The sequence below is a fragment of the Methanobacterium sp. genome (assembly GCA_039666455.1).
Taxonomy (GTDB): domain Archaea; phylum Methanobacteriota; class Methanobacteria; order Methanobacteriales; family Methanobacteriaceae; genus Methanobacterium_D.
Genome location: JAVSLW010000027.1, coordinates 57,672 through 115,342, shown reverse-complemented (window position 1 = coordinate 115,342; position 57,671 = coordinate 57,672). Strand labels below are relative to the sequence as shown.

Annotated in this window: 54 protein-coding genes and 1 tRNA gene (2 of these 55 cut by a window edge); 25 read left to right on the top strand and 30 right to left on the bottom strand. The window is 34.5% G+C overall.

The window, feature by feature from the left end; translation table 11 throughout:
* The 5 genes from PQ963_07540 to PQ963_07520 all read right to left on the bottom strand — a co-directional run.
* Positions 1-1,036, bottom strand: the 5' end (the start) of a protein-coding gene (locus tag PQ963_07540; GenBank protein MEN4029514.1) for an ATP-dependent helicase. 1,325 nt of this gene lie to the left of the window's left edge; the window shows 1,036 of its 2,361 coding nt (coding positions 1-1,036); it begins with the start codon at positions 1,034-1,036; its stop codon lies off the left edge, out of view.
* Positions 1,037-1,092: 56 nt separating this feature from the next.
* Positions 1,093-2,607 (bottom strand): hypothetical protein, encoded by a 1,515-nt coding sequence (locus PQ963_07535; GenBank protein ID MEN4029513.1) that lies wholly within the window; start codon positions 2,605-2,607, stop codon positions 1,093-1,095.
* Positions 2,597-5,041, bottom strand: coding sequence for an AAA family ATPase (locus PQ963_07530; protein MEN4029512.1), 2,445 nt, complete (start codon positions 5,039-5,041; stop codon positions 2,597-2,599). The genes PQ963_07535 and PQ963_07530 overlap by 11 nt, the downstream gene beginning before the upstream one ends.
* An 877-nt stretch (positions 5,042-5,918) precedes the next feature.
* Positions 5,919-8,372, bottom strand: coding sequence for an AAA family ATPase (locus PQ963_07525; protein ID MEN4029511.1), 2,454 nt, complete (start codon positions 8,370-8,372; stop codon positions 5,919-5,921).
* Positions 8,359-8,550, bottom strand: a complete 192-nt coding sequence (locus tag PQ963_07520; GenBank protein ID MEN4029510.1) for a hypothetical protein — start codon at positions 8,548-8,550, stop codon at positions 8,359-8,361. The genes PQ963_07525 and PQ963_07520 overlap by 14 nt, the downstream gene beginning before the upstream one ends.
* Before the next feature lie 118 nt (positions 8,551-8,668).
* On the opposite strand from PQ963_07520, the gene PQ963_07515 reads away from it, so the two are divergent.
* Positions 8,669-8,869 carry a hypothetical protein gene (locus PQ963_07515; protein ID MEN4029509.1) on the top strand — a complete coding sequence of 67 codons (201 nt, stop codon included), beginning with the start codon at positions 8,669-8,671 and terminating at the stop codon, positions 8,867-8,869.
* 63 nt (positions 8,870-8,932) lie between these two features.
* A complete protein-coding gene (locus PQ963_07510) occupies positions 8,933-9,067 on the top strand; it encodes a hypothetical protein (protein ID MEN4029508.1) in 135 nt (44 codons plus the stop codon).
* A 19-nt stretch (positions 9,068-9,086) separates the two neighbouring features.
* Here PQ963_07510 and PQ963_07505 read toward each other — a convergent pair whose 3' ends face one another.
* A complete protein-coding gene (locus PQ963_07505) occupies positions 9,087-10,025 on the bottom strand; it encodes an ADP-ribosylglycohydrolase family protein (protein ID MEN4029507.1) in 939 nt (312 codons plus the stop codon).
* Between the two features lie 225 nt (positions 10,026-10,250).
* Between PQ963_07505 and PQ963_07500 the strand changes: the two genes are divergently transcribed.
* Positions 10,251-10,430, top strand: coding sequence for a hypothetical protein (locus PQ963_07500; protein MEN4029506.1), 180 nt, complete (start codon positions 10,251-10,253; stop codon positions 10,428-10,430).
* Positions 10,431-10,554: 124 nt separating this feature from the next.
* On the opposite strand, the gene PQ963_07495 is transcribed toward PQ963_07500, so the two are convergent.
* The 3 genes from PQ963_07495 to PQ963_07485 are packed head-to-tail and all read right to left on the bottom strand — an operon-like array spanning position 10,555 to position 11,250.
* Positions 10,555-10,833: a DUF86 domain-containing protein gene (locus PQ963_07495; protein ID MEN4029505.1), complete on the bottom strand. Its 279-nt coding sequence runs from the start codon at positions 10,831-10,833 to the stop codon at positions 10,555-10,557.
* Positions 10,814-10,948: a hypothetical protein gene (locus PQ963_07490; protein MEN4029504.1), complete on the bottom strand. Its 135-nt coding sequence runs from the start codon at positions 10,946-10,948 to the stop codon at positions 10,814-10,816. Before PQ963_07490 ends, PQ963_07495 begins: the two co-directional genes overlap by 20 nt.
* Positions 10,945-11,250: a nucleotidyltransferase family protein gene (locus PQ963_07485; GenBank protein MEN4029503.1), complete on the bottom strand. Its 306-nt coding sequence runs from the start codon at positions 11,248-11,250 to the stop codon at positions 10,945-10,947. Before PQ963_07485 ends, PQ963_07490 begins: the two co-directional genes overlap by 4 nt.
* Before the next feature lie 182 nt (positions 11,251-11,432).
* On the opposite strand from PQ963_07485, the gene PQ963_07480 reads away from it, so the two are divergent.
* From PQ963_07480 to PQ963_07470, 3 genes are all read left to right on the top strand, one after another.
* The gene (locus PQ963_07480) at positions 11,433-11,696 is read left to right on the top strand and encodes a hypothetical protein (protein ID MEN4029502.1); all 264 of its coding nucleotides are present in this window, start codon (positions 11,433-11,435) and stop codon (positions 11,694-11,696) included.
* 403 nt (positions 11,697-12,099) lie between these two features.
* Positions 12,100-13,056 carry a hypothetical protein gene (locus tag PQ963_07475; protein MEN4029501.1) on the top strand — a complete coding sequence of 319 codons (957 nt, stop codon included), beginning with the start codon at positions 12,100-12,102 and terminating at the stop codon, positions 13,054-13,056.
* A gap of 38 nt (positions 13,057-13,094) precedes the next feature.
* Positions 13,095-13,658: a hypothetical protein gene (locus tag PQ963_07470; protein ID MEN4029500.1), complete on the top strand. Its 564-nt coding sequence runs from the start codon at positions 13,095-13,097 to the stop codon at positions 13,656-13,658.
* A gap of 34 nt (positions 13,659-13,692) precedes the next feature.
* On the opposite strand, the gene PQ963_07465 is transcribed toward PQ963_07470, so the two are convergent.
* Positions 13,693-15,048, bottom strand: a complete 1,356-nt coding sequence (locus tag PQ963_07465; protein ID MEN4029499.1) for a hypothetical protein — start codon at positions 15,046-15,048, stop codon at positions 13,693-13,695.
* Between the two features lie 165 nt (positions 15,049-15,213).
* Here PQ963_07465 and PQ963_07460 point away from each other — a divergent pair, with 165 nt between their 5' ends.
* From PQ963_07460 to PQ963_07415, 10 genes are all read left to right on the top strand, one after another.
* A complete protein-coding gene (locus tag PQ963_07460) occupies positions 15,214-16,005 on the top strand; it encodes a hypothetical protein (protein MEN4029498.1) in 792 nt (263 codons plus the stop codon).
* Between the two features lie 10 nt (positions 16,006-16,015).
* Positions 16,016-17,245, top strand: coding sequence for a DUF2791 family P-loop domain-containing protein (locus PQ963_07455; protein ID MEN4029497.1), 1,230 nt, complete (start codon positions 16,016-16,018; stop codon positions 17,243-17,245).
* A gap of 22 nt (positions 17,246-17,267) precedes the next feature.
* Complete coding sequence (locus tag PQ963_07450) at positions 17,268-19,400, top strand: DEAD/DEAH box helicase (GenBank protein MEN4029496.1); 2,133 nt, start codon at positions 17,268-17,270, stop codon at positions 19,398-19,400.
* Between the two features lie 664 nt (positions 19,401-20,064).
* On the top strand, positions 20,065-21,315 hold the full coding sequence (locus PQ963_07445) for an ammonium transporter (GenBank protein MEN4029495.1): 1,251 nt from the start codon (positions 20,065-20,067) through the stop codon (positions 21,313-21,315).
* Positions 21,316-21,340: 25 nt separating this feature from the next.
* Positions 21,341-21,679, top strand: a complete 339-nt coding sequence (locus tag PQ963_07440) for a P-II family nitrogen regulator (protein ID MEN4029494.1) — start codon at positions 21,341-21,343, stop codon at positions 21,677-21,679.
* A gap of 191 nt (positions 21,680-21,870) precedes the next feature.
* A complete protein-coding gene (locus PQ963_07435) occupies positions 21,871-22,557 on the top strand; it encodes an MBL fold metallo-hydrolase (GenBank protein MEN4029493.1) in 687 nt (228 codons plus the stop codon).
* A 63-nt stretch (positions 22,558-22,620) separates the two neighbouring features.
* Entirely contained in the window at positions 22,621-22,989 is a 369-nt protein-coding gene (locus PQ963_07430) for a NifB/NifX family molybdenum-iron cluster-binding protein (GenBank protein MEN4029492.1), read from the top strand.
* 187 nt (positions 22,990-23,176) lie between these two features.
* Positions 23,177-24,163, top strand: a complete 987-nt coding sequence (gene cysK, locus PQ963_07425; GenBank protein ID MEN4029491.1) for a cysteine synthase A — start codon at positions 23,177-23,179, stop codon at positions 24,161-24,163.
* Positions 24,164-24,214: 51 nt separating this feature from the next.
* Positions 24,215-24,925 carry a serine O-acetyltransferase gene (gene cysE, locus PQ963_07420; GenBank protein ID MEN4029490.1) on the top strand — a complete coding sequence of 237 codons (711 nt, stop codon included), beginning with the start codon at positions 24,215-24,217 and terminating at the stop codon, positions 24,923-24,925.
* A 181-nt stretch (positions 24,926-25,106) separates the two neighbouring features.
* Positions 25,107-25,502, top strand: coding sequence for a transcriptional regulator (locus PQ963_07415; protein MEN4029489.1), 396 nt, complete (start codon positions 25,107-25,109; stop codon positions 25,500-25,502).
* Between the two features lie 10 nt (positions 25,503-25,512).
* On the opposite strand, the gene cysS is transcribed toward PQ963_07415, so the two are convergent.
* Positions 25,513-26,889, bottom strand: coding sequence for a cysteine--tRNA ligase (gene cysS, locus PQ963_07410; protein MEN4029488.1), 1,377 nt, complete (start codon positions 26,887-26,889; stop codon positions 25,513-25,515).
* Positions 26,890-27,015: 126 nt separating this feature from the next.
* Positions 27,016-27,086: transfer RNA gene (locus PQ963_07405), tRNA-Cys, on the bottom strand.
* Between the two features lie 270 nt (positions 27,087-27,356).
* Between PQ963_07405 and PQ963_07400 the strand changes: the two genes are divergently transcribed.
* The 4 genes from PQ963_07400 to nifU all read left to right on the top strand — a co-directional run bounded on the left by PQ963_07400 (position 27,357) and on the right by nifU (position 31,809).
* Positions 27,357-28,673, top strand: coding sequence for an O-acetylhomoserine aminocarboxypropyltransferase/cysteine synthase family protein (locus tag PQ963_07400; protein ID MEN4029487.1), 1,317 nt, complete (start codon positions 27,357-27,359; stop codon positions 28,671-28,673).
* A 2-nt stretch (positions 28,674-28,675) separates the two neighbouring features.
* Positions 28,676-30,145 (top strand): homoserine O-acetyltransferase, encoded by a 1,470-nt coding sequence (locus PQ963_07395; protein ID MEN4029486.1) that lies wholly within the window; start codon positions 28,676-28,678, stop codon positions 30,143-30,145.
* 73 nt (positions 30,146-30,218) lie between these two features.
* Positions 30,219-31,382, top strand: a complete 1,164-nt coding sequence (nifS, locus tag PQ963_07390; protein MEN4029485.1) for a cysteine desulfurase NifS — start codon at positions 30,219-30,221, stop codon at positions 31,380-31,382.
* 22 nt (positions 31,383-31,404) lie between these two features.
* Complete coding sequence (nifU, locus tag PQ963_07385) at positions 31,405-31,809, top strand: Fe-S cluster assembly scaffold protein NifU (GenBank protein MEN4029484.1); 405 nt, start codon at positions 31,405-31,407, stop codon at positions 31,807-31,809.
* Between the two features lie 12 nt (positions 31,810-31,821).
* On the opposite strand, the gene PQ963_07380 is transcribed toward nifU, so the two are convergent.
* The 15 genes from PQ963_07380 to PQ963_07310 form a co-directional block, all read right to left on the bottom strand.
* Positions 31,822-32,259: an MOSC domain-containing protein gene (locus tag PQ963_07380; GenBank protein MEN4029483.1), complete on the bottom strand. Its 438-nt coding sequence runs from the start codon at positions 32,257-32,259 to the stop codon at positions 31,822-31,824.
* Positions 32,260-32,327: 68 nt separating this feature from the next.
* Positions 32,328-33,149 (bottom strand): sulfide-dependent adenosine diphosphate thiazole synthase, encoded by an 822-nt coding sequence (locus tag PQ963_07375; protein ID MEN4029482.1) that lies wholly within the window; start codon positions 33,147-33,149, stop codon positions 32,328-32,330.
* 204 nt (positions 33,150-33,353) lie between these two features.
* Entirely contained in the window at positions 33,354-34,379 is a 1,026-nt protein-coding gene (locus PQ963_07370; GenBank protein MEN4029481.1) for a hypothetical protein, read from the bottom strand.
* Positions 34,380-34,427: 48 nt separating this feature from the next.
* Complete coding sequence (thiI, locus tag PQ963_07365; protein MEN4029480.1) at positions 34,428-35,567, bottom strand: tRNA uracil 4-sulfurtransferase ThiI; 1,140 nt, start codon at positions 35,565-35,567, stop codon at positions 34,428-34,430.
* Positions 35,568-35,797: 230 nt separating this feature from the next.
* Positions 35,798-36,931: a PLP-dependent aspartate aminotransferase family protein gene (locus PQ963_07360; GenBank protein MEN4029479.1), complete on the bottom strand. Its 1,134-nt coding sequence runs from the start codon at positions 36,929-36,931 to the stop codon at positions 35,798-35,800.
* 166 nt (positions 36,932-37,097) lie between these two features.
* Complete coding sequence (gene topA, locus PQ963_07355; protein MEN4029478.1) at positions 37,098-39,230, bottom strand: DNA topoisomerase I; 2,133 nt, start codon at positions 39,228-39,230, stop codon at positions 37,098-37,100.
* 210 nt (positions 39,231-39,440) lie between these two features.
* A complete protein-coding gene (locus tag PQ963_07350; protein MEN4029477.1) occupies positions 39,441-40,562 on the bottom strand; it encodes an AAA family ATPase in 1,122 nt (373 codons plus the stop codon).
* Between the two features lie 204 nt (positions 40,563-40,766).
* Positions 40,767-41,627 carry a TIM barrel protein gene (locus tag PQ963_07345; protein ID MEN4029476.1) on the bottom strand — a complete coding sequence of 287 codons (861 nt, stop codon included), beginning with the start codon at positions 41,625-41,627 and terminating at the stop codon, positions 40,767-40,769.
* A gap of 67 nt (positions 41,628-41,694) precedes the next feature.
* Positions 41,695-44,409, bottom strand: coding sequence for a calcium-translocating P-type ATPase, SERCA-type (locus PQ963_07340; GenBank protein MEN4029475.1), 2,715 nt, complete (start codon positions 44,407-44,409; stop codon positions 41,695-41,697).
* Between the two features lie 36 nt (positions 44,410-44,445).
* A complete protein-coding gene (locus PQ963_07335) occupies positions 44,446-45,465 on the bottom strand; it encodes a zinc-dependent alcohol dehydrogenase family protein (GenBank protein MEN4029474.1) in 1,020 nt (339 codons plus the stop codon).
* A gap of 523 nt (positions 45,466-45,988) precedes the next feature.
* On the bottom strand, positions 45,989-46,330 hold the full coding sequence (locus tag PQ963_07330) for a DUF86 domain-containing protein (protein MEN4029473.1): 342 nt from the start codon (positions 46,328-46,330) through the stop codon (positions 45,989-45,991).
* Positions 46,327-46,617: a nucleotidyltransferase family protein gene (locus PQ963_07325; protein ID MEN4029472.1), complete on the bottom strand. Its 291-nt coding sequence runs from the start codon at positions 46,615-46,617 to the stop codon at positions 46,327-46,329. Before PQ963_07325 ends, PQ963_07330 begins: the two co-directional genes overlap by 4 nt.
* A 213-nt stretch (positions 46,618-46,830) precedes the next feature.
* Positions 46,831-48,456 carry an NADP-dependent glyceraldehyde-3-phosphate dehydrogenase gene (locus PQ963_07320; GenBank protein ID MEN4029471.1) on the bottom strand — a complete coding sequence of 542 codons (1,626 nt, stop codon included), beginning with the start codon at positions 48,454-48,456 and terminating at the stop codon, positions 46,831-46,833.
* A 302-nt stretch (positions 48,457-48,758) separates the two neighbouring features.
* A complete protein-coding gene (locus PQ963_07315) occupies positions 48,759-49,193 on the bottom strand; it encodes a hypothetical protein (protein ID MEN4029470.1) in 435 nt (144 codons plus the stop codon).
* A gap of 63 nt (positions 49,194-49,256) precedes the next feature.
* The gene (locus tag PQ963_07310) at positions 49,257-49,826 is read right to left on the bottom strand and encodes a hypothetical protein (protein ID MEN4029469.1); all 570 of its coding nucleotides are present in this window, start codon (positions 49,824-49,826) and stop codon (positions 49,257-49,259) included.
* 528 nt (positions 49,827-50,354) lie between these two features.
* Between PQ963_07310 and mcrB the strand changes: the two genes are divergently transcribed.
* The 5 genes from mcrB to PQ963_07285 all read left to right on the top strand — a co-directional run bounded on the left by mcrB (position 50,355) and on the right by PQ963_07285 (position 55,581).
* Positions 50,355-51,686, top strand: a complete 1,332-nt coding sequence (gene mcrB, locus PQ963_07305) for a coenzyme-B sulfoethylthiotransferase subunit beta (GenBank protein ID MEN4029468.1) — start codon at positions 50,355-50,357, stop codon at positions 51,684-51,686.
* A 21-nt stretch (positions 51,687-51,707) separates the two neighbouring features.
* Entirely contained in the window at positions 51,708-52,196 is a 489-nt protein-coding gene (gene mcrD, locus PQ963_07300) for a methyl-coenzyme M reductase operon protein D (protein MEN4029467.1), read from the top strand.
* The gene (gene mcrG / locus PQ963_07295; protein MEN4029466.1) at positions 52,197-52,991 is read left to right on the top strand and encodes a coenzyme-B sulfoethylthiotransferase subunit gamma; all 795 of its coding nucleotides are present in this window, start codon (positions 52,197-52,199) and stop codon (positions 52,989-52,991) included.
* 1 nt (position 52,992) lies between these two features.
* Positions 52,993-54,648, top strand: a complete 1,656-nt coding sequence (gene mcrA / locus PQ963_07290) for a coenzyme-B sulfoethylthiotransferase subunit alpha (protein ID MEN4029465.1) — start codon at positions 52,993-52,995, stop codon at positions 54,646-54,648.
* Between the two features lie 243 nt (positions 54,649-54,891).
* Positions 54,892-55,581 (top strand): TetR/AcrR family transcriptional regulator, encoded by a 690-nt coding sequence (locus PQ963_07285; protein MEN4029464.1) that lies wholly within the window; start codon positions 54,892-54,894, stop codon positions 55,579-55,581.
* 27 nt (positions 55,582-55,608) lie between these two features.
* On the opposite strand, the gene PQ963_07280 is transcribed toward PQ963_07285, so the two are convergent.
* The 3 genes from PQ963_07280 to PQ963_07270 all read right to left on the bottom strand — a co-directional run.
* On the bottom strand, positions 55,609-56,124 hold the full coding sequence (locus tag PQ963_07280; GenBank protein MEN4029463.1) for a hypothetical protein: 516 nt from the start codon (positions 56,122-56,124) through the stop codon (positions 55,609-55,611).
* 12 nt (positions 56,125-56,136) lie between these two features.
* Positions 56,137-56,760 carry an energy-coupling factor ABC transporter permease gene (locus PQ963_07275; GenBank protein ID MEN4029462.1) on the bottom strand — a complete coding sequence of 208 codons (624 nt, stop codon included), beginning with the start codon at positions 56,758-56,760 and terminating at the stop codon, positions 56,137-56,139.
* 332 nt (positions 56,761-57,092) lie between these two features.
* Positions 57,093-57,671, bottom strand: the 3' portion of a protein-coding gene (locus tag PQ963_07270; GenBank protein ID MEN4029461.1) for an FKBP-type peptidyl-prolyl cis-trans isomerase. 144 nt of this gene lie beyond the right edge of the window; 579 of the gene's 723 nt are visible here — the last part of the coding sequence; the start codon falls outside the window, past its right edge — the gene reads right to left on this strand; it ends in the stop codon at positions 57,093-57,095.

Genomic DNA, 57,671 nt, shown 5'->3' with positions numbered 1-57,671 from the left:
AACGGTAATTTTTAGAGAGATTAATAAGATCAGGACTTATTTTGAGTTCATTTTGAATTCTTTCTTTAAAATTAGTGAATAAATCAACTGTAGCGCCTCTAAATCTGTATAGGGACTGGTCATCATCGCCCACAACAATGATACTGCCTTTATTTTCAATTGCAGCTTTTGCAAGATAGAAATAAATCTTTTCTTGAAGCAAATTAGTGTCCTGATATTCATCCACCAGAATAAGCTTGATGTCTTTAAGGAATTTGTCCAGTTTTCCGTCTTGTAGTTTGTTTAAGAATTCCTGCTCCAGCATGGCAAAATCAAAAAGAAGTTTATCTTTTAATTCGTCGATGTAGTCAGCAATGGCATCACAGGCTAATTTACAGCCCGGATGATCATTTTGATCTTTAAATGCATAAAAATCAACCTGATCATGATAGAATCTGTCTTTTATTTCAAGGAGGCTTTTGCTCATTTCAGAAGTGTTAAAACCAAATTTACCGCCCCTTAGCTCAATCAAGTATTCCCTTAAGTCTTCTTCGTGGTGTCTTTCTTGACTAAAAAGCCCAACTCTCATCATTATGGCGTTTGCCACAAAATCTTCAACAACTATTGGTGGAGCAGCTCCAGGATCGCGGTGATTCCTTAAAATGTCTTCTGAGATGCTGTCTAAGGTTCCTGTAATTATCTGGTTAAAATCAAGTCTTTTTAAATCGTTGTGAATAGAGGAATAGGTGGGATTTTGTATTAGATGTTGTCTTATCTGGTCGCCCCAGCTAAGGATTCTTGAACGGAGTTCTGCAGCAGCTTTACGGGTGAATGTTGTTGCAAGGATGTTTGAAGGGTGAATGTTATCGACGTAGATGAACTTGAGGATTTTAAGGACCATTACAGTGGTTTTTCCACTGCCCGGGCCTGCAACGATGAACTGGGATTGGTCTATTGGTGCGGAGATGGCTTTGTTTTGATCAGGGTTTTTGTCTTCTGTAATGTCTCTTTTGAGGTTTTGGACCACTATTTGTTCAAATTGATTCCATTGGATCATGGATATTCCCTTTATGCTTTAGTAAATAGTTATGAATCATTAGTAATTGTAGATATTTATTCCTTTACTTCAAAAATCTTTTCGAAATTCTGATTAAACATATTTAACGATGTTATGTTAATACAGTTATCATTTTCAGTATATGGAGTTTTGGCAGAATCCATATTACCCGGATAAATTAATAATCCTTCAACTCCAAATCCTTCAAAAATAGGAGAACGTTTTAAATCTTCCACATAACTTAATACTTTATATAATGATTCTAATTTAGGTAAAGCACTTTTTCCTTTTTTCATAGTGAATTTTACATCCCCAATTAAAGTTTTTTTAAGATCTTTGCATTCAAAAATCACTGTAACATCTGGTTTAATTTTAGTATCTTTATCAGACAGATTTAATTCTCTAATTAAACCACCATAATATGTAGAATGATCTGCAGGGTCTAAATGCATTTCCCAAATAACTTTAGCTTTTGATTCACCTTTTACTAAATTCAGGGTCATTTTTGCAGAAATTAAATTAAATGAGCCGATTTCTACATTTTTAAGCATGAAGCCTTTATTTTGGAAAATCCCCCAAATTTTGGCGATTGTCCATATCTCATAAATAGTATAAAATTCAGTTAAAGGCATTTCAACTCCTTTTTCTATACGCAAAGCAGCGATTAAAGCTATATAAACAATAATATCCCTTACTATCTTGAATATTTTATAAGCATCCTTATAAAATGGATTATTTTGAGAAATTAGCCTGGATCTTATTTCTCCATCAACTAAAGTCTCTGTACTGAAAAAGGACCATAAATCATATTTATTAAGAAGTGAATTGCTTTTTTGGAAAATTTTATTAGTTCTCTTTTTTAAGAGTTCATTTTTAGGATCAAGTCTTTCCTCAACCATTTTTGATGCCTGCATCATAAAATAAGCTGATTGAAACATCATTTGATTTAAAGTAGTTTCATGAGTATGTCTCTTTTTATTATATAATTTATAAGGGGATGGATTGATTAAAGAAGTTAAAACTAATTGTGATCCACTATAATCCGTATTAATTTCAATTTCTTTATGCAAAGGACCACTATTATAAATGTTAAAAAGAGATTTCTCCAGTAAATTACAATTATATTCTAACAAATATACTAAAAAATCTGTTGATTTGGGAAAATCGTTTAATAATTGATAAGAAAAGCTATCTATAGATTTTATATCTTTTTTCATGTTCTTTATGACATAACTTAAAAAATAACTAATATCTTCAAAAATATCATTGGTTATGTAATTATAAACTTCTTCAGGAGTTTTCTGATGCTTAGAAAGTTTCCACGGAACAATTTTCATCCTTCTAATCACATTATTATTATATTCCACTATTAAATCCCCAAATTTATCATAAACTGGAATAAAAATAGTTTTAGAATTATCCCAAATCCCTAAAGATAATTTTTGTTTATCTAAAAGCTTTCGAGCATTAATGCCATTAATTTTTATCCTTTCTAAATCATCCAGATTGTTAAAGCTGAAAAGACGTCGGTTAAGCTCTTTATCATCATCCCAATAATATTCAGATTCCATTTATATCACTGGTACCGAAATTTAAGCTTTTCAATTTGTTTATTGAAACATTTAAATCGTATTTTTCTAAGATACCCAGTATATTGGAATAATTGAGATCATTTTCAAAGAATGGAACAATTAAGGATGAAACCGATAAATCTGCTGCGTTTTCACTGAAATAAGATGAAAATTGTAAAGAATCTTTAAGAATACCTATTCCTAATGGCTTAATGCTATTTAAATTTGCAAAAACATCTATTATTGTATTTACAGTATTAAAATCACCTTTATAATCACATGCATCTATAAATTCTTTCTTAAATTCATCAAAAGATGTTAATTTTTCAATTAAATCTTTTTCAGTGGTGATTTCAATGAATGTGAATCTTCTCTTTAAAGCATCGCCTAATTTGAAAAGAAAAGTCTTATCATAGACATTTAATGTGCCTATTATTCTGAAATCTGATAGTTTACTTCTTAAATCATTTATTTCCAATTCTTCATCTATTTCTTTTTTAAGAATTTCTTTTATTTGTTCTGCATCGCTAATTCTATGATCCCTTTCTAAATAAGTGAAAAATATTCCTAAAGCAGTGTCAATTTGAGTTCTGTTAATTTCATCCAATATCAGCACTTTACCCGACAATAAAGCATCTAAAAGAAATCTTCGCTCTTTAGAATAAACCAAATCTCCATTTCCATTGATTTGTGGAACTATTCTGCAAACTAAGTCATAATAATCAGTTCCTGAATGAACAGTGTATAATGAATAGGCATTTTTTCCAAGATATTCTTCACTAACGATTTTGGATAAAACAGTTTTTCCAGAGCCTGGAGGTCCATATAATATTACGTTTTTGCCTCGTCCAAGTTCTCCAAGCGCAACCTGCATTTCATGGCTGTAAATCCCTTTTAAGAATTTTAAGAATTCGTTTTCATTAACAACTTCTTTGTCAGAGGGGTAATTCTTTAACATCCATGCCTTAAATTTTTCCTGATCTTCTGCATAATTTCCTAAATCTTTGGAACATAGCCAGTGACAAAATTCATCAAATTTCTCAAAATTTAAATCTGGAATATAAGTAGTTAATGTTTTAAAAAGCTTTTTTAATTTCTCATTATTATCTATATATTCTACTAATTCCACAGATATGTTATCATCTTTTCCCAATAGTTTAGAGATAAAACGAAAAAAACTAACTGCTCTCCTATTAATAAAGAAAAATTCAGGGTTTAAATAATGTAATACTGGAGTTAACGTTCCAGTTCCAAAACCTTTTTTGTATGGTCCTGATTTAAAAGTAGTAATTAATTCCTTTTGTTGGCTTTTATCATCTGTCTCTATTAAATTTTGAATCAGATTATATACAGCCTCAGTTAAGCCTGGTAAATCCTTATCTTCGTATCCATATACTTTAATAGTCCCAACTGCCACTGGTGCAACTGCTGGCTCTTTAATTGGGAGTAAATGATTAATCGGGGGATCTTGAGTATTAAATTTAGCCTCTGGATCATTTCCTATAATTTCAAAGTATTTCTTTACTTTTTGGCGTTCAAGATCATATTTTTGAGATTGATTGATTCCTTCTTCAGAGTTATAAAAATTATTTTCAAATTCTTTATAAAGTGTTTTTATTATATCTGGATCTACGTTGCTATTTCCGGTTTCTAATTCTTTTTCAGCTTCTTCATCCCAATAAATAGTATTTCCCGAATAACCAGGATTTGAACCAGTTAAATGCATTGGAGTAACCCTACTACACATCCAGAATACAAAACCTTCATCACTACCTTTAGTTTCTCTTAAAGTTTCAAAAGGGAGGGAAGATTCTTTTACATGCTTTAAAAAATCACGATCGCAATCATCACACTCTGAATATTCATCTTGTTCACAGATAAATCCCTTTTCTGTTTCTTTATATTTCCACATTACTTTATTAGCACGACCACAAAGAGATGCATAAAATCTTAGTCTTTCTTTCTCCTTTAAAATATTCATAGCAGTTCTGATGGGATAAGTTTGTAAAGCCAATTTATAGAAGAATTTCTTGACCCCAATACCATAATTATAGGTGAATAACTCTTCTGGAGTTACAGCATTGACTAATTCATTCCCTAAATCTGTAAGTTCCAATTTATTTTTAAAAATTAATTTTAAAGTTCTTGCAGATCTAAGATTGTATCCGGGACTGTTGTTTTTAGTTGATCGCTGATAATACGCTCTCCAGTATAATTCATCTTTAACATTTTCCCTTAAAATTTCAAAAAGATTATTTTCTGAAGTATTGTCATTCTTAGAGATTAAATAACAAATATCTCGAACAATGTGTGCTCTACCCGCATTTAAATCATAATAACCAGCCGAAATTGTGCCCGTATCCTTCATTAGTTCTGCTTTCTTCTCATTTTCTAAATTTTCAATATCATTTTCTAATTCAGGATTTTTTTCCAAAATCAACGCTTTAAACCTTTCCCACTCTTTAGGTGGCACTTTAAAAAAGGAACCTATAAAATTCTTTCTTACAATGTTCCAATTTCCTAAAATTGGATCATCACGCATTTCTTGAATTTCTAAGGGATTTGGAATTTCTATCTTTTCATGGAGGTCAATTGCAATATCCCAGTCATCTCTAAAATATTTATCTTCATATGCATCGGAATTCGCTTTAAAAATATAAGCTATATTGCTGTGTGGTTTACCTCTGTAAATTAAAATTATGTCTCCTTTCTTTGATTTATTGGTGCTGCTTCTTTTGATTTCTGTGTTTTCCTCCAAATCCAGGTATTCTTGAATTTCTTTGGTAGTATAAATCCAGATCGTCATTCAAATCCCCCTTAAAGTTACCCTTTTCGACAGTTAAATATAGAGTGAAATAAACTTAAAAAATTATTTTTAATAGCCAAATCCCGAATTTGTTCCCTATTTAATCATTCAAACATATATTTAGCTGTTTTTTTAGATTCAATATACCAAAATGATTTTGAAACTAATCCTGCACTGTAATTCATTACACTCCCCAACTTGACTATTTTTCTTTATTATCTGATCACTAATTAACGCTTTTGATTTAAATGTTAGTTTCTACTATTAATATCCTTAAAAATCCAAATAATTGTTTTAAACTAATTTACAAATTTTAATTGCATTTTTTATTTTTTCATACAAATTACTTAATTCTAATAATTTATTCCTCTATATTCTACCAATAATATATAAATGTACATGTTTTCTATTCATTTATTAATGTTTATCATAAATCTAATACGTATTATTAAAATTTTTAACTAATTATCAAAAAATTAATTAGATTAGAATAATTGCTTATGAATTATTTTTTCCCAACCAAATTCCAATTAAACCCTCCACAATTACACCTAACCGCCTCAGCTTTATTTCCCTGCATAGAAACATGAATCATCCCATTACAACCATCACATTGAAAAACACGGAAAAGATCCTGAAAAGCCTCCACCACAGGTTCAAAATCCTTTAAATCGAAGTCCGCCCATTCATTATAGTGAACGTTAGCATTAACTGCCCACTGCTCAGCATTACTCCTTCTAAAAACATCTTTAGAATTTGTTTCTATTTCTTCTAATCTTGAAAGCTCTTCAAAGTTTTCCCATGATCTTGCAGCAGATTTTGATTTCTTTAAGAGCCTATTATATGCACCAAGTGCACCAGAAAGCAAATCACCAAGTTCATACTGACCGCTTTCCTTAAATTTTACGGGCGCCTGCAACGAATCACAGACCAATCGGAAAAACTCTTCAGATCCACGCCTGAGCTTTGCAGCCGCAGCAGAAACATCATTGCGCATTAAATCATCTTCAATCTTATCCCAGATATCAAAACCAGTGCCCAAAGCCGGTCCAGATTCCAGCGTCCAGTTAAAAAGCTCAATCATGCCTTTGTTGGTTACAACACCTTCTGATCTAAGCTGGCGTGCCCAGGTCTTATCATGAGTTGTAATGAAAAATTGCCTTCCTTTAAATGAATTGGCCAGTAATTTGCATATTTTTCTACGATGCCCGTTATCAACAGACATCATCACATCATCTAAAATAATTAAATCAATCAAGCCTTCAGTTATACTTTCAGCCAGTGCCAGATAAAGGCATATTCCCATGGTGTCCTGATGACCCTCACTGTGCAGTGCATGCGGCGGATGAATACCTTTACCGTGGAAATCAACTTTGAAGTCCAGTCCAGATTTTTTAGGAAAAATCATAGCTTTAAATTCACTCTCATCTTCGCCATGCATTCCAATATAAAGCTCTTCAAATCTATCTACAATTCCATTATACAGTTTACCTAAAACTGATTCCATTGATTCCTCATAGGATTTGACCAGTATTTCGGATTTTTTATAAGCCAATGAGGCATTTTTGAGATTAATTTCAGCTTCTTCGTAAACTTTGAGGTTTTCTTCAAGTCGAATTAATGTTTCCCAGGCTGTTTGTTCAGGAGTTGACTCTGGAGTCCTTGATTTTGCAAAATCAAGAATTTCATCTAAAATTTTTTCAATATCAGGAGGTGAGTGCAAATTTTGAACTGTTTCTTGGCCAAATCGTTCATCTGGATAATTTTCCAATGCATTTTCCAAAATTGTTGAAAGTTCTTCTAAATCCCCTAACCATGATTCAGGTTCCAAATACTTATCCTTTATTTCCAGAGTTTCCAAGACATCTAAAATTTTTTCAATACTGGACATTAAACTCTTTATTTGCATGTTTATTGAATTGGATAACTTTGAAATATCATCAAGTATTTTAGATGCTTCTTTTAAATCAGCTAACTGCTTTTGGAGGTTTTCTTTTAAATCCCCTGGATTCCAATCAGTTCCACATAAAGGGCAGTTTCCATCTTCATCAATTAAAACAAGCCCTAATTCTGTGAGTCTTTTTAGTTCTGTGGCTTTTTTAAGCTTAGGATCAGAACTAATTTTAAGTATCAAATCCCTTAATTTTCCATTTGTTATTGAAATTGTTTCTTTATTTTCTTTTGAAATCAATTGCTGGATATTTTGGATATCTGATTCTAAAAGGGCTGTGTTAACTGAAATAGCTGAACCTGCAATTGGATTAATATCTTCCTTTAAAAGAGAAGATTTAATCTCAAAAATAGGTTCTCCACTTAAAATTTGGCGATTTTCATTGATTATTTGGAGCAATTTTTCCTTATCAAAGTTTGTTTCTCCGATTGTGGCCATTATACTTGCTTCAGCATTAACTTTAGAATTTTCAGATGATTTTAATTCTTCATTCAGTCTATTTCTAACATTACTCAGTTTTTTTCTTATTTGCTCAACTTCTGTAATCTTAAGGAGCTTCTGGATCTGCTGTGATCTTGTGCTGGCCTCAGCAGTTACATAGTTCAGGATTTCTCTTCTGGTTAAAACATGCTGGCCCCGATCAGCCATTTCTAAAATAGGTGTAATTCTGGATTTAACTTTCGCGTCACAAATAAGAGTTTTTGGTTTACTCATGGAACGTTTAATTTCAACTGGTTCTGCAAATCCCTGTATTTCAAATACTCCTCGAACACAAACGTCTTCAGGCTTTGAATTTATATGAGGACCATGTTCTTTAAGCTTAATATCTTTAGTACCTGCACCAGTCATTCTTGAGATTTGACCAGTAAGTAGAAAATCAAGTGCATCTACAATTGCACTTTTTCCAGAACCATTTGGTCCAAAAATTAAAAAATTATTTCCATTGGGCTTTAAAATTAGATGTGGAATTCCGCGCAAGTTATCTATTTCTAATTCAATTAATTTCATCCTGGCACCTGAAAGCTTCAATAACCTTCGTCACATTTTTTAAATCACCATTTTTGGCTATTTCTTTGATATTTGTAAACGTGATGGCGTCAAATTCCTCTTGTTTTTCAATTTTTTCGAGCATTTCATCTATAATTTGTTCAACAAGAGATTTTAAGCCTGTTATTTCATCTTCCATAGGTAACGCCAGATTTATTCAGTTAAATCTTAATAATAAATTATTGTAAGCGTAGTAATACATTTAATATGTTTGCTTTTTACTATTTTTTGTATTATAATGCTTCCTTAATAATATTATGGGTTACTGCATTGAATCAATCATAAAGCTCAGCGAAAGACAAATATTGCTTTTAAATCTTATGAAAAGGGTTGGTGCCGCACTGCTTGAATCCGGCGTTTACATATCTGCCAAAGTCATCTCTAAAAAAGAATATGAAACTCTAAAAGATACTCATTTTATCTCAACTATTAAAAAAGAAGGTGTAGTGCTTGGATGAAGCTGAAATTCTAATAGGAATGTCATATGAAAAACTTAAAGCTTAAAAAAGGAACTCTTTGATTTGTTTACAAGAGCTCAAGAAGATCGTGAAGAAGCTGATTATGGTTTATTCCAAAAATTGAATGAAGAAGAAGCAAGAATCATAATTGATGGTGCTGAATTATTTTTAGAAGAATGCAAATCTATTTTATTATGATTTTTTCAAATTCTTTATTTTATACTGAATTTCTACTAATTTCATATAATTCCTCAGCAAAAGAATCGATCAAATCAAATTCCGCCAATCCATCACGCCATTTCCCCAGAATCCCGCTCTCACCATAATAAGCCCCCGCAATATACCCATAAATAGCCCCGGTAGTATCAGCATCTTCACCCAAATTAACAGCCAGCAAGCAGCCTTCTTCAAAATCTTTACCTTTATAAAAAGCCCAGAGAGCCGCTTCTAAACTTTTAACCACATATCCTCTTCCACGAATCTCTGGAGGCTCTCTATCTTTAAATGAACCTGAAGCCACTTCATCAATCTCTGGATCTAATGGATTTTCATCAAAATAGCCTTCAACTGGAGAATATCTCTTTGAAAGCAGTTCTTCCTTTGAAACCCCATTAACTGCTCCACAGATTATTCCACCCATGTATTTACAGGCATCGATTACCTTCTGGTGTCCATGGGTTGTTCTTGAGCTGTCGCCGGATTTTTCAATTGCTTTTATCGGATCCCGATAATAAAACATTGGGACTGGAGCTAATCGCATTAATGATCCGTTACCACATGAATATTCATCTTTTTGGCCACAATAATGTTTACCAGTTTCTTCAAATTTATGTATAGCTTCTCTGGTTGTGTTTCCAATATCAAAGCAACTCCCAGTGATGCTTAAATGTCCTTCGCGGTACCAGCGCCTGTATCTTTCTAACTGATCAGCTGGATCGAATTCTTTTTTCTCTATTAAGCTTTCAGCAAGACATAAAGTCAGTGATGTGTCATCGCTCCATTCTCCAGCTTCTAAACCATGAGGTCCCCCGCTTCTAAAATCAGTTACAGGTTCAAATGTCCCTGGATGCATAAATTCGATTGGAACGCCTAATGCATCACCCACTGCAAGTCCAATTAAACAGCCTCGGAATCTGTCTTTTAATGATTTGCTCATTTTATCCTCTTTAAATTTAGATCTGTTTTTTGCTTTCTAAATTCAAATTAATGATTTTGAATAATTTTCCTTTGATCCTATGTCCAATAAATGTCGTTATCTCATAGTTCATTCTTCCATTTCCCTCAATATGTTAAATCTTATATTTTTTCAATTTATTGCACGCCCCCAAAAAATCGAATAGCAGAAAACAAAGTTTTTGCACTCCAAAAATCCGCAGGATTTTTGAGAGATTTTTTGAGGGATATTCTTGTAGAGTTTGAAGAACCCACATTGCATGATTTCATGAGTTTGATTGATTATTTAGAGAACCTTTTCGGTAGAAAAGTTGATTTAGTTACGCAAAAATCTTTAAGTCCTTATTTACGGCCGTGTGTAGAAAAAGAAGTAATTTGGTGTGAATAGGGATCAAATCTTTTTAGAAACGTATTTAATGGATAAAATAAGGCGTATGAAAGTTTTATCGGCGTTTTAGAATGTAATATCTGATTTATTTTCTCCACAGCGAAAAACTGTTGAACTAGAGAAGTTATTCTTCAATATTCTCTTTCAAATTAACTATCTTACCTTTTAAATCAGGAATATCTCTTTTTACCACAATCCAGACTCTTTCCAGCTTAACACTAGAATATTGGTGTATGAGAATGTCTCTCATCCCTGCAATCTGTTTCCATGGTATTTCCACATATTTATCCTTTATTTCTTGTGGAATGTTCTTAACCGCCTCTCCTATGATCTCTAATCGCTCGAAAATTATTAATTTTCGGCGCAGCGAAAACAAGTTTTCGCTAGCTTCTAAAAACAGCATCCTGGATCAACGTATTCTTATAAAATTCGTCTTTTGTGACATTGTCTGTATATTCTTCTATTTTTAGAATACCTTCCAGTATATCTTCAATGTAAACTCTTGCATCTTTCTTCAAAGAATTGCCACCTGTTCCCTAAGTATTATGTTCTTTAAAAGAGGTTTAATTGCACTGTATTCCACCAGATCGACTTTTCTTCCCAGTTTTTCCTCAATTTCAAGTTTAAACTCAACAAAATCCAGTAGACTGATGTCTTTTTCAATTTCAACAAGAATATCAATATCACTGTCTTCTCGCAGCTCTCCTCGAACTATTGATCCAAATAATCCGGCTTTTTTAACCCCATAGTGCTTTAAAATAGGAAGTATTTTTCTTTTTACATCTTCAATTTCATATTGCACTTCTTTCTTTTCTTCCATGTTATCGTTTAATATTTTTTATAGTTATATCTATTAAAATTTTATGAATACAGAAAAAAGGACGGAAAATAACTCTACAGAATCAATAGCATCTAAACCCGTTATACAGGAATAGCCTCCCTTAAAACCTGCTCTCTAATCTCCTCTCGAACAGCGTCAATAGGGACCACATCAACTGGAATATGGATTCTATCAAGTCAGGGAATGTTGTTGTTACACTTAGAAAATACAAAATTAGTGATGAAATATTAAATACATTAAATGAAAGACAGCGTAAAGCCATTAATTATCTAATTGAATATGGTAAAATTACAAATAAAGAATATAGAGAACTTAATCCAGAAATTAGTTCAAATACGGCCTTAATTGATCTTAAGCAACTGGTTCAGAAAGGAATATTTACAGCGAAGGGTGAAACAAAATCCAGGTATTATACATTTTCCTGATTGTGGAATAAGTGGATAAATTGTGGATAAATTGTGGAATTAGTGGAATTAATTATAGGTAGAGAAATGTCTAACTTTTATCTAAATACATAAATGTCCCTTTATTGAAGCCTCTGCCCTTATTTATCTGGCTTTACAGACCTTTTTTAAGAATTCGTTTTATCATTTTATTAAAATTGATTAAAAGAAGCAGGAAATTGGAATCATAATAAAAATAGAATCACTACATTCATTATTTTTAAACATCATAAATTATGTTAACGATTAGGATTATCACAAATTTTATAAATGGCCTTTATTTAAAGTTAATAAAAGAAAAGAAAATTTTAAACCATTAATAAAATATACAATAGTATTACCTAATATATTGATTTTAATATCAAAAAGCATATGAGGTAATTGAATGGGATATGCAATAAATAATGATGACTTAACGGCCTATATTATCAATGAATCCCAAAATGTCTTTAGTAAAAAAGAACAAAGATATATTCAAACTACAAGGCTTAATAAACTAATTATACTTGTTTCAAAAGATTTAGAACAGAATGGTGTCATTATAGAAGATTTTGTGTGGGGATATTACAGGCATGGATTTTATTCAAGCACTGTAGAGGACTATTTAAAAACATCATTTGGTGCGGACTTTAATTTATCTCAATTAACACAGGAACAGGTTAATTTACCTGAAGAAGTAACACAAATGATAAATAATTGTCTTTTGAAGTTAAGCCAGTATTTTGTTAGGGATAGGAAAGCCTTTTTTGAATGGATTTATGGTGAAATAACTCCCAATGAATATCGTGACTTTTATTTAACCAATAGAGAATTAAATAATTGGTTTGAAGAAATTAAAGATGATCTAATGGGAGGAAACCTCCAAATGAACCTTTTTGGGAGAAAAGATCGTAATATTTCAGGTATTATATCAAACTATTATTTTTCATTAGAGCATATCGAAGATGAAGATATTTTAGAAATTTTCAGGAAATTTACAGACTTAATCGAATTTTTAAGCATAAAATTAAATAACAATCAAAGTATTTCCCAAATAACTATTAAAGTTGATAGTCTTTTCAGAATATACAAAGATATTTTCGCTATTTTAACTCCTTATATAGAAACTTTACACGGCGATAGAAAGTTAGTAGAACAGGAGAAAATAAAACACAAAAATAGGGTGCAATTTTACAAGAAAAAACTAAATAAAGATTTAGATGAACTTCACGAACAATTTGAGAGCGAGGGTTTAATTCCAACAATTAATGAATTGAACAAAGAACTTTTAACCTTAATAAAACAGTTACCTGCTGATTCACCCACCATTAGAGAGTTATATGAAGAAATTGAAGCCCGATGAAACTTCTAATCTAAAATAACATTAATTCAAGTGATGCAATGGAATGCGGATTTTTTTGTGACACTGGCGTGATTATAGGGCTTTGTGACATGAATGATCATCATCACAACTCCTGTAAATTCTTTTTTGATAAATATCCTGTAGAAACTCATCACTACTATACAATTGAAATCATTGAAAAAGAACTTAAAAACAAAAAGAGAAAATTAGAAATAAACGCTTTAAAAAATCATCCGCAAGCTAAAATATTGCATGTTTATGTAAGGAGAGTGCAACAGTGTATTGATATTCATTTAAAGAAGATGAAATCTTTTAATTTCAAGGACCATGGTGAAACCTCCATTAACCAGTTGAAAAATTTAATTGTATGCATACAGCCAATTATTGGAGTTGAAGCGATTAATCAGGTTAATGATATTGAAATTGTTGCAAATGGGATAGTATGGAGTTTAGTTAAAGATTATGACTCTCCCAGACTTATTACGGTCGATAACAAAGATTTAAGCAGGAATGAGTTAAAAATTATAGAAGAAAGTGAAAAAATGTTGAAAGAACACGTACCCCTTAAAATACTTTATTTACCGAATTATTTGAAACATTAAAAGAATTAAAATGCTCACATTCTCTTTTTAAACTTTAAGCCAGAGAAATCCCATAAGTCCCACAGAAACTTTTCAACCTATCATCTGATTTTAAAACATATTTGTTCTCATCTTCCATGTAATTTAAAATATCAAGCTCTAATAGAACCCAGATATAATTTTCAAAGGTTGAAAATGGTTCTTTAACTACATTTTTAAGCTCATCCTTTGAAAAAGGAATATTTAACTCTATATACTTACTCAGTTCTATTAGTCCATTTACCGCATTTCTTTTACGGGTACAGCTTTTACACCTTGTTGTATAACCTCTATCCTTTGATTTGGTCTTATAAAACTGAGATAGGGGCAATTTCTTACCACAATCTTCACAAAGAATATGGGTTTTTAATATTCCCTCCTCTTTATTAGAAAATTCTAATTTTACACCTCTAAAAGAGTTATTTATTTTATTTTCATTATTCAATGCAGAATATTTTTCCTTTAAATTGGAATGTTCAACTTTTAATTTATAATAAGCATTGTTTAATTCATTATACTTCGTTTTTAATTTAAAATTATCAGTTTTATCTTCTAATTCCTTTAATTCATGGTTCTCTTTTTCTATTTTCGAAAAACTTTCCTTTAATTCGTTAAAATCAGTATTTAGCTTAGAATTATCGTTTTCCAATTTAAAATTCTCTTTTTCTAATTTAGAAAACTTTTCATTTAATTTGAAATTTTTACTTAGTAACTCTTCATTATGTTTCTTTAAATCCTCTAATTCAGTATATGTATGGCTTAATTCTTTTTTATTATCTTCCAATCTTTTGTTTTGCTTTTTTAATCCATTTAATTCTTCATTTAATTTGGAATAATTATCATTTAAATTATTATATTCGAGTTTTATGGAATCATAAGACTCTTTTAATTTTAAATTCTCATTATTAATTTCTTTACTTTTAAATAATTCTTCACTCAATTCAGAGTTTTTTCTTTCTAATCTTGAATATTTGTCTTTAATTGAACTGATGCTATCCTTTAAACTGGAATTTTCTTCTTCAATCTCTTTATTAATTTCTTTTAATTTATCCTGAAATTCTTTTAATTTCAGATTTTCACTTTCAAAATCAAAATTAACTATTTTTAAGTTATGGTTTTCATTGGCCTGTTTAAGATAATCATCATTCAGTTGATTGTAAGTTTCCCTTAATTGTTCATTTTCCCTTTTAAGCTGTAGATTTTCTTTTTCTAATCCAGAATAATTTAAATCATAATATTTATCTACAAATGTATACAATGTTTCATAATGTTCTAATTTTCCACCACACTCACAACCTTCAAAATCCTCTGGTGATTCCCCTTTCTGCAACTTATAATAACCGTTGCAATTATTACATACTAAATAACTCATTTACATCATCTAATTTTTTGATAGTTTTACAATAATTTATTAGTTTCTATAAAGATCATAAAGAAAAAGTTTATTAATGAAATCCATTGAGATATTTCTATTCATTACCATATTTATTTCCAGCTTATAGACTCTTATTAAAAAAGTAAGTGTTCCACTTTAAAAATGGATGGTGGGGTTCCTATTAAGCAGCGAAAATTAATGGAAGCTGAAGAAAGTTCGAAATACTGGATTTACAGGATAGATGAGAAATATTTAGGTAATATAAGCAAGAATAAGATTTTAGGCGCCAAAAGTCCCAGAGCAAAAACCATAAGATCAGTTAAATCAAGTGATAAAATATTATTTTTTATGCCCCTTTTAGTTGGAAAAACACGATTACTTTCTTTTATTGGTTATGGATTAGTAGAAAACTCATTTGATGATGATAATTCTCTTTTAGGATTTGATAAATCCAAAAGAAAGATTAAATTAAAAGGAATAAAGTATTTCACCCAACCACTACCTGCAAAAAATGTTGCAAGTGACCTTAAATTCATAAAAAACAAAAAAAATTCATCTGGCTATTTTAAATCGGAGTTTAGAGAAATTTCAGAAGAAGATTTTAATTTTATAATCAAAAGAATGAATTCCAGTAAAACTTTTCCTGGCTATTTTGAAAAAATGTCATTTACAATGGATGAATTTTTAAATAATTCAATTAAAGGCCTGTATGAATTAATTAAAAACACGGAAGCGTCCAATCAAATCGAAATAAAGAGATTTATTAAGCTTTTACATAAATTAGTCAACTCGTATGGTATTTCTAAAAGTTATGAAGATATTGAGGAATATTACGCTGAAAATATCTGGAAATTGGGCTTTGAACACAGCCCTTCAAGAAATCCGGATAATTTAGTCAAATTATATGGCCCAAGAGGTAATTCACATAGATTTGGATATATAAAATTAGGTTAGGGGTATCAAATTGGACTATGAAGACATTATTCAGGCTTTAAAGGAAGGAAATGTACCACCAAAGGGAACTTCCCAAATATGCGTTGGAAGAGAACTGGAAATTCAAGAAATCAAACGTTTATTTGAAAAAATAGAAAATGGCAAAGCTGCAACAAAATTTCTTGAAGGTGATTATGGTGGAGGTAAATCATTTTTACTCAAAGTAATCGAAGAGATGGCCTTTAATGAGAACTTTGTAGTATCTAAAATAACCATAACCAGAGATATTCCCTTCAATAGATTTGAAGAAGTATATAAAAACATAGTTAAGACTTTAAAATGTAAAACAGGGACGTCACTGGAACATATTATCGAAAGATGGCTTACTGGACTTAAAATGGTTGCAATGGAAGAAACAATGGATCCATTAAGACAAAACAGCATTGTACGTGAAAATATGACTCAAGATCTGGAAGCAGCGCGAAAATATGCTAATTCCTTTGCAATTGCTATAGAAAACTATAATAGTGCTGCATCTTCAGGGGATACTGAAACTGCCCATTATGCGCAAGCATGGCTAAGAGGAGATTCCAATATTCCATTTACAATGAAAAGGAAATTTGGAGTTAAAGGTGATGTAACCAAAGAAAATGCATTCACATTTTTAGAGGCATTATCTGCTTTTTTGAAATCTTTAGGATACAGTGGACTTGTAATTTTAATAGATGAGGTTGAATACATTAGATCTCTACATACAACGAAGTTAAGAGACAGTGCATACGATTATATCCGTTATATATATGATGAATGTAATTTAGGGAATTTTGAAAGCACGCTCTTTGTTTTTGCAGGTACAAGTGAATTCTTTGAAGATTCAAAGAAAGGAATCCCATCCTATCAAGCATTATATGACCGGATAAAGGATGCTTTGGATACAGATCATAAAGACTTAAGAAAGCCCATAATGAGGCTTGAAGGACTTAAAAAAGAAGAATTAAAAGAATTAGGGGCTAAAATAGTAGAGATGCATGCAGAAGTCTATGATTGGGACGCTAATTCTAAAATTGATTCCCTCATTGATGAAATAGTGGATATACATGAAAATAATGCCCTTTTAACTGGAGGTAAAACAACCCCCAGAGAATTTGTAAGGACCTTTTTAAGCGTTTTAGATACTGTTCAGCAAAATCCGGGCGAATTGAATTCAGAAGATTCCATTTTAAAGCTATTTGAAGAAAGAGAAATAGAAGAAGAGTGGTAAAATAACCCATGTTTTCAATACATTGGATTCCAGGCTACAGAGATTTATAGTCAATCGCCTGAAATGGAAGGATTTAACTCCTATCCAAAAAGCCACTATACCTCACTTTAGAGAACAAAAAGACATTCTGGTTATTGCTCCAACTGCTTCAGGCAAAACTGAATCTGTTTTCATCCCTATTTTTGATGATATTCTCAAAAATAGCCTAAAACCTATGAGCGTGCTTTATGTATCTCCCCTTAAAGCTCTTATTAATGATATGCATCAAAGAATTGAATTTTGGTCAGATCAATTTGATCTTAGCGTGATGAAATGGCATGGTGACGTTCCTTCATCAAATAAGGCATCGTTCATTAAAAAACCTGCAGATATCCTTTTAATAACTCCTGAATCATTAGAAGTTATTTTAATGAATAAATCAAATGACACAAAAAATGCTATTTTTAAAAATTTAAAGTATGTAATAGTAGATGAAATCCACTATTTTGCAGATTCAGATAGAGGAATACAGCTTAATTCCATTGTAAACAGTAGAATTAAAGAATATTCTAATAATAATATTTCTAAGATCGGATTATCAGCCACAGTTGGCAATCCAGAAACCGTTTTAAATTGGTTGACATTCAACGAAAATGCAGAAATTGTAACCGATAAAAGTGAAAGGAAATTTCAATATAAAGTGATTTATGGGGATGATCCTAAAATATATCAAGTAATAAGCAAGTATTTAGATAAAAAGATATTATTTTTCGTGCATTCCCGCAAAGAAGCTGAAAAATACCATAATTTATTTAAAAAACATTTGAAAATCAAAAATATTTTCATTCATCACTCTTCAATTCATAAGGATTCAAGGGAAGAGAGTGAAGAAAAATTTAAACAATTTAAAAATGGTTTAATGATAAGTACCAGTACTTTAGAGCTTGGAATTGATATAGGAAATATAGATATTGTTTTGCAGAAAAATCCGCCTTCAAATGTTAGTTCTTTTCTACAAAAGGTTGGAAGAAGCGGTAGAAGATCCAAAGTCCAAAGGACAATAATTCTTTGTGACGATGAGAAGGAAGTCATTAAATCCCTTGCTGAAATCTCTTTAGCTGGAGAAAAAAAGTTAGAGAATATTAAAATTCCCGAAAAGCCAAAGGACATCTATTTTCATCAAATATTAAGTACAATTTTTGAATATGGGAGAATAAAGAAAAAAAATCTCTTTTTTATTCTTAAAAATTCCTATGTATTTTCTAATATCCAAAAAGAGGAATATAAGGATTTTATAAAAGATTTGGTTGAAAAAGAGTTTATAGAGGAAAAGGGTCCTTATCTTAGCCTTGGTTATAATTTTGAAAAAGAATTTGGAAAACGAAATTTTTTAGAGTTTTACAGTGTATTTTGGCCCAGCTATGAATTTACAGTTCAAGAAGGGCTTAGAACCATTGGCAGCCTGGATTCTTTCTTTGTTGTTAATTTCTTGAAAGAAGGCTCTAATTTTGTTTTATGTGGAGAAGTCTGGGCAGTGGATAAAATTGATCATGATAAATTCAGACTGAAAGTTAAAAAAACAAAAAAAGGAAATGTCCCGGACTGGTATACTGAAGGAGGAGTCATGGATTATTTATTAACCAGAAAAATCTATGATGTTTTGCTTTCAAATTATGATAAAGAGATTTTAAAAGATTTTGATGAGTTCAGTCGGGATATAGTTAAAAAACTTGAAAATAAAGCCATGAAATCAGGTTTTAAAAAAGGTACTATGCCTGTTGAATTTTCTCTAACCGAGAGCAAAGTTTTTATCTATACTTTTGCAGGCCATAAAGTTAATGCTTTAATATCCTCAATTTTCAAGATTTATCATGATATATACTTTATTCGAGATACTCCCTATTATACTTCCTTTAAATTCAAAAAAAGCTTAAAAATGAGTGATATTGAACATATAGCTATTAATATTAAAGATATTTTAGGTGAAAAAGAATTAGAAAAATTTATGCTTGATAAAACAGAAAAATTTGTGAAAAACAAATTTATTAAATATTTACCTGAAAAAGATCAAGCAGAGTTAAAAATGCAGATTTTGTTTAATAAAGAAGATACTATCCATCTTTTCGAGAATAATTCTTTAAAATTGATTAGTTCCTCTGATTTTAATAAATGGTAGGAACATTTTAGTAAAAACTACTTTTTTGAAACAACAATATATTCTTATTAAATTCTTTAAATTCATATACAAGGTATGTTATCTATGGAGAGCATACAAAAGTTTCTTTTTCTGCTTTAGCTAAATTTCCTCTGATTTCTCCTAAATTGCTTCTTTAATTGGGCTTAGTTATAATAAAATCAGATTTATTTACAGATCGTTCATATCTAATTTCAATTTTTTTCGATCATTTCATCTACAATTTGGTCAACAAGAGAGTTTAAAGGAGTTATATTTTCTTCCATAGCTAGTGCCAGATTCATTTTATCTAAACTTAATAATAAATTCGTATAACTGTATTAATTCCTTATATATTTTGGCTTTTTACTATTTTTGGTATTATAATGCTTACTTAATAATATTAGGGTTTGCTATATGGAATATATTCGATTTTGGTATGGAAAAGCCGATCTTGAAAAGTCTTAACCAAAAGATTTATAAAGGATCAAAATCAATTTCCTTATATCGGAAGTAGGTTACCGATATCCGAGGGAGGGAGATAATCTGAAGGCGAGCTAAGCAGGTATTAAACTTAAACAAAATTTCAAAACATCTATTAAACTTTGATTAAAGCTTTTTAAATAAACAATTTTTATTAATATTTACAAAAAAAGGAGGTTACTAAATGGTTACAGCAGAAATTTTTAAAGACGTAACTACTATACCCAATATTGTGGATGGTTTAACTGTTATTGCAAATGCTAGTGATGTCTTCTTTTTAGTAGTGTTCGGTGCCCTTGTATTCATGATGCAATGGGGATTCTTGATGCTTGAAAGCGGACAGGTGAGGAAAAAAAATGTGAACAACGTTATGATGAAAAACGTTGCAGACTGGCTTATTGGTGGTGTATCCTGGCTATTTGTAGGATATATTTTAACAACGTCATTGGACATAGGTTCATTTATCGAATGGTGGGGTCGAATATTTGGAACAGCGACTTTCATTGAAAATAATGGAATTGAACTAGCCGGATGGTTCTTTGGACTGGTATTTGCAGCAACAGCAGCTACCATAGCATCTGGCGGTGTTGCAGAAAGAATGAAACTTAAATCATATATTATAGCATCAGCCATAACAACAGGTCTTTTGTACCCATTATTTGTCTATCTTGGACCATGGGGTGCAGAAATAATTCCATTCACTGATTATGCAGGTAGTCTTAACGTCCACGCCCTTGGAGGATTCCTGGCACTTGGATTGATAATAGCACTTGGACCAAGGATCGGTAGATTTGTAAATGGTAAGCCAATTCCAATGCCTGGTCACAGCATACCAATGGCCATGTCTGGTGCATTTATACTGGCAGTAGGATGGTATGGTTTTAATGTAGGTAGTTCACTGGCATTAAATGAAATATCCGGCCTTGTGGCTGCTACTACAACACTTTCCATGGCAGGAGGAGGTTTAGGTGCACTATTAGCATCAAAGAAAGATGTTCTATTTACACCTAACGGTTTAGTTGCAGGATTAGTTGCTATCTGTGCGGGTACAAATATAGTAAGCCCCATAGGTGCTCTTATAATCGGTATTTTAGCAGGTATACAGGTGCCATTAGTCTTCAAATTAATGGAAAAATGGGGAATTGACGATGTGTGTGGTGTAGTTTCTGTTCACGGAACTGCAGGAGTACTTGGAGCAGTTCTTGCAGGTGTCTTTGGTATGACAGCTTTAGGAGGAACTGGTGATGTAAACCTTATAAATCAGATAATCGCAGTCGTAGTAGTCATTGCTTATGGATTAGGATTTGGATTAATCTTAGGAAAAGTAGTTGGTTTCTTCACAGGCGGTATAAGAGTCTCAGAAGAGGAAGAAAAAATGGGATTGGATTTAGCAGAACACAATCTCTCAGCATACCCTGAAGAAGAAAGAACATAAATAAAAATTATGGGATGTGATTATTATGAAAGAAATAATTGCCATAATTAGACCAGAAAAGTTAGAAAGTGTTAAAACAGCTCTTGAAGAAATTGAATGCCACGGGTTAACGGTTACTGAAGTAAAAGGACGCGGAAGACAGCTTGGAATAACAGAAAGTTACAGAGGGCGTGACTACAGAATAGATCTTTTACCAAAAACAAGACTGGAAATCATCGTTAAAGACGAAGATGCTGAAAAAGTTATTCAAACCATCGTTAAAACAGCGAAAACTGGAGATATTGGGGATGGTAAAATATTCATATCACCAGTAGAAGACGTTGTAAGAATAAGAACTGGTGAAAGAGGGGAAGGAGCTGTATAAAAGTTAAAAATATGTATAAAGGTTGATTTTAAAAATCAACCCCCCAGCTTCTTTTTTTATCATCTTATTTTATGTTATTAGCACCAAAAAGCTTTAAAATTCTTTAATTTTACTAAAACTACATGAATTGAAATCAGAAAATGGTTTATTGATTTAGATGTATTAAACTTCTAATTTAAGGTGATATTTGAATGTACGATGAAACAATGCCTGGTCTGTACATGATTAGGACAGGTAAGCCTGGCTGTACCTCTTACCTTATTTTAGGGGACAAAATGAATGTTTTAATTGATTCAGGAATAAATCAAAAGTTTGGAATACTTAAAAAAGATCTCGAAAAAATAGGGATAAAAACAAACCAGTTAAACATGATAATCAATACCCATGAGCACGTGGATCACTTTGGAGCAAATATATATCTCCAGCAAAAGGTTTCAATATTAACTCACCGCTATGCTGCCACTAAAATAATATCTGCTGATGATGAGGTCCTTCTATGCCGTGCACACGGTCATGACCCTAAAGGATACCATGTACATCTCTGGATGGAAAATACCAACATTATAGACCTTGGAAACTGGTTTTTAAAGGTACTCCATACTCCAGGACACACTTCTGGTTCTATATGTATCTATGAACCTCGTAAAAAAGTTTTAATCAGTGGAGATACAGTTTTTGCAAAGGGTATTATCTCAAACATATCTACTTCCGGTAGCTACAGTGAGTATATAAATTCTCTTGCAAGACTAAACACAATGAAGATTGATTTAATGCTTCCAGGTCATGGTAAAATATCAAGGAATGTTGAAGAGGATATTGAAAAGGCAATAGATAATGCAAAAAAGAAACATGATGAGTTTTTAGAACATGGAAAGTAAATATAAGCAGCGGTTAATAAAAATTCTTTTTATACTGATAGTATATATTATAAAGAGTTAAAGGTGGTTTTTATATCAATTAAAGTAGCAGTTGCAAGTAGCGATGGAAAATTTGTAAATCAGCATTTTGGTAAAGCCCGGCAGTTTTTAGTCGTTGAAATTAAAGACGATGGCACTTATGAATTTCTGGAGCGTCGTGAAAATGTTCCTTCATGCAATCCTACAGGTGAAAGTACAACTGCAGATACAATAGAATTGATTTTAGATGTTGAAGCAGTACTTGTTAGCCATATAGGTCCTGGAGCTGCAGATAAACTCATTGCACATGGAATTCAGCCTATAATTATACCTATGCTGATTGATGATGCGTTAAAGAAAGTTTATGCATTGATGCAGGAAAGCGAGGGCAGAAATGAAGATGAACCATTATAAATTTTCTTTTTTAATATTTACATGTGCTATTAATGTATCTTTAATTTTTTGATTTAAAATAGAAGTACTTAAATATTTTAAATAAGCAAAGTATATAAGTAAAAATATAACAATTGTTATATAACTATAGTTATAAATACAGAAAAAAACAATAGAAAATATAGAGATAATATACTAAGGTGAAAAAATGGTAAAAATACCTGAATTAAGAAGAGGAATTGCAAACGATACAACTGAATTAATAGGTAATACTCCACTTGTAAGGCTAAACAGAATTACAGAAGGAGTAAATGCAGATATTGTAGCAAAACTTGAATCTTTCAATCCTTTAGGGAGCGTGAAGGACAGAATTGGAGTTTCTATGATTGAAGCTGCAGAAGAAGCCGGAGCTTTAAATGATGACTCTGTTTTAATTGAGCCTACAAGCGGAAACACCGGAATTGCACTGGCATTTGTGGCTGCAGCTAAAGGTTACAAGCTAATACTAACCATGCCTGACACAATGTCTGTAGAAAGGAGAAAGCTTTTAGCAACATTTGGTGCAGAAATAGTTCTAACACCGGGTGCAAATGGTATGCCTGGTGCAGTAGCAAAGGCAGAAGAGCTTGCAAAAGAAATTCCAAATGCAGTACTGCCACAGCAATTTAAAAACCCTGCAAACCCAAAAATACACAGAGAAACCACTGCAGAAGAAATCTGGAGAGATACAGACGGTGAAGTGGACTTTCTGGTTTCTGGTATAGGGACTGGGGGAACACTCACCGGGGTTGCTGAGGTAATAAAGACAAGAAATCCTGATTTCAAGGCAGTTGCGGTTGAACCTGCAACTTCTCCAGTATTATCTGGAGGAGCCAAAGGGCCTCATAAAATTCAGGGTATAGGTGCAGGATTTGTCCCGGAAGTTCTTAGAACTGACCTGATTGATGAAATCATCCAGGTTAAAGATGAAGATGCTGGACATGCATTACTTCGACTTGCAAGAGAAGAAGGAATACTTGCAGGTATTTCATCAGGTGCTGCAACATTTGCCGCTCTTGAACTTGCAAAAAGGGAAGAAAATGAGGGTAAAAGGATAGTTGTGATACTTCCAGATACTGGAGAAAGATATTTAAGTGTGGAATGGGTATTTGAAGAGATATATAAACCATACAATGAAAAAATCCCACGGATATAAAAGAAAATATATTTAATGCAAACGCATTAAATATATTTTGGAGGCCCGATCATGTTTGAAAGGATACGTGAAGATATAGAAATGGTTCTTTTAAGAGATCCAGCTGCAAGAAGCAAATTAGAGATAATTCTCACCTATCCTGGACTCCATGCTATATGGTTTTACAGAATAGCTAATTGGTTCTGGATTCATGGTCATTTATTCACCGGCAGGTTTATATCTGCCTTAGCCCGCCTCCTAACAGGTATTGAAATACACCCGGGGGCAAAAATTGGAAGAAGAGTTTTCATTGACCATGGGATGGGTGTTGTAGTTGGAGAAACTGCAATAATAGGCGATGATGTGCTGATCTATCAGGGAGTGGTGCTTGGTGGAACAAGCCTTGAGCGGAAAAAAAGGCATCCAACAATTGGAAGTGGAGTTGTAATTGGTTCTGGAGCTAAACTAATAGGTAATATTGAAATAGGGGACTGCTCTAAAATCGGTGCAGGTTCAGTGGTTTTAAGATCAGCGCCCAAAGGATCCACAATAGTTGGAATTCCTGGAAGAAATGTTAAAGAAGAGCGTAAGTGCGCTATAGATCTGGATCACGGGCAATTGCCAGACCCTATTGCCGAAGTTATTAAACTCATTTTAGAGCGCCAGGATGAGATGGAAAATCAGATCAGGGCTCTTGGATTGGCTACAACTACCAGATCGAGTGAATTATTTAAAAGAAAGTCTGAAATTGAAGAAATATTTTCAGAAGGTGCAGGTATATGAAACACGACCAGATTTAACCTGCAAATTAACTTTAAAATCATTAAGTACATTATTAGGAGCTAAAATCTAACTTCACAGAATGAAAACAATACTATAACAGGAGTTATTGATTAATATTACATTTAATTTATTCATTAAAAGATAATCAATTAAATTTTAAAATTATAACGAGAGTGATAAAATGAGGCCGCCATGTGAAATAGTTGTATGGTATGTAATTCCAAGTATAAGGGCTGAATTAGCAAAGGAATTACTAAGATTAGGTATGAAACAAAAACAAATTTCTGAATTGCTGGATATAACTCAGCCAGCAGTTTCACAGTATATAAGTGATAAAAGGGGGCATGGAATTAAATTCGATGACCATACTCAGAATATGATCAGGATTTTTGCAAGGGACTTAATGGATCAGGATCTAAATCAAACCGATATAATCAGAAGAATCTGTGAAATATGTAAAAATGTTAAAGCAGAAGAAATTGTATGCCAGCTGCATAAAGAAAAGGATAAGATTCCTTCAAGTTGTGATGCCTGCATGGGATCAAAAAGAGAGATATACATGGATTACTGCATTTAAGAGGTTATTTTTATTTATCCTCTAAGTTAATGCCCACATCGCGTAATCTGCTTCTTATTTCATCTGCAAGTTCATAATTTTTATTTTCACGGAGCTTTTCCCTTACATCAACAAGAATGTTAACAAGCTCCTCCTGTAAATAGCTTTCAGTTGATTCAACTGAAAAATTAAGCCCTAAGATATTTCCAAGTTCGTTAAGTAAATTTTTTATTTCTTTAAATATGTTTTTGGAGATGTCTTCTTCATTAATCCCTTTATTTATATCTCTTATAAAATTAAAAAGTACTGAAAGCGCAACAGGTGTATTAAAATCGTTGTCCATTGCTTTCAGGAATTCTTTTTTGGTATTTTCTAATAGTTTAATGTATTTCACGTCATTTTCGCTTTTTTCATCCATATCCGTCTCTAAAATCTCATCTATAGTTTCCATCAGTTTATGAATTCTTTTTAAGCTATTTTGGGACTGATGAAGTGCTTCACTACTAAAATCAATGGGACTCCTGTAATGGGTAGAAAGAACGAAGTATCTAAAGACCTGGGGGTCATATTCCCTCAGCAGCTCTTCAATGGTGATGAAGTTTCCAAGGGATTTGGACATTTTCTCTCCGCTGACATTTAAAAAGCCAGTGTGCATCCAGTATTTTACCATTGGTTTTTTACCTGTTGCAGATTCCATTTGAGCGATTTCAGCCTCATGATGAGGGAATATTAAGTCCAGTCCTCCTCCATGAATATCAAACTGGCCTCCAAAATAAGTTTCAGATATTGCAGTGTCTTCAATATGCCAGCCAGGTCTCCCCCGGCCCCATGGAGAATCCCAGGCAGGGTCATCACTTCTCTTTTTCCAGAGTGCGAAATCCCCCGGATGTCTTTTGGTAGGATCCGGGCTAATTCTATGAACATCCAGCTCTTCAATATTTCTCTTTGAAAGATTTCCAAAGTCTTCAAAACGAGATTCATCAAAATAAACTCCTGTTGGAGTTTCGTAAGCAAAATTTTTATCTATTAATCTTTGAATCTGGTCGATGATTTCATTTAGATGTTCCATTGCCCGGGCATAGTAATTGACACTGTTTACTCCCAGTACCTCCATATCGTGAAAGTAGAGCTCTTCAAATTCTTTAGCAAGCTTTAATGGCGGTACTTTGAGTTCATTTGCTCTTTTAATTATTTTATCGTCAATATCTGTAATATTTTGCAGGTAAAAAACGCTGCATCCTTTATACTTGAGGTATCTTGCTATAACATCAAAAGCTATATAAGTTCTCCCATGCCCTATATGTGACTTATCATAAACTGTTGGCCCGCATACAAACATTTTTATCCTGTTTTCGTTTATAGGCTTAAATTCTTCTTTTTTACGGGTCATGGTGTTGTATATTTTCATTATAATGCCTCAAACTCAAAAATTTGATTGAAATATTCTTAATTAGATAATTAGTAATTATATAATAAGATTAAAAAAGTATTTGATTTTGAATATAACATTTTTAGAGATTATTTAATATATGGAGGCCGGGATTGGGATTTGAACCCAAGTATCATGGTCTGCAGCCATGCACCTAGCCACTCGGTCATCCCGGCATAATGTATTTATATTGTTAGTTACTAAATTAACGATTGTTATATAAATACTTTGCTCATATTGTAATCTATTTTGTAACTTCTCCTAAATCTATTTTTACATATGAGAGTTAATGATACAACAATGCTTAACCAAAAATCATAGGTAAACTTTAAATAAGAAGAAGATAGGAATTAAATATAACGATTGTTATATTATACAAAAATTGGAATCATAGATCTCTAACCACTAAAAAAAGCCAATAATTAATTTGAATTTGGAGGAATTAAATGACAGAAGAAAAAAAGAAATTTGGTTTAAGCACATTGGGATTACACATAGGACAGGAAGAACCTGATCCTGCAACCGGGGCAAGGGCGGTGCCAATTTATCAGACATCGTCCTATGTTTTTAATGATACTGAGCATGCAGCAAATCTTTTTGCTTTAAAGGAATTTGGAAACATATACACAAGGATAATGAACCCAACTAACGACGTATTTGAAAAAAGAATAGCAGCAATAGAAGGGGGTAATGCTGCATTAGCAGTAGGTTCAGGGCAAGCAGCCACCACATTCTCACTTCTAAATCTTAGTTTACCTGGAGATGAAATAGTTTCAGCCAACAATTTGTATGGTGGAACATATCAGCTTTTCAACTACACATTCCCGGAATTAGGCAGAAAAGTAAATTTTGTAGAATCAACCGATTTAAAAGCATTTGAAGATGCAATCACCGACAAAACTAAGGCAATTTTTGCTGAATCAATAGGAAACCCAAAATTAGATGTGCCTGATTACGAGGGAATTGCTGAAATAGCTCATGAAAATGGAATTCCATTTATTGTTGATAATACCACCGGAATAGGGCTTGTAAAACCTCTTGAACAGGGGGCAGACATAACAGTCCTATCTGCAACCAAATTCATTGGTGGACACGGTACCTCTATTGGAGGCGTAATAGTTGACGCTGGTAGATTTGATTGGAGTAACGGTAAATTCCCACAATACACAGAACCAGACCCCAGTTATCATGGATTAGTTTACTGGGACGTATTTGGAGACTTTCCAGGGCTTGGAAACATTGCCTATATTATCAGGGCAAGAGTAAGACTTTTGCGTGATATCGGGGCGGCTTTAAGCCCTTTTAATGGTTTCTTATTCTTACAGGGGCTTGAAACACTGGATTTAAGAGTAAAACAGCATTCCAAAAACGCATTTGAAGTTGCAAAATTCCTTAAAGAACATCCTGCTGTAAACTGGGTTAACTATCCTGGATTTGAAGATGACCCCTCCCACAAGATCGCTTCTAAATATTTAAAAGATGGTTATGGTGCACTTATAGGATTCGGTATTAAAGGAGGATTAGAAGCTGGAAAACAGTTCATTGAAAACGTGAAACTCCTCTCACACCTTGCAAATATTGGAGATTCCAAAAGTTTAGTAATACACCCGGCTTCAACAACTCACCAGCAGCTAACTCCAAAAGAACAGGAAACAACAGGAGTAACACAGGATTTTATCCGGTTATCCATTGGAATTGAAAATGTTGAAGATATAATTGCAGATATTGATCAGGCACTTTCCAGTATTGATATCAGTGAATGAAAATGAAAAAAGAATCCGCCGGACTTGTTAAAACGCAGCATTACAATCTTCCTGACGATTTAATATTGGAAGGAGGTAGCAGGCTTAAAAATGCCATTGTAGCATACGAAACCTATGGTAGATTGAATAAGGAGAAAAGCAATGCTATTTTAGTCTGCCATGCCCTTTCAGGAGATGCTCACGCTGCAGGATGGCATGAAGGAGATAAAAAACCAGGCTGGTGGGATATTATAATAGGTCCTGGAAAATGTCTGGATACGAAAAAATACTTCATCATCTGTTCCAACGTTATTGGAGGGTGTAAAGGTTCAACAGGCCCTTCTTCCATTAACCCCGAAACAGAAAAGCCGTATGGATTGGATTTTCCAATTATTACTATTTCTGACATGGTAAAAGCCCAGAAGAAGTTAATAGATTATTTAGGTATTTATCAGCTTTTTGCAGTGATTGGGGGTTCAATGGGAGGAATGCAGGTACTCCAGTGGTGCGTTTCTTATCCAGATATGGTTAAATTAGCTATTCCTATAGCTACAGCAGCTCATTCTGCTCCACAGCAAATTGCATTTAATGAAGTAGGTAGGCAGGCAATCATATCTGATCCAAAGTGGAATAAAGGATCTTACTACTTTAATGAAATTCCTAAAGATGGATTAAGCCTTGCAAGAATGATAGGCCATATTACCTATCTAAGTTATGAATCAATGTATCAAAAATTCGGTAGAAGACTCCAGGATAAAGAAAAATATGGATTTGACTTTTCACTGGATTTTCAGGTGGAAAGTTACCTCCATTACCAGGGAGAATCATTTGTTAAAAGATTTGATGCAAATTCTTACCTCTATATAACAAAAGCCATGGATTATTTTGACCTAACAAAAAATGGATCTTTAATTGAAGGATTAAAAGATGTGAAGGCAAAATTCCTGATTATTTCAGTAGATTCTGACTGGCTTTACCCGCCATCACAATCTGAAGAAGTTGTAATGGCATTAACTGCAAATGACCTGGATGTAAGCTATCATGAGATAAAATCACCCTATGGACACGATGCTTTTTTATTAGAGGCAGGACAATTAAATTACATCATAAGCGGGTTTCTCTCTGAAATTCTTGTTAGAGATGTTATGACACCATTTGTAGCCAAAATAGGCGAAGAATCCAGTATAAATGAAGCAGCCAAGCTGATGCTTGAAGAAGATGTTACACATTTACCTGTTGTAACAAAAAGCGATAAATTGATAGGTATAGTTACTGCATGGGACATATCAAAAGCTGTTGCTTTAAAATGCACTAAATTAGAGGATATAATGACAAAGGACGTCATAATAACCAGACCTGATAACCAGATAGAACTTGCAGCTGAAAAAATGAAGGAGTACAATATTTCATCCCTTCCTGTTGTTGATGATGGAGGAAGGGTCATTGGAATTATAACAACAGACCATATAAGTACACTGATAGCTCGAGATTAATGAGAAAATTAAAAAAATTTAAGACAGTTAATTTTCATATTAGTAATTAAGTAAGTAAAGAGGTGAAATAATGATTTATATGGATCATTCAGCTACATCACCAGTTGATCCACAGGTATTTGAAGCAATGAAACCATACTTTGTAGATTCTTTTGGAAATGCATCTACTTTATACTCGCTTGGTAGAGATGCCAGAAAAGCAATGGAATCTGCAAGAGCACAGGTCGCATCTTTGATAGGGGCAAAGCCTGAAGAAATTATTTTTACAAGTGGGGGTACTGAATCTGATAACATTGCAATTAAAGGTACAGCTTACAGATTAAAAGATAAAGGAAATCATATAATAACAAGCGCTATAGAACACCCTGCAGTTGATGAAACGTGTAAATATTTAGAACAGAACGGTTTTGAAGTTACCTATCTTCCAGTCTATGAGGAAGGTATTGTCCGTGTATCTGATCTAAAAGATGCAATAACCGATAAAACCATTTTAATCACTATTATGCACGCAAATAACGAAATTGGAACAATCCAGCCAGTAGCAGAAATTGGTAAAATAGCAAGGGAGAAGAAGATTTATTTTCATACAGATGCTGTTCAAACAGTTGGTAAAATCCCTGTAAACGTTAAAGAATTAAATGTGGATATGCTTTCACTTTCTGCACACAAACTTTATGGTCCAAAAGGAATAGGTGCACTTTATATTAGAAAAGGAGTGAGGTTAGAACCCATTATTCATGGTGGAGGACATGAAAAAGGCATAAGGCCAGGTACAGAAAATGTTTCTGGAATTGTTGGTCTGGGTAAAGCATGTGCGCTTGCAGAAGAAAATCTTCTGGATAATACGAAATATTTAACAAATTTAAGAGACAGATTAATGGATGAAGTACTTAACTCTGTGGAAAAATCTTATTTAAATGGACACAAAACAAAAAGACTTCCAAATAACGTGAACTTCAGGTTTACAGGTATTGAAGGTGAATCTCTGGTATTACACCTTGATTCAAAAGGAATCGCTGCTTCAACAGGTTCTGCATGTTCTTCAAAAAAATTAGAGCCTTCACATGTTCTAATGGCAATTGGTCTTAAAGAAGTGGATGCACATGGATCGCTACGCCTGACACTTGGAAAAGAAAACACAGAAGAAGATGTGGATCATGCCATAAAATCCATTAAGGAAGCAGTTGAAACTTTAAGGAAGCTTTCACCCCTTTGGTGCGAAGTTTCAAAGGAATAAAGATAATTAGAGGTTGATTTATATGTATAGTGATAAAGTAATGGAACACTTTCAAAACCCCAGAAATGTAGGGGAAATAGAAGATGCAGATGGTGTGGGGACAGTTGGAAACCCTGTATGTGGAGATCTGATGACTATTTACATTAAAGTGAAAGACGACGTGATTGAAGACATTAAATTTAAAACATTTGGCTGTGGTGCGGCCATTGCAACAAGCAGTATGGTTACTGAAATGGCGATTGGAAAAACCATTGATGATGCCATGAAAATTACAAGAACTGATGTTGCAGAAAATCTTGAAGGTCTTCCCCCAGTTAAAATGCACTGTTCAAACCTTGCTGCAGATGCGCTGCACGCTGCAATTGATAATTACAGGGAAAATAAGACGAAACTTAAAGATGTATGCAGTGCATGCGAGGAAGAATAACCATTCCTTTTTTTATATTAATTCTATTTTATCCCCTGATTTTACAGGCCCACCTTTAATCACCCTTGCAAAAATGCCTTCTTTTGGCATTACACAGTCTCCTGCTTGATGGTAAATTGCGCAGCGGGTGTGGCATTCTTTACCTATCTGGGTAACCTCAAGAATGACTTTCTCTCCAACAAGTAGCTTTGTACCTATGGGTAGGATAGTTAGATCAATTCCCGCAGTGGTTAAATTTTCTGCAAAGTCTCCAGGGTTCACATTTAAGCCCAGATCCCTCATTTTATCGATGCTTTCAATTGCAAGTAAACTTACCTGTCTGTGTGTATTGAAATCTCCATGAGCGTCTCCAATGATGCCATAATTTTCTTTAAGACATGCATCTCCAATATCGACTTTTTTAGTCTGTTTTTTTTCACTCTTACAAACTGCAATAACTTCAGCTGCCATAAAAACCATCTTAAATATTAATGATAAACAAAAATAAAAATTGATGTAAAATGTAAATAATGGTTTAATTATTTACTGGCTACCACAGCTTCGCCAGCTTTAATATCCTCATTACCTTTTAATTTCTCGAAAATTAATTCAGCAACTTTTTCGCCAGAAAGAAGCATTCCTCCAAAGGTAGGCCCCATCCTTGGCTGGCCATAGGTTGTTGCAACAGACATTCCAGTTACAAACAGTCCGGGGAAGACCTCTTTGGTGTGTTCAACAATGGCATCTTCAGACTTTTCAACCCACATGCAACCGAATCCTTCAATATCTACAAGTCCACGTTCTTCCAGGGACTTTACGACGACTGCATCGTGTCCAGTTGCATCTACAACGATTTTTGACTCGATTGCAACAGGATCAACACAGGTTATTGCTCTTGGAAGCGCTGATACTGGTGTCCAGTTCATAACGATACCGTTAACATGGTCATCGCGTAAAACAACATCATCAAACCGGGTCATGTTTATAACTTTTGCCCCAGCATCCATTGCACTTGCTATAAGCTTAGAACATGCATGAGGTCCGTCTGCAACGAATAGTCCTTTCGTTACTTCTTCATAAGGTACTCCTATTTCATCAAGTATTTTTTGACCGGGGGCTCTTACGGTTAGTTTGTTCATTAAGTAGCCACCTATCCAGAAACCGCCGCCCAGATAGTTGTTGCTTTCTATTAATAGTGTTTTAACGCCTTTTTCTGCGAGTTTTTTTGCTGCTACAAGTCCGCTTGGACCTGCTCCAACTATAATTACATCACTTTCGATGTATTCTACAAATTCACTGGCAAATCCTTCTACAATAGCTTTTGTTACTTCTTTTTCAGATATTTTTGAAAATATTTCCATTTTAATATCTCCATTTCCTGCTTAACAATAGTTATTATAACAATCGTTACTTATAAGTGTTGTGTATAATGAGAGTTGTAAACTTAGTAGGGTTAGAATTTTCATCTAAAAATTTTTTATTCTTTACAGCCCAGTGTCATGTTTAATTCAATGGGATATTTGAGAAGTTATACGATGATTTATGCCCTATACATTAATTTTCTTCTATTTTTTGCATGGAAATCCACGCGCTTCAGGAGGTTTTAGAATTTTAACTGCATCTCCCCTTAAAAAAGCATTTACAGTTGCACTTAGTGAGCAGAGAGACCCTATGCCCTGTGCAACTTTTTTATCGCCGTCAAATAAGTGCACTGTTATATAATCTTCTAACAGCACATCCTCTCTTAGCCCTGCATCCTTCATCCTGTTTAAAATTATATTCCCCATTGCACCCATGGATTTATCAAGCCAGAAGCATTTTAGAGGACACATATCACAGTAGTTTTTAAAGACCCTATTCATGGCTTTATTCCCAAATCCGGCAGCTATCTCAGCCCTTATAGTGGCGTAAGAAGTGCAACATCCGAAATTTGCCCCTATAGTTTTTCCATTTTCTATAATCCTTGCAAATACCCTTCTTCTATCCCAGTAAACCATGTTTTCAATAACTCTTTCATATTTGATTTTTCCAGTGTTTACCGCATCTTTATGTTTTTTTTGAACCACACTAAACAGTCTTTTATTTCTTGATGCTGCAATATTTATGGCACATACTGGACAGAAAGCAGATACTGCATCTGAAATCAGTTTACCTTCCCTGTTATAGAGGTATGCAGCTATACCCATTCCTTCTCTTTTAATTTCAACATGCCCGCCTTTGCTCCATACCATGCTCAGCACTGTACCTGCCGGTGCAATCACTCTTCCATATCCATACATGGCAGAAACTTTTTTCCTATCCCTATCACTTGTTAAAATATTATTTAACTCATTTAAAACCGTTTCAGGGATTATTCCCGCATCTATCTGGGCTTTTAAAATAGCAGGTGGCCATACTATGTCAGTGCCCTCTCCTAAAATCTTACCTTTACTGTCAACTATTTCTGCTTCTATTCCCTCAGGTATTTCTCTTGAAACTGCCTTTCCCCCACTTTCTGAAAGTTTTTTAAGTGCAAGATGGCATATTCCACATGCCCCTTCTGGAAATACCATTTCTTTTTGAATTCCTGAAATTACTTCATGTGCATTCATGAAGTTCTCCTCCAGTTCATTTTTGTGCATATTACAAATTTTATTTTGTTATTCCATAGAGGATATAACTTTTTTAACTTCCTCCTCAAAATTAATGTCTTCCAAAACCTCTAAAACCTGTTTCAAATCTGCATTTGTTTCAGGATACCTTGGAACAGCAGTACATCCTCCAGCAGGCAGTATCGAAATATCAAAAGTTCCAACCTTCCTTCCAATTTCTTCAATTTCAGTCTTATCAAGTCCAATAAGAGGGCTTAATACTGGCATCTGTGTTGCATATCTTGTTGCAAGTATATTTGGGAGAGTTTGAGAGGCAACCTGTCCCAGACTACTTCCATCCACAATTGAAAGAGCTTCCTCTTTTTTAGCAAGCTCTTCAGCGATTTTATACATCCCACTTTTACATAGAACACATGTTAAACGTGGAGGCGCTTCTTCAATGCATTTTTTGAGGTATTCTCCATATCCTACCTCAAAATATTTTAATTTTGAGGGAGAATATTCATTGAGTTTATCCACAATTTTAAGCACCTTCCTATTTGAGCCTCCAGTGTAAGGATAATTATTAAAGTGAAGAACTATAACCTCACATCCCCTTTTAAGCATCATAAATGCTGCAACTGGCGAATCAATACCTCCAGATACCAGAGCAACTACTTTTCCCTGAGTTCCAACAGGAAGCCCTCCTAATCCTGTGATTTTTTCATGGAAAATATAGGTTTTATCGTCCCTTACTTCTACAAAGAATTCAAAATCAGGATTGCTTAAATCAACAGGTGCATCAGTTGCTTTAACAATCACTGAACCACAGAATCCTGCCATTTCATGACTTGTAAATTCATGAGTCCCTACTCTTCTTCCACGTACTGCAAATGATTTTGTTTTATCGAATAATCCTTCAGTAATTAGATTATTCACGTATTTGTTTAATGTTTCTTCTATACTGTCAAAATCTGTTCTTGTGGAAACTGCCGGGCTGTAAGAAACTATACCTATTACTTTACTTAAAGCAGCCCTTGCATCTTCAAAATTTTCAGGATATAAGAATATCCGTCCCTGATTAATCTTTATTTTACAGTCAAGTTTATTTTTAATGTTTGAAATCAACCTGTTTTCAAATCTCCGCCTTACTTTTGGGCTTTTAACTCCAATTTCCCCGTATCTTATAATTATCAAATCATAATCCATTGAATTCCTCCATTTTAAGGAATATAATAATCAAATGATGTAATATTTTCATTAATGTCTACAATATAAACTTAAATTAAACTTATGAATTTCATTATTTATCAATTGCATTTAAGGTTAACAATTGTTATATCATTGCAACATATAACTATTTTGATCTTATTAAATCTAAAAAAAGTAAATCAGGAAATTTAAAAAGTTATACTTTAATTATTCCTTATTTGAAATAATCATGCATTTGAAAGTGCTTTATCCAGATCTTCGATTAAATCATCGCTGTCTTCAAGTCCAATGGATAGCCTGATTAGATCATCAGTTATTCCTGCGTTTTTACGTCCTTCTTTACCCATGGAAGCATGGCTCATGGTTGCAGCATGTTCAACAAGCGAATCTGCTCCACCAAGAGATTCTGCAAGTGAAAACAGACTAAGATTTCCTAAAAATGCTCCTATATCGGAATCAGTTTTAAAGGATACAACTCCTCCAAATCCTTTCATCTGTTTTCTAGCAATTTCATGCCCTTTATGAGATGGAAGCCCGGGATAGAATACTTCATTAACTTTTGGATGATCCTGAAGATATTCAGCCACAGCTATGGCGTTTGCAGCATGTTTTTCCATTCTAAGTGGTAGTGTTTTAATACCTCTTAAAACAAGCCATGAATCAAATGGCGCTGCATTTGTTCCAAGTCCATTTAACTGAAAATGAACTTTTTCAGCAAGTTCATCAGTTGTAGTTATTACAGCTCCCCCAATAACGTCAGAATGTCCATTCAAGTATTTTGTGGTTGAGTGCATTACCATGTCTATTCCAAAGTCAACTGGCTTTAAAAAATACGGACTTGAAAAGGTGTTATCTGCAACTGTAAGTATGTCCTGCTCTTTTGCAATTTTTGAGATCATTTCAAGGTCTGTAATATTAAGCAGTGGATTAGAAGGAGTTTCTATCCATATCATTTTTGTGTTAGGCTTTACAGCATCTAAAATTTTTTCCTCATCGTCAAGCCTTAAAAATGTGAATTCAAGACCAAATCTGGTCATTATCTCCGAAAATAGTCTGTAAGTTCCACCATAGCAATCATCACAAACTATTACGTGGTCTCCTGCTTTTAAGATATGTATTATTGTTGTAATTGCCGCCATTCCGCTTGCAAATGCAAATCCTGCACTACCTCCTTCAAGTTCTGCAAGAGCATCCTCTAAAGCTTTCCTTGTAGGATTACTTGTTCTGCTGTAATCATGTTCTTTGGGCTTTCCGTAGTCATCAAAGACAAAAGTGGAAGTCTGCCATATAGGGGTTGAAATTGCACCTGTTGCAGGGCACGGCTCTCTTCCAGAGTGGACTGATTTTGTATTGAACTTCATATTTTACCTCCAAATGTTTAAATCATGTGGCTTTAAAAGCAGCATCAATATATTACAATTGTTATATAACGATTGTTAATATATGTTTTTCGGTTTTGAAAGCCATTAAAATCAAAAAATCATCCCCTGTAAATTTACACTTAACTTGCAAAAATAAAAGTAATTTTCAGTTGGCTTTCGCTTCAATGGACTTTGTAAACCTGCATTTAGGAAAACCACTGCAACCTATAAATTCACCATATCTACCCATTCTTTTAATTAACTGATTACCACATTGTGGACAGACCCCTACAGCTTCATTTGAAGGTTCTTTACCTTCCCTTCCACATTTTGGATCAAGACAAGCTCTCTGGCGAGGTTTTCCAAATGAAATCATGGGAAGACCACATTTTTCACATTTTGTTTTCAATACATTGCTGCCGCGGGGGATGGGATAGGTTATTTTACACTCCGGATAGGCAGAACATCCAACGAACGTGCCCTTTGTTCTTGGCGAATATTTCATAACCAGATTTCCGCCGCATTTACATTCACCAACTATTCTACTTTCCTGATAAGCTTCGTAAAGCTTTTCACCGATTTCTTTTTTGTTTTTTTCAATATCATCAAGAATTGATGTAAGCTCCACCTTAGCTTCTTCAATAACCTGATCTCTGGTTATCTTATCATCCATTATACCTTCAAGTTCCATTTCAAACTGCCTTGTAAGCTCTTCGCTTGTAATTTTATTTGAATATTCCCTTAAAGTATCTATAAGATGTTCACCAAGTTCATTAACCTTTATTTTAGTTCCTTCAATATACTTTCTATCAAAAAGGATTGAAATTATATTTGCCCTGGTGGATTTTGTCCCAAGACCTCTTTTTTCAAGTTCACGTATAAGAGATGCCTGGTTGTACCTTGCAGGAGGTTTTGTCTCTTTTTCTTCTTCAATGATTTCTTTAACCTTTAAAATATCGCCTTTTTTAATTTCAGGGAAAACTTCATTTTCAATTTTTCTAAATGGATAATGGTCCAGCCATCCCATTTTAGCCATTCTATATCTTTTGAAACTAAATTCCTGCTTATTAATGTCTAAATTAGTTTTCATGGTTAATTTCACGGCATCTTCACCAAATACTGCTATAAACCTAAAAGTTATAAGTTCATATAATTTCTGTTCGTCAGTATCCAGATTATCTGGTATTGTTCCTGTTGGGTGAATAGCAGGGTGTGCTTCGTCTGTTTTTTTACCTTCATTAGGTTTTAAAGGCTTTTTAAGCGTATCAATATGTTTTTTGAATGCCGCACTTTTACTTAATTTTTTAAGTATCTTAGCATATCCAATACTTTCTGGGAGTTTCTGGGAGGAAGTACGTGGGTATGAGGTATATCCTTCAGTATAAAGGTTTTGAGCTATTTGCTGGGTCTTTTTAGGGCTGAATCCGAACACTCCGTATGCTTCAGATTGAAGACTCCCTAAATCAAATGGAAATGGAGGTGCTCTTCTGCTTTCACTTAAAACAACGTCTGTTACAACTGCGTCTTCACCTCTACATTCAGAAAGTATATCATCAGCATCAGATCTATCAAATATTTTCCCGGCCTTATGATCTGCTATTATATCTTCCTCAATAGCGGCTTTTATCATCCAGTAAGGAACTGGTATAAACTTCCTTATTTCTTTTTCCCTGTCTACAAGTATAGAAAGTGTTGGAGTTTGCACTCGCCCTGCTGAAAGCTGAACATATCTGGATGTCGCTACCCTTACAGAATCTGTTAGATATTTGGATATATTTACTCCAAAAAGAAAATCAAGAACATGCCTTGCAATACCGCTATCAACCTGCCTGAAATCGATGTCAATTGGTTTTTTATAAGCTTTAAGAATATCTTCTTTAGTCAATGTTGAAAATTTCATTCTTTTAGTGTTATTTATGCTTTCTTCACCGCACCCATATTTTAATGCGTTATATCCTATCAAAGTTCCTTCTATATCGTAATCACAAGCATGAATATAACTATCAGCACCTTTTGAAAGCTTTTTAATGGCATCTATATATCCTTTAACGTATTTTTTCTGTTTATCCTTTTCATAAAGAGGGACCCATTCTACATCAAAAATTTTATCCTGTCTGGAACTGGCTGGTGAAAGAGAGTATAAATGACCTACTGCCGATAATACTGTAGTTTTTTTCCCATTTTCTTCAAATTCGTAATATGGTACTTTTTTATAGCTGCTTTTCATGGTGTTTTCTGACAGTGCTCGGGCTATTTTTTCTGATGATTTAGGCTTTTCACAGATTATGACTTCATGCATGATATCACTCAAAATTAATACTCAAATAAGTTGTCTCTTAATATATATTATTCTATTTCTTTTTAAATTTTTAACATCTGAATTCTACATTCAAGACCCCGAACACGAAGTCTGCAAAATCAAAATATTTTGAAAGTGTTAAGGCATTCAAACATTTCATGTTTGAAATCTTTTGGAAACTCCATGCATGGCGTGGGGTACTTCACTTAATCATGCAAACATATGTTTGGGCTCGTTTTTTTCCTTTTTATACAGTTTAAGTGCATATTCTATGTATTTCCATGTTAACTTGGAATTGTCATCAGAAATTGCTTTGTGAAGTGCTGTTTTCAACACTCTTTCTTTAATATCTCTTCCAGAAAGTCCTTTGGTTGCAGATGCCAGCCTTTCGATATTTATATCTACTTTAAAAGGCATTGTTTTTATGTAATTTTCAAGCATTACCTTTCTATGCTCTTTATTTGGAATTTCAAATTCTATCTCTTCTTCAAAGCGGCTTCTTATTGCAAAATCAAGAAGATCTGGATTATTAGTTGCTCCAATTGTCACAATACCTTGGTTCTGACCTATTCCATCCATTTCAGTTAGCAGTGCATTGACCACTTCTGAAACATCACCCCGAAGTGACTGATATTTTCTGTCAAGCCCTACAGCATCCATTTCATCTATAAATATCACTGCCGGCGCTGATTGCGCAGCAGTTTCAAAGAGTTCGTGTATCTGCCTTGCACCGTCACCAACATGCTCACCAATAAGTCTTGTTGCTTTTACAAGGAATAAAGGTACTTTAAGCTCGTTGGTGAGTGATTTAGCAAGCATTGTTTTACCTGTTCCTGGCTGGCCATAAAAAAGAACATTACGGGGAGCCCATTCTTTGAACTTATCAGGATCCTTTAGATATTTCATTATTATCTTACATTTTGTTTTGGCGCGTTCCTGTCCGATAACGTCGGCCATTTTGAGCCTGCTTTCAATTTTTTTAATTTCTTTCTCTTCCTCATCTTCCATTAAAAGTATTGATGTGTTTGGAGTAATCTTTGAATTATTAGGGTGTGCTTTAATAATTTTAAATGCAAAGTCAGGCAGTAACTTTTGATCAAAGAGAAAAGATCCTTCAATTACAGTGTAACCTTCCCACTGTTCCCTTGCATAGAGTTCAAAAAGTTCCTTATCCAATATTTCTATTTTCGGATTTTCGATAAGATTGCATAAAAAAGGATACCCTATTGATTGTAAAACCACCACTTTTGCCTCTTTTTTAGGTCCGCCTGTACTTTGTGGTATTTTTTTCTCTATTAAATATGAATCATGTACTATATTGTTAAATTTCACCAATACACCTTCCAGCATTAATTATGTGCTTCCCTCAAACACTGTCAAAATTCTTTGAATTTTGATGCCACAAACACGTAGTGTTTGTTGACTTTGTATCTGAGACATGTAAAATAAATTTTGTTTGAAAAAATCGCAATTTAATTATATGTTTGTATATTTCTATTTTATAGGTATGTAGGATAATAAATAAAAACTTTGGCATTAGATCATATATGAATCAGTGCTATTACTCAGGATAGCTTCAAACTCTTTTTTCATTTTCACTGCATCAATATCTAAAAGAGGAGTTTCACATATTATGGTGATGTTATAACCATTTTCTAAGATCAATTCAAGTAATGGAGTTAAAGGAGGCCCATAATTTTCATCTCTAAGTATGTGGTGCTTCCGCTCGCCAGTATTATTATACTCAATTTTTGTAAAATGAGAATGAATAGTTGAAAGTCCTAATTCTGTTTCAATTCTGTCAAATATGATTTTATAATCTTCTTTTGATTTAATACTCCCTCCAGACCTTGCATACATGTGTGCAAAGTCCACAGTTGGTTCGAAATTGTCAAACGATTGACATATATCTATTATTTCATCAATGGTTCCAAACTGTGATTTTTTACCGGTTGTTTCAGGAGCAAAAACATAATCCTTTATCTCATTACTTTCACATTTCTCTAAAAGCTCCCTAATAGCATTTTTACACTTTTCCATTGCTTCTTCTGGAGAATATCTGGTATAAAAACCTGTATGAAAAACTATTCTGTAAGCATTCAACCACTGGGCAGCTCTGGCTGATTGGACAAGTCGCATTATTGACTTTTTAACAGTTTCATCTTTCTGGGAGCATAAATTGATGTAGTAAGGAGCATGTATAGACATAAGAACATTATTTTTGGCGGCATTATCTTTAAGTTTCAAAGCCGATTGTTTGGAGATTTTAACGCCGTATGTAACCTGATATTCAAAGGCATCCAGCCCTATCTCTTTTATATAATCACATACCTCTTCTGTTTTACCTTTGTATCCTATGGGTCTTCCTGCAGGCCCAAATCGCACTTCAGTTTCCATTTTATCACTGATTTTTTAGTTTATCTATAGACGAAAATTTGGGAGGATATCAAAAATCCTTTAGCTCTCAATTTGGATTTTTGATCTGTGTTTTTTCAAGTAATGGTATGATGAATTTTGCAATTTCAACAGTAATGAAAACAGTCAAAGCAACAGGTATAACTATCATCCAGTCTGAAAGAGTTAGGGGAACTGTTTCAAAGACAACCTGGAGAAATGGCACATAAATTGCTGCTATCATCAGTAAAAATGAACTTGCTGAAGCGTATATCAGCCATTTATTGGTAAATATTCCCAGTTTAAATAGAGAGTTACTTGCTGAACGGCAGCTAAATGCATTGAATAATCTAAGCGAAATCATAGTAGCAAAAAACATTGTCATGGCTCTTTGAAGTTCACCACCACTATCCAGCATCCAGATAAACACCAATAATGTGGCTCCTCCAATCCACAATCCCACAGCAAATATATACCATAGTGCATGGCGATTGAATATGCCTTCTTTGGGGTTACGGGGCGGCTGGTTCATAAAATCCTGTTCTGGCGGTTCTGCACCCAATGCTGTTGCAGGTAACCCGTCCATAAGCAGGTTTATAAATATGATCTGGACTGCTGTAAGGGGTAGGGGCAGACCAGCAAGGAGAGCTGTTAACATTGCTATTACACCTCCTGCATTGCCGCTTAGAAGGTATACAAGATATTTCCTTATATTAGCAAAAATACTTCTACCCTCTTCAACAGCAGAAACTATGGAGACAAAGTTATCGTCAGTAAGTATCATATCTGCAGCTTCCTTACTTACGTCTGTACCAGTTATACCCATGGCTACTCCGATGTCTGCTTTTTTTAGGGCAGGTGCATCATTTACACCGTCCCCGGTCATAGCTACCACATATCCCTTCTTAGAAAATGCATCTACAATTCTCATCTTGTGAGATGGTGATACTCTGGCATAAACTTCAACCTGCTCCACGGTCTTTTCAAATTCATCATCACTTAGTTCATCCAGCTCTGTACCACTAAGAGCTATACCTTCTTTAAGTAAACCCAGCTCCCGGGAAACAGCTACCGCAGTTAATTTATGGTCTCCTGTAGCCATGATAGGCTTTATACCTGCATTTTCACATGTTTGAATGGCTTCCTTAACCTCCTCTCTTGGTGGATCAATCATCCCCCCAAGACCAGCAAAAACCATTTTATGCTCAGCATCTGTGGTAGAGGAAGAGTCAGGTAATGGTTTGTATGCCATGCCCAACACTCTTAGTGCTGTACCTGCCCATTGCTGAGCTATCTCCAGTATATCCGTCCTATCATCCTCAGTTAATTCTTTTTCTTGACCATTGGAGTATATATGGGTGCAGCTATTTAAAATTACTTCTGGAGCTCCTTTACTGTAAGCAATCTTACCCCGAGGTGATTTGTGGATTGTGGTCATTCTCTTGCTTTCTGATGAGAATGGAATTTCATCCACACGGGGGTATTGGCTATTGAGTGCATCCTGCCACAGGTCTGCTTTAGCTGCGGCTACTACCAGCGCTCCTTCAGTTGGGTCTCCCCTGACACGCCATGAGCTATTATTACCTATAAGATGGGCATCATTACACAGGACAGCTATCCTTAACATTGTTTGAAGATGGACATCATTTTGAGGATCCAGAACACTATCATTAACATAAAATCCGCCTTCTGGCCTGTAACCCACTCCAGTAACATCGATGGTTTGGCCATTGACCCAGAATTTACGTACAGTCATTTCATTTCTGGTCAGTGTCCCTGTTTTATCTGAGCAGATGATTGAGGCACATCCCAGAGTCTCCACAGCCTTGAGCTTCCTTATAAGAGCATTTCGCTTTGCCATCCTCTGAACGCCACGAGCAAGTGTTATTGTCATCACTGCATACAGAGCTTCCGGTATAATTGCCACTGCCAGTGCTACCCCCCATGTGAACATTTCAATAATTCCATATCCTCTGGTAACTCCAAAAATTGCTATCACAACGGCGATAGCAAGAGCTAATATTGCTATCTCCTTTTCTGTTCTGTTCAGGCTAATCTGCAGGGGTGTTTCCTTTTCCTCAGCTTCCTGAAGCATGCTTGCGATCATACCAAATTCTGTGTCCATACCTGTAGCCACTACCACTGCTTTTCCGCGGCCATAGCTATTACTGGTACCCATAAACACCATATTTTTTCTATCACCTACTGGTGCTTCCTCCACCTGGAGAGCATCAATAGCCTTCTCCACAGGGACAGATTCACCACTAAGTGGTGATTCATCGACCTGTAAGTTTATGGCATGTATAAGCCGTGCATCTGCAGGGATTCTGGTCCCTGTTCTAAGTATAATGACATCTCCTATTACCACTTCACTTGTAGGTATCTCCTGTTCTTCATTATCACGTATTACAGATGTTATGGGCGCAGCCATCTTTTTTAAAGCTTCCATTGCCTTTTCTGCCCGATACTCCTGAATAAAGCCAAGGACACCTGCCAGAATGATAACTGCAACAATAACAATGGCCTGCACATAGTCTCCCATTATTAAAGAAACTGCAGCAGCAGCAATCAATAGAATCTCCAGGAAGCTTGTAAATTGCTTCAATAATAAAATTAAAGGTGATATCCCACCTTTTTCTTCCAGTTCATTCCTTCCGAACTTAGCAAGCCGGTGCTCAGCCTCCTCTTTACTTAATCCATTGCATCCTGTTTTTAGAGTTTGTAATACCTCATTAACTTTTAGTGTATGCCAGTTTTGCCTACTAAATATCAGCCCACCACCCATAACTGCTGCTTAAAATGAATTGTTTTCCAGGTTTTATTATATTTTTAAAACTCCAGCCCCTTTATATTTTCCCTTTTTTAATAAGTTTAAAGCATGGTTCGCCTCTTCCAGCTTAAATTCTCTAATTTTTGATATAATGGGAATCTCACTGGCTAAAGAAAGAAACTCTTCCACATCATTCCTTGTGATATTGGCTACACTCTTTATTTCCTTTTCATGCCATAAATGCTCTGTATAATTTAACTCTGGAATTGGTGTTTCCTTACGAATCAGATTTATCACCAGTTTTCCTCCCTTCTCTAAATTTCTTAAAGCCTCCTGTACTGATATCCCTACGGGAGTGGTATCAATTACACGGTGCAATTTTTCTGGCGGAGTATCTCCTGTTACTCCTATCCAGTCTGCTCCCATCTTTTTTGCCAGTCGAGCCGCCAGATCGTTCCTGTTTCTGGTGAAGACAAAAACATTACTATCCGGATAGCTGTATTTAACCATCTGAATAACGATGTGTGCCGAAGCTCCAAATCCATAAAGCCCAAGGTTTTCACCGTTTTTTAAGTCTGTTAACTTTAAAGCCCTGTACCCTATTGCCCCTGCACACATAAGGGGGGCTGCCTGGACATCTGTGAATATTTCTGGAATCTTATAGGCAAAATCTTCTAAAACAACTGTATATTCACCGTACCCTCCATCCACATCGCAGCCAGTAGCTTTAAATTTTGCACACAGGTTTTCATTTCCACGCATGCAAAAATAGCATTTCCCGCAGGCTGAATTTATCCAGGCTACTCCCACACGGTCACCCGGTTTAAACCTGTCTACATTTGCTCCTGATTTTACCACTGTTCCAATAATTTCATGTCCTGGAACCACCGGTAGCCTGGGTGTGAGCCTTCCCTCAATCTCATCAAGTTCGGTGTGACAGATACCACAGGCCGATACTTTTATCAGGATCTGTTTTGAACCGGGCTGGGGAACAGGCCGGTCTTCCAGTTTCAGGGGATTTTCTTCAATAGGGGCGATCTTATTCAGGACCATTGACGTTCCGGTTAACATTTCAGTCTTCTCTGCCAATTATTGGTATTAATCCTTTTGTTACTTGATGTTAGGTAGGAGTAAGTTAGTAATTTTTTAGTCTATTCATGGTCTGTTACCTATTATCACTAAATAATGTTGAATCTACACCATATAGAAACTCCAGCACAATAAGAGATCAATACCACATTTTATGATTATCATAATAACACTTAAATGTTTGGATTTTATCTAAAAACCAATGGAAAATATTTCCACTCTACAAATTATAATCTGTAAATCAATTTTTATGTAATTGAAGTTTTATAATTAAAATAATCAAAAATAAATGCAAATTACTGGATCATAACACTTAATTGTAGCTATCTGTAATTATTTATATCGATTCCTCATCTTTACCACGCCGCATTGGATAAACTATTGCTAATATTAAACAAAATTAAATCGAATTTTTCACCTTCAATTGGTTCAAAAAGGTTTCTTTCCCTAATTCAACATTATAAGTAGCATTAAGTCTATGATATCAATTTATATTCTCATTTTGCTATTCTATAGTTTTAAACATTGATTCAATTTCAGATCGTGTTTTTGGCAGGTTTTCGGTTATAATCTTCCATATAATAGTTAAATCAACCCCAAAATACTCATGAATTGCAATATTCCTGAGTCCAACCATTCTTTTCCAGGGAATATCCGGATATTTTCCCCTTATGTTTTCAGGGATGTTCTTAGATGCCTCTCCTATGATTTCAAGATTCCTTATAACTGCATCTACAACCAGATCATTCTTCTTGAATGTTTCATAAGTTAGATCACTGATGTAACGTTCAATTTTATCCATAGATTCAAGTATATCTTCGATATACATTTTATAGGTTCTTTTCATTGGAAAATAGCCTCTTTCAAGATTTTGTCCTTTAATTGGGGCTTCAAAGCTTTAATTGTGACTAAATCTACTTTTTTGTCTAATATTTCTTCAAGATATTCCTTAAGATCAAAGAATTCCCATCCGGGAGATTCGTAAAACTCTACCAGAATATCCACATCACTTTCTTTAGATTCTTCTCCTCTAACATATGAACCAAAAATACCAATTCTTTTAACCTTAAATTCTTTTTTTAAGGAAGGTTTGTATTTTTTTAAGGTTTTTTCTATTTTTTCCAGGGATTTCATTCTTTTCCTCCGCTGAAATATTTTTTGGTCATGATTGACATTATTTATAAACATTTTTGGTGCTAATCCTTTTTGTTACTTGGTGTTATGGTAGGAGTAAGTTAGTAATTTTTTAGTCTATTTATGGTCTGTTACCTATTAATACCACTAAATAATGTTGAATCTACACCATATAGAAACTCCAGCACAATAAAAGATCAACACCTAATTATTTTAAAGGATAAAATCTGTGGAAAGAAAGGTTGATTTGTTCTCTCTTACAATCTTTTTTATTATTGCCCTGTTTGCATCTGTTTCCTTTGCAGCTACAATAGATTCTACTGAAAATGCACGTAAAGCATCTGAAATAGAAAGGGTTCCCTCTGCTGAATCCTTTCTACCTGTAAATGGAAAGCTATCCGGGCCGCGCTGGCATTGACTGTTGATATTAACCCGGGCCACCTGATTGACCAGGGAATCTATGAGATTTGCAATTACATGGGTATCTTTTCCAAAAATACTTGCCTGCAGCCCATAATTTGATTCAACAATATATTGTACAGGCTCTTCAATGTCATCAAAGGAAATGACTGGGATTACAGGACCAAACTGCTCCTCTCTATACAGTCTCATGTCATGATTAACTGGATACAGTAGTGCGGGATAAAAAAATGTTTCATTTTGAGTGCCGCCTGCTTCATTAATTACTTCTGCACCATGTGCCTTGGCATCATTCACCAGTTCTGTGAGGTACTCTATTTTCTGTGGATCTGGCATGGGTGTTATATAAACATCTTTTTCCCATGGCATCCCAATTTCCAGTTTACTGATAGCTTCTGCAAGCTGTTTAATAAATGGATCAACAATTTTAGAGTGGACAAATAGTATCTTCAAAGCAGTGCACCGCTGACCATTGTATGACAGTGCTCCGGTAATACATTCTTTAATGGTTAGTTCTAGGTCTGCATCCTTTAAGACAATGGCAGCGTTCTTGGCATCCAGTCCAAAAGAACAGTGCAGCCTGTTAAGTTTAGGGTGCTGTCTTTTTAATGCGTTAGCTACCTTGCTTGTTCCAATATAGGCAAGAGAATCAATTTTACCTGAAGATATGAGGGGGCTTATAATTTTTCGGCCCTCACCATAGATCGTGTTGACCACTCCTTCTGGGAAAGACTTACAGAATGCTTCAAGGAGAGGATAAAAAATCAAACTTCCAGGTCTTGGTAGTTTGAGTACCACTGTGTTCCCCATTACAAGAGCAGGAATGGCTGTGGTGAATGTTTCATTTAAAGGATAATTGGATGGCCCCATGCAGAGAACAACCCCTCGAGGAGCTCGGCGTATCTGTCCAATTATTCCATCTTTAATTAAAAAACCTGATGAATCACGGTCCATACTCTTAAGTGCATCGATGGTGTCATGTATATAATCTACTGTTCTATCAAATTCACTTACAGAATCAGGATAAGACTTCCCTATTTCCCACATCAAAAGATTTACCACCTCACTCTTCCTTTCCTTCATCTGTCTTGTAAATTCTTCAAGGTGTTCAATTCTTTCCTCTACATGCATTGAAGGCCAGGACCCCATTCCATTGCCGTATGCATCACTTGCAGCGTCTATAACCATCAGTGCCTCTTTTTCTGTTAAAAGAGGGTGGCTTCCAATGATTTTCTGTGAAAGACCTGATGATGTCCTAACACATACTGGTGAGAGGACCTGCTGCACTGGACCATCCCATTGGTGCAACTTGCCATTTACAAGATATTCAGTCTGATTGATTGGGGTTTTAAAATCAAATTCCAGGGGCACGTCTCCTTCATCAGGAAATAATGAATCTATTTTTTTCAATAATTTCATTTATTTAACCTCCATTTTACAGTTTCAAGCTTTTTATAGTGTTTAAGCGTAAAGGAAGTCCTGAATCATGGATTTTACTTTTTGATTTGTAGCTAATTATTTATCTTCAAAAGAAGTCCTGTGTTTTTCGATATATCTGGAGATAGTATTTTACGCTACATTATTGTTATGTTTTGAGAGTACAAAAATATTGCTCTTAAGAAAATGCACCTTATGATCAAACTAATTTGAATGCAAAAATATAGGAATATCCCTCAATCCAGCAGGGCTTTAAAACCCCAAAATAATAAAATAAGCAGTTGTTAACTCATTAATTTAAATATCCATGTTGTGTTGTTATTTTCCTTATCATATTCTACTTTTTGAAATGATGCTTTGTGGTTCTCTATATCATTAATCAAGTAAACATAGACAATACATGGAGCAACAGTAATGGGTATATTTTCTTTATTTAATGCCACGATACTTTCACGCAGTACTGGATTTTTTACCTCTAAAACTGCCAGCCCATCATTTTCAGAATAAATTAAATCGTCGCAAAGCCCTAAATCTTCAATGAACACTCTTTTTACCGATTCTTCGGTTAAATTATTTTTATCAACCATATTTTGAGAATGAAAATAATCCACAATATATCTGGCCGACAACCTGGAAAGTGTCCGTGAATTTCTTCCAATTACTTGAAATACCGCCTTATTTACTAAATATATCATTACATTCAACAATGCATCTGTCATAATCAAATCTCCGACTCTATCTTGCAAAAAAAAGAAAAGAGTGTAATAATTTACTTAGCTTTATTATTTAGGTGGACTATATGGGATTGCAGAAAAGTGGTTTATTATTCTAAGTTTTCCATCTGCACCTTTTTTAAACACCCAGCTCTTTTCAACCATTGTTTCATTTCCGTCTTTATCTGTAACATACACATGGCCCATGGTAACAGCTATGTTATCATGTATATGAACACCGCCCTCGCTGTTTACAAATCTTGCTTTTGCCCATGGTTTTAAAGCAAACCCTTTATCTTCTGGATATTTAGGATTACCACCAACAAAATAAGATAATGCTCCTTCTTTTGTGTTTCTAAATGTGTTTGGCCCATAAGCAAGTGTGGGTTTGAAAGTCACTGAACCTTTATCATAATCATATGCCTCTGTAAGTACCTGTTCTGCAACTGCTTTTGCATCTCCGCCTTCTTCATGGGTTTTTCCAATTTTTACCAGGGCATCACACCAGGCTTGTTGAGCAGCAATAACCTCATCTTCAGTAATTGTTGATTTTGGGTTCCCAAGTCCCATAACAGCTGCTGAAACCAAAACAACACCAACTACTACTACAGCTAATATTATTATCATCTCTTTATTCAATGTATCACCTCACTTTAGATAATGTGTAGTAACTACACATGTGTAGTATGTACACATGGAGTATATAAATCTTGTCCTGTTTTCCCAGCATCTGCAACATGGAGCATTATATTATACTTATTATTTACTCTCCAGTTCCTCCACATGTCGAAGCCTGTTATGTAACAGCTATTAGTAATGCTAAGAAAATGCAAACTTTATATACTAAAATGACCAGTAATTATAAAATAACCTATGGTCACTATGTGACTATAGGTTAGTGCTGGGAAAAATTTTTATCAGCACAGGGAAAGGAAATTGGTATTTAAAGTGCTAAAAGCTTCTTTTCAAGGCTACAGCATGTTTCAGGATAATATATTTTCGATTAATTCATATTGAGCCGTTTTTCCCTCCAAGAGAACATAAAACTAAAGAATATTTAGTTTACTCAGTAGAAATTTTGAAATATTTTCTAAAAAGCTGCTTGTAGCTTTTTAAATTTTGAATATCGTTTCATTTCAGTCGAAAAAATAAAGAGGTGTAATAGTTATGCCAACGTATGAAGACAAAATAGACCTGTATGGGGTTAATGGAAAGCTTTTAGAAGAAAATATCCCTTTAGAAGCAGTAAGTCCCATGTTAAATCCTACAATCGAAAAGATAGTGCATGAAGTAAAACGTTCAGTTGCTGTTAACTTATCAGGGATAGAAACTGCCCTTGAAAAGGCAGCTTTCGGTGGAAAATCAAATTTTGTTCCTGGAAGGGAATTAAAATTACCATTAGTTGAAAATGTGGATGTGATATCCCAAAAAGTTAGAAAAATGATTCAGGTAGATGAAGAAGACGACTTCAACATAAAACTCATTAATGGCGGCAGCCAGATGCTGGTGCAGATGCCCTCACAGAGAATGAAAATGGCTGCAGACTACACAGTTTCAACATTAGTTGCTGGAGGAGCAGTTATTCAAGCAATCATAGACACATTTGACGTGGACAAATTTGACGCACCTGCAGTTAAAACAGCAGTTTTAGGACGTTATCCTCAAAGTGTGGACTTTATGGGTGCAAACATTACAGCACTTCTTGGACCTCCAGTAATGCTCGAAGGACTTGGATACGGTCTTAGAAACATAATGGCAAACCATGTTGTTGCGATCACAAAGAAAAACACTCTAAATGCGGTAGCTTTATCTTCAATTTTAGAACACACGTCAATGTTTGAAACAGGGGATGCTTTAGGTGCTTTTGAAAGATACCACCTTTTAGGAATGGCATACCAGGGTTTAAATGCTAACAATCTGGTATTTGATCTTGTAAAAGCTAATGCAAAAGGAACAGTTGGTACTGTAATCGCGTCACTGGTTGAAAGAGCTTTAGACGATGGAGTTATTAAAGCAGTGAAAACCATGCCTTCAGGATACAAAGTATACGAACCTAATGACTGGGCTTTATGGAATGCTTATGCTGCATCTGGACTAATAGCATCTGTAATAGTTAATATTGGTGCATCCAGAGCAGCTCAGGGAATTGCTTCCACAATCCTTTACTACAATGACATACTGGAATACGAAACCAGCCTTCCTGGCGTTGATTACGGACGTGTAGAAGGAACAGGTGTAGGTATGAGTTTCTTCTCCCACTCTATATATGGTGGTGGAGGTCCTGGAACTTTCCACGGAAACCACGTAGTTACAAGACACAGTAAAGGTTTTGCAGTACCGTGTTCTGCTGCAGCAATGTGTCTGGATGCTGGAACTCAAATGTTTTCAGTAGAAGCTACATCTGGACTTGTAGGTACAGTTTATGGGGACATAGACTATTTCAAAGAACCAATCAAGTACGTTGCAGATGGAGCCAGAGAAATAAAGGATAAAGTATAAAAATAATGTTGGGGCAGTAATATGAAAGAAATTAAAGCTGTTGATGTGAAAATTTTCCCTTACAGACGTTTAAAGCCAGAAACAACTGCAAAAATACTTAATGGTGTCATTGAATTTAAGGGAATTTTAAGAATTCTTGTAAATGGAGATTCCATACCTAAAATTGTAGGATACGGCCCTGCAAAAGGGATTCAAGTTAATCATGAGGATAGAAAGGTTATCAAAGTAAAAGAAGATTATTTCGAACTTTTCGTATCAGTTGGAGAATTAATAATAACTGTAAAGTATGAAAAACTTGATTCATTCCTTGAAAAATTGCAAAGTCTATTAAATGATGTTTTAAGCTTTGAATATGATGTTTTTGTGGGTATTTTTACAAAAACAAATATTACTGTTTCAGATTATTTAAAATTAGGTTTGGGACTTGATGAAAACATTGATCCTCGCCTCATAGGGATGGTGGATCCAAAAGCAAAGTCCCATGAAACTGTAAAATTAATAGGTGATTAAATGTCTTATAAAGCTCAATACTCTCCTGGAGAAACAAAAATTGCTCAAAACCGTAGGAATCATATGGATCCTGATTTTGAACTTAAAAAAATCAGGGAAATTGCTGATGAAGATATAGTTAAAATTTTAGGTCACAGAAACCCTGGAGAAGGTTATAAAAGTGTTCATCCTCCTCTTGAAGAGATGGATTTTGAAGAAGATATGATGAAAGAACTTGTAGAGCCTATTCCTGGTGCAAAGGAAGGTAACAGAACCAGATATGTTCAGTTTACAGATTCAATGTACAATGCACCTGCACAGCCTTATGATAGGGCCAGAACATATATGTGGAGGTTTAGAGGAGTAGATACTGGAACATTATCTGGAAGACAGGTTATAGAAATCAGAGAACTTGATTTAGAAAAAATATCAAAAACATTGATTGAAACTGAACTCTTTGACCCTGCAAAAACAGGTATAAGGGGTGCAACTGTTCATGGACACTCATTAAGACTGGATGAAAACGGATTGATGTTTGACGCCCTCCAGAGATATGTGTACAACGAAGAAACTGACCAGATATCCTATATAAAGGATCAGGTTGGAAGGCCTTTAGATGAGCCTGTAAACATGGGTGAGGCTTTAGATGAAGAACATCTCAAGGAAATAACCACAATCTACAGAAGCGACAACATCAGCATGCGTGATGATAAAGAAGCGATTGATGTAGTTGAAATAATTCATACTGCAAGAACAGATGGTGGATTCGGATTAGAAGTTTTCAAAAATGATTTAAAGCGTAAATTAGGTGAATAAAATGGAAAAAGATAAAAAGTTATTTTTAAAAGCTTTAAAAAGTAAATTTAATGAGGACCCTGACAAACAGCACACTGACTACTACTGCTTTGGAGGTTGGGAACAATCCCCTCGTAAAAAAGAATTCAATGAACACGCTGAAAAGCTCGTAGAAGAAAGAGGAGGGCTTCCATTTTATAATCCAGATATAGGGGTTCCTTTAGGTCAGAGAAAATTGATGGCATATAAAGTTTCTGGAACAGATACCTATGTAGAAGGAGATGATCTTCATTTCTGTAACAACAGTGCTATTCAGCAGCTTTCAGATGATATTAAAAGGACAATTATCGTGGGTATGGATACAGGTCACGCAGTACTTGAAAAGCGTTTAGGTGTGGAAGTAACTCCAGAAACAATAAACGAGTACATGCACACAATAAACCATGCACTTCCTGGAGGGGCCGTAGTTCAAGAACACATGGTAGAAGTTCATCCAGGTCTTGTAGGCGACTGTTATGCTAAAATATTCACAGGAGACGACAGTCTTGCTGATGAACTGGATAAAAGATTCCTTATTGACATAAACAAGGAATTCCCAGAAGAACAGGCTGAAATGCTTAAAAGCTACATCGGCGCAAAAACCTACCAGATAAGCAGAGTTCCAACAATGGTTGTAAGGACCTGTGATGGTGGAACAGTGTCAAGATGGTCTGCAATGCAGATAGGGATGAGCTTTATTTCGGCATACAAACTATGTGCTGGAGAAGCAGCAATAGCTGACTTTTCATACGCTGCAAAACATGCAGATGTAATTGAAATGGGGACTTTTTTACCAGCAAGAAGAGCAAGAGGGCCAAACGAACCTGGAGGAATCCCGTTTGGAGTTTTAGCAGACATGGTTCAAACATCAAGAGTATCAGAGGACCCTGCAGAAATAACGCTTGAAGTTATCGCCGCTGCAGCAGCAATATACGACCAGATATGGCTTGGTTCATACATGTCTGGTGGTGTAGGATTCACACAGTACGCTACAGCAGCTTACACTGATGACATACTTGACGATTTCGTATACTATGGTATAGAATACGTGGAAGAAAAATATGGGATATGTGGTGCAAAAGCAGACATGAATGTTGTTAAAGACATATCAACTGAAGTAACACTCTATGCAATGGAACAGTATGAAATTCCAACACTCTTAGAAGATCATTTTGGGGGATCACAAAGAGCAGCAGTAGCTTCTGCAGCAGCAGGATGTTCAGCTGCATTTGCAACTGGAAACTCAAACGCTGGAATTAATGGATGGTATCTAAGCCAGATACTCCACAAAGAAGTTCACAGCAGACTTGGATTCTATGGTTACGACCTGCAGGATCAGTGCGGAGCTTCAAACTCACTTTCAGTAAGGAGTGATGAAGGTTTAATCCATGAGTTAAGAGGCCCTAACTACCCTAACTATGCAATGAACGTAGGTCACCAGCCAGAATATGCAGGAATAGCTCAGGCACCTCACGCTGCAAGGGGAGATGCTTTCTGTGTCAATCCTTTAATAAAAATAGCATTTGCTGATAAAAACCTGGCATTCGACTTTGAAAAGCCAAGAAAATCCATCGCCAAAGGTGCACTCCGAGAATTCATGCCTGGTGGAGAAAGAGGCCTAATTAACCCTGCAGGTTAATAGAGCCAGATACATCATTTAAAAGTGGATTAATTCCACTATTTTTTATTTTTAACCAAATTTTAGATTCATTTAATTTCTAAAACCTGTTTTAAAGATAAGCTTAATAAGTTATTTTTTTGATAATAAGTATGTTTATGTAGGTCACTATTAATGATATATATGATATATTTAAAACAAAACATTATCATAACAGAATAAAATGAATATATACCATATAACTTCATTTTGTCAGGTGAATGCATGTCCATCGTAGCAAGAAGAGAAAGAGAAAAAAAGAAGCGGCGACATGATATTATCAATGCTGCAGAGAAACTATTCTTTTTTAGAGGTTATGATAATGTTTCTATGAATGACATAGCTCTGGAAGTTGAGTTATCCAAGGCAACTTTGTATTTATACTTCCAAAACAAAGAGTCATTGTTTTTTGCTATAGTACTTAGGGGCACCAGAATTTTGAATTCTATGATTAGAGAAGCTGTAGAAAAAGAGGATAAAGGTATTGACAGGGTGGTTGCATTTAGAAAGGCATATTATGAGTTCACCAGGCAATATCCAGATTATATCCAGATTTATAATTATTTCCAGTCAGGAAGGTTCAACCTGGCCAGTGAAAATAAACGAACTGAAACCCAGGCAGATGTTTCTATACCTTTTGTAAGCGAGTGTGCAATGGAGATACTTAAATTACGTAAAGAAAGGTTCTTAATTCTCTGTAATTCTGTTCAAAAAGGCATAGATGATGGAACAATCCGTCAGGATCTGGATCCTGTTGAAGTCGCTGTTTTACTTTCAGCAATCTCTAAAAGTTTATCACACATGCCTCCTGATCATGAAAAAGTACTTGAAAGCCGTGGAATTACTCCTGAAAAGTATTTTATGGATGTTGGTGAGATGATACAACATATGATAATGAACAGAAATGTTTATTGACTGCTATTATCCACCAAAAAAATGTTTCTATGAAATTTTCCTTTTCATCCAGAATGCTCCAGCAGCAAGACCTGCTATGGCTCCTATTAGAATACCTGACAAAAATGGTGTTAAAAATTCTCCTGTTTTTTCATTCTGTGGATCTTCTGTTTTTTCATTCTGTAAATTTGTGGTATTTAAAAGGATTAAAGCATTTTTAATGTCATTTGCATTTGCTGAAGATACCAGTATCTTGCTGGATACACCGGGATTTTTGGATAGAAAATCGTTGACTGTGTCCTGATAAGTTACTGCAAGAATCCTTTTATCAGGGTTTTGCAGTGCATGTTCAAGTTCATGTGTGACATCATGGCTGGATTTGAAGTTGTATACAGTGATATTTAATCCTAACTGATCTGCTATTTTTTTAGCTGTTGCTCCACCTGAATCATCCGCAATAACTATCATTTCATCTGATTCCGGTGTGATATGCATTCCATGTGCACTTACAGACCCTATAAGTCCAAACAAGACTGTTAATAATAATACTGCTTTCAATTTCATATCACTCATCACTTATATTTTCTCTGTTTTTAAAAGTTCTGGTTTCACTTTAGATATAAAAGAAATTATAAATACATTGCTGACCCCTTCAATCACACCAATAAACAGGTAGAATGGTATTAGTGCTGCCATTAACATTTCTAAAGTTCCTGCTCCTGCTACCATTATTATCACAACCTGAGCTAAAGCAGCAATTACTATTCCCATTAAAGTACCTGAAAAAATACTCATGCGTTCATCAAGCCCTGAAAGTAGTTTATAGAATATATATGTTGAAAAACTTAGCGCAACTCCAATAGATAGCGTGTTTGCTCCTAATGTGGTTATCCCTCCAAATCCTAAAAGGAAAAACTGCACAACAAGACATAGAAAAGCCACTGCAACACCGCTTAGAGGACCAAGCAGAATAACCACAAGAGGTATTACAAAAAGATGTAGAGGAACCCCAAAGGGTGATGGTATGGATAACGAAGACACTGCGATTGTTACTGCAGCAAGAATCGCTGTGTTAATGGTTATTTTCTCTTTTTCTTCGCTTTTAGAAAGTTTAAATAGATATAACGCCAGTACAATAATGGCTAAGATCCAGTAAATTACTGACTGCCATAAAGGTATAAGTCCATCAGGTAAGTGCAAATTAGATAGCCTCCTTTTTTTGATTCAAATTGATTTTAATGCTTTTAATATATAATACTTGTTATTACTTTCTTATTATTACTTTTTGGCTGAAATTCTTCGAACCAGTAATAAAAAAGGAGTATATTATTACTATTATCTGTAAATTTGATACAAATCATCAAATTTACTGATCAAATGAAGGATACAAAAATTTGGGCTCTGTAGAAATGCTTTTAGATTTTTCCTAACAAATCTCATTTGAAGTCTCTTTGACCATAGTGGGCAGATATTTCATGTAAACATCTGAAGGAAGTTCTAATAGCCTATTAAAATTAAATAAAAGAAGAAAATTATTCTTCTGCTTCTTCTTTTTCTTCTGTATTGGCTTTCTTTTCAAAGACATCCACAAATTCAACTCTGTTTATACCCATATTGTCCCAGATATCCCTTGCAATTCTGAATTTAGCATAGGTAACCTTATTATCGAATTTAGCCATTTCACTAAGATATATCATCACTTTATCCTCTTCTATTTTCACTTCATGGTCTTCTGGTTTCATATTCGGGTTAGGGTACTGGAGTTCTATGATTCCATAGACTTTTTCCAGGTCTTCTTCGATTATTTTTTCAACTTCAACGTCATAAACAAGTGTTTTACCTGCAAATTCATGGTTAAAGTCCACTGTTACTCTTCCACCACTGATGCTCCTTATTTTACCAGGCTGACCTTCCATGGTTATGGTCATTCCTACCTGAGGCTTCATCTTCTGTTTCTGGAATTCACGCATTGGTATGAGCTTTAATAGCTTAGGGTCTCTTAAACCAAAACCGTCTTCTGGAGCAACTTCAACTGTCTTCTTCTCACCTACTTCCATTCCAACAAGGCCATTATCAAGACCTTTCAAGACATGGCCTACTCCTACGGCTAT

Coding starts and splice junctions, on each gene's coding strand:
- PQ963_07535 (MEN4029513.1), bottom strand. CDS start 2,607: ATGGAATCTGAATATTATTGGGATGATGATAAAGAGCTTAACCGACGT.
- PQ963_07525 (MEN4029511.1), bottom strand. CDS start 8,372: ATGAAATTAATTGAATTAGAAATAGATAACTTGCGCGGAATTCCACAT.
- PQ963_07520 (MEN4029510.1), bottom strand. CDS start 8,550: ATGGAAGATGAAATAACAGGCTTAAAATCTCTTGTTGAACAAATTATA.
- PQ963_07515 (MEN4029509.1), top strand. CDS start 8,669: ATGGGTTACTGCATTGAATCAATCATAAAGCTCAGCGAAAGACAAATA.
- PQ963_07505 (MEN4029507.1), bottom strand. CDS start 10,025: ATGAGCAAATCATTAAAAGACAGATTCCGAGGCTGTTTAATTGGACTT.
- PQ963_07495 (MEN4029505.1), bottom strand. CDS start 10,833: ATGCTGTTTTTAGAAGCTAGCGAAAACTTGTTTTCGCTGCGCCGAAAA.
- PQ963_07485 (MEN4029503.1), bottom strand. CDS start 11,250: ATGGAAGAAAAGAAAGAAGTGCAATATGAAATTGAAGATGTAAAAAGA.
- PQ963_07480 (MEN4029502.1), top strand. CDS start 11,433: ATGGATTCTATCAAGTCAGGGAATGTTGTTGTTACACTTAGAAAATAC.
- PQ963_07475 (MEN4029501.1), top strand. CDS start 12,100: ATGGGATATGCAATAAATAATGATGACTTAACGGCCTATATTATCAAT.
- PQ963_07470 (MEN4029500.1), top strand. CDS start 13,095: ATGGAATGCGGATTTTTTTGTGACACTGGCGTGATTATAGGGCTTTGT.
- PQ963_07465 (MEN4029499.1), bottom strand. CDS start 15,048: ATGAGTTATTTAGTATGTAATAATTGCAACGGTTATTATAAGTTGCAG.
- PQ963_07460 (MEN4029498.1), top strand. CDS start 15,214: ATGGATGGTGGGGTTCCTATTAAGCAGCGAAAATTAATGGAAGCTGAA.
- PQ963_07445 (MEN4029495.1), top strand. CDS start 20,065: ATGGTTACAGCAGAAATTTTTAAAGACGTAACTACTATACCCAATATT.
- PQ963_07440 (MEN4029494.1), top strand. CDS start 21,341: ATGAAAGAAATAATTGCCATAATTAGACCAGAAAAGTTAGAAAGTGTT.
- PQ963_07435 (MEN4029493.1), top strand. CDS start 21,871: ATGTACGATGAAACAATGCCTGGTCTGTACATGATTAGGACAGGTAAG.
- cysK (MEN4029491.1), top strand. CDS start 23,177: ATGGTAAAAATACCTGAATTAAGAAGAGGAATTGCAAACGATACAACT.
- cysE (MEN4029490.1), top strand. CDS start 24,215: ATGTTTGAAAGGATACGTGAAGATATAGAAATGGTTCTTTTAAGAGAT.
- PQ963_07415 (MEN4029489.1), top strand. CDS start 25,107: ATGAGGCCGCCATGTGAAATAGTTGTATGGTATGTAATTCCAAGTATA.
- cysS (MEN4029488.1), bottom strand. CDS start 26,889: ATGAAAATATACAACACCATGACCCGTAAAAAAGAAGAATTTAAGCCT.
- PQ963_07400 (MEN4029487.1), top strand. CDS start 27,357: ATGACAGAAGAAAAAAAGAAATTTGGTTTAAGCACATTGGGATTACAC.
- PQ963_07395 (MEN4029486.1), top strand. CDS start 28,676: ATGAAAAAAGAATCCGCCGGACTTGTTAAAACGCAGCATTACAATCTT.
- nifU (MEN4029484.1), top strand. CDS start 31,405: ATGTATAGTGATAAAGTAATGGAACACTTTCAAAACCCCAGAAATGTA.
- PQ963_07380 (MEN4029483.1), bottom strand. CDS start 32,259: ATGGCAGCTGAAGTTATTGCAGTTTGTAAGAGTGAAAAAAAACAGACT.
- PQ963_07375 (MEN4029482.1), bottom strand. CDS start 33,149: ATGGAAATATTTTCAAAAATATCTGAAAAAGAAGTAACAAAAGCTATT.
- PQ963_07370 (MEN4029481.1), bottom strand. CDS start 34,379: ATGAATGCACATGAAGTAATTTCAGGAATTCAAAAAGAAATGGTATTT.
- thiI (MEN4029480.1), bottom strand. CDS start 35,567: ATGGATTATGATTTGATAATTATAAGATACGGGGAAATTGGAGTTAAA.
- PQ963_07360 (MEN4029479.1), bottom strand. CDS start 36,931: ATGAAGTTCAATACAAAATCAGTCCACTCTGGAAGAGAGCCGTGCCCT.
- topA (MEN4029478.1), bottom strand. CDS start 39,230: ATGCATGAAGTCATAATCTGTGAAAAGCCTAAATCATCAGAAAAAATA.
- PQ963_07345 (MEN4029476.1), bottom strand. CDS start 41,627: ATGGAAACTGAAGTGCGATTTGGGCCTGCAGGAAGACCCATAGGATAC.
- PQ963_07340 (MEN4029475.1), bottom strand. CDS start 44,409: ATGGGTGGTGGGCTGATATTTAGTAGGCAAAACTGGCATACACTAAAA.
- PQ963_07335 (MEN4029474.1), bottom strand. CDS start 45,465: ATGTTAACCGGAACGTCAATGGTCCTGAATAAGATCGCCCCTATTGAA.
- PQ963_07330 (MEN4029473.1), bottom strand. CDS start 46,330: ATGAAAAGAACCTATAAAATGTATATCGAAGATATACTTGAATCTATG.
- PQ963_07325 (MEN4029472.1), bottom strand. CDS start 46,617: ATGAAATCCCTGGAAAAAATAGAAAAAACCTTAAAAAAATACAAACCT.
- PQ963_07320 (MEN4029471.1), bottom strand. CDS start 48,456: ATGAAATTATTGAAAAAAATAGATTCATTATTTCCTGATGAAGGAGAC.
- PQ963_07315 (MEN4029470.1), bottom strand. CDS start 49,193: ATGACAGATGCATTGTTGAATGTAATGATATATTTAGTAAATAAGGCG.
- mcrB (MEN4029468.1), top strand. CDS start 50,355: ATGCCAACGTATGAAGACAAAATAGACCTGTATGGGGTTAATGGAAAG.
- mcrD (MEN4029467.1), top strand. CDS start 51,708: ATGAAAGAAATTAAAGCTGTTGATGTGAAAATTTTCCCTTACAGACGT.
- mcrG (MEN4029466.1), top strand. CDS start 52,197: ATGTCTTATAAAGCTCAATACTCTCCTGGAGAAACAAAAATTGCTCAA.
- mcrA (MEN4029465.1), top strand. CDS start 52,993: ATGGAAAAAGATAAAAAGTTATTTTTAAAAGCTTTAAAAAGTAAATTT.
- PQ963_07285 (MEN4029464.1), top strand. CDS start 54,892: ATGTCCATCGTAGCAAGAAGAGAAAGAGAAAAAAAGAAGCGGCGACAT.
- PQ963_07280 (MEN4029463.1), bottom strand. CDS start 56,124: ATGAAATTGAAAGCAGTATTATTATTAACAGTCTTGTTTGGACTTATA.